Origin of the sequence: Pseudomonas jinjuensis (genome assembly GCF_900103845.1) — a bacterium.
Taxonomy (GTDB): domain Bacteria; phylum Pseudomonadota; class Gammaproteobacteria; order Pseudomonadales; family Pseudomonadaceae; genus Pseudomonas; species Pseudomonas jinjuensis.
Map to the genome: position 1 here is coordinate 55,691 of NZ_FNIJ01000010.1, position 56,067 is coordinate 111,757.

A 56,067-nucleotide genomic window follows, 5' to 3' on the forward strand; every position below is an offset into this window, starting at 1 on the left:
GGCCTGCGGCCAGGGCCGCCGGCGAGCCGGGCGAAGAGAAAAAGAGCTGGTTCCGCAAATTGTTCTAACCTGAACCTGACCACGACGATGCCGGCTAAATGCCGGCATCGTCGTATCTGGCGGAAGGCAGTCGGAAGGGTAGGGAAGCCGGGTGACCTATCTTGTTTGTCGATGTTTCAGAGCAGGATTTTCTACTTTATTTCGATCTATTTGCCGCTAATCTTGATGCCTCGGTCAACAAGGGATGTCTTTCGATGCAATGGCGCAACACCCCCGCCCGTTACGGTCTGGTCAGCCTGTTCCTGCACTGGGCGGGCGCGCTGGTCGTATTCGGCCTGTTCGGACTCGGTCTGTGGATGGTCGAGCTGGACTACTACGACACCTGGTACCACCGCGCCCCCGAGATCCACAAAGGCATCGGCATCCTGCTGCTCATCGCCATGCTCCTGCGCGTGGTCTGGCGCTTCCTCAGCCCGCCGCCGCCGGCGCCGGCCAACCACGGCAGCCTGACCCGCGTCGCCACCGTGCTGGGCCACCTCGCGCTGTACCTGCTGCTGTTCGGCGTGCTGATCTCCGGCTACCTGATTTCCACCGCCGAGGGCGTGGCCATCGACGTGTTCGGCTGGTTCTCCGTGCCGGCAACCCTCAGCGGCCTGCCGGAGCAGGCCGACGTCGCCGGAGTCATCCACTTCTACCTGGCCTGGTCGCTGGTCGTCCTGGCCGTGCTGCACGCGCTGGCGGCGCTCAAGCACCATTTCCTCGATCGCGATCCCACTCTCACCCGTATGCTCGGCCGTTCCGCCGACTGACACCTCACCGATAAGGAGATTGTCCATGCTGAAGAAGACCTTCGCCGCCCTGGCGTTCGGCACCGTGCTGTTCTCGGCCGGCCAGGCCATGGCCGCCGACTACAAGATCGACAAGGAAGGCCAGCACGCCTTCATCGAATTCCGCATCCAGCACCTGGGCTACAGCTGGCTGTACGGCCGCTTCGACGACTTCGACGGCGCCTTCACCTTCGACGAGAAGAACCCCGCCGCCGACAAGGTCAAGGTCACCATCAACACCAACAGCGTGAACACCAACCACGCCGAGCGTGACAAGCACCTGCGCAGCCCGGATTTCCTCAACGTCGGCAAGTTCCCGACCGCGACCTTCGAGTCCACCTCGGTCAAGACCGCCACCAACGATGCCGAGATCACCGGCAACCTGACCCTGAACGGCGTGACCAAGCCGGTCACCATCAAGGCCCAGCTGATCGGCCAGGGCGACGACCCGTGGGGCGGCTACCGTGCCGGCTTCCACGGCACCACCACCCTCAAGCTGAAGGACTTCGACATCCAGAAGGACCTCGGCCCGGCTTCCCAGGAAGTCGAACTGGTCCTGTCGGTGGAAGGTGTTCGCCAGTAGCAGGTGCGCTATGACGAAAACGCCGGCAATCGCCGGCGTTTTTTCGTTGAGCCCTTCAGCTGTCCACCGTCGCCTGGCGCTCCAGGCACTGCCGCAGCAGCCGGGCGAGGGTGGCCTGCTCGTCGCTGTCCAGCCCGCCGAACAGGCTGCGATGGCTGCGCGCCTGGATGTTCCGGGCCTGGCGGTCCACCTGCTCGCCGGCCTCGGTGAGGAACAGGCGGAAGCTGCGCGCATCGTGCGGGTTGCGCTCGCGGCGGACCAGGCCGCGGGCTTCCATCTCGCGGATCTTGCGGGTGATCAGCGCCTTGTCCCGGCTCATCTGCCGGCCCACGTCCTGCAGGCTCAGCCCGGCGTCGGAGCCGATCAGTTCGAGCAGGCAGACATCCGGCGGCGTCAGCTCCAGCCCCTGCTCGCACAGGCCGATCTGCAGGTGCGCGCGCAACTGCTCGAACACTTCCAGCAGGGTTTTCGGCAGGTCGGGATTCACGGGGTTGGTCATGGCTCTGATCGGGGTAAGTGGAATGTAAATCCGGTTGATTGGATCAACCATATTGCTTATTTTAGTTGACGGAATCAACTTTGCGCCAAATATGGCCCTGCCTTGCACGGCCTGCTGAAAGAAACGGCTTTTTGCTCAATCGTTTCAGTAGATGTCGTCCAGGGCGTTCGGTCGTTTACAGACAGTGTTGAATGTAAGTATTTTTGCGTGCTTTCCGGGCCGCCAGCCGATAGCGACGGTCCGGGGTTTCGCTCATGAGGACAACGAGATGCAACGAACGCCAGCCACGCGCGCTCTGCTACCGGCCCTGCTGGTCGCCCTGACGGCCCTTGCCGGATGCGAGAAGACCGAGCCGCCGCAGGAGAACCACATTCCCGAAGTCGGCGTGGTCACCCTGCAGCCCCAGGCTGTGATGCTGAACAGCGAACTGCCGGGCCGTACCACGGCGTTCCGCGTTGCCGAGGTGCGTCCGCAGGTCAACGGCATCATTCTCAAGCGCCTGTTCAAGGAAGGCAGCGACGTCAAGGCCGGCCAGCAGCTCTACCAGATCGACCCGGCGACCTACGAGGCGACCTACCAGAGCGCCCGCGCCAACCTGATGTCCACCCAGCAGCAGGCCGAGCGCTACAAGCTGCTGGTGGCCGACGAGGCGGTGAGCAAGCAGCAGTACGCCGACGCCCAGGCCGCGGCGCTGCAGGCCAAGGCCGCGGTGGACGCGGCGCAGATCAACCTGCGCTACACCAGGGTGCTGTCGCCGATCTCCGGGCGCATCGGCCGTTCCGCGGTCACCGAGGGCGCGCTGGTCACCAACGGCCAGGCCAACGCACTGGCCACGGTGCAGCAGCTCGACCCGATCTACGTCGACGTCACCCAGCCGTCCACCGCCCTGTTGCGCCTGCGTCGCGAGCTGGCCGAGGGCCTGCTGGAGAAGGCCGGGGAGAACGCCGCCAAGGTCAGGCTGTTCCTCGAGGACGGTTCCGAGTACACCCACCAAGGCACCCTGGAGTTCTCCGAAGTCTCGGTGGACCCGGGCACCGGTTCGGTGACCCTGCGCGCCGTGTTCCCCAACCCGAAGCATGACCTGCTGCCCGGCATGTTCGTCCACGCGCAGCTGCTGGAAGGCGTGAAGCGCCAGGCGATCCTCGCCCCGCAACAGGGCGTGACCCGCGACATCAAGGGCCAGGCCACCGCGCTGGTGCTGAATGCGGAGAACAAGGTCGAGCTGCGCGTGCTCAAGGCCGACCGCGTGATCGGCGACAAGTGGCTGGTGAGCAAGGGCCTCAACCCCGGCGACCGCATCATCACCGAGGGCCTGCAGTACGTGCACCCGGGCGACGAAGCCAAGCCGGTGCCGGCGCGCAACGTGGCATCCGAACCAGAGGCCGCCAAGCCGTTGGCGGTGACGGGCGCCCAGGGTTAAGCGAGGAAATCCGCAATGTCGAAGTTTTTCATTGACCGGCCCATCTTCGCCTGGGTGATCGCGCTGGTGATCATGCTCGCGGGCGGGCTGGCGATCCTCAAGCTGCCGGTGAACCAGTACCCGGCCATCGCGCCGCCGGCCATCGCCATCCAGGTGGCCTATCCGGGCGCTTCCGCGGAAACCGTGCAGAACACCGTGGTGCAGGTCATCGAGCAGCAGATGAATGGCCTGGACGGCCTGCGCTACATCTCCTCGGAGAGCAACTCCGACGGCAGCATGACCATCACCGTCACCTTCGACCAGGGCACCAGCCCGGACATCGCCCAGGTGCAGGTGCAGAACAAGCTGCAGCTGGCCAGCCCCCTGTTGCCGCAGGAAGTGCAGCAGCAGGGCATCCGCGTGACCAAGGCGGTGAAGAACTTCCTGATGGTGGTCGGCGTCGTCTCCACCGACGGCAGCATGACCAAGGAAGACCTGTCCAACTACATCGTCTCCAACATCCAGGACCCGCTGTCGCGGACCGCCGGCGTCGGCGACTTCCAGGTGTTCGGTTCGCAGTACGCCATGCGCGTCTGGCTCGACCCGGCGCGGCTGAACAGCTACCAGCTGACCCCCGGCGACGTGAAGTCGGCGATCCAGGCGCAGAACGTCCAGGTCTCCTCCGGCCAGCTCGGCGGCCTGCCGGCGGTGCGCGGGCAGCAGCTCAACGCCACCATCATCGGCAAGACCCGCCTGCAGACCGCCGAGCAGTTCGGCAACATCCTGCTCAAGGTCAACGCCGACGGCTCCCAGGTGCGCCTGAAGGACGTCGCCCAGGTCGGCCTCGGCGGCCAGGACTACAACATCAGCGCCCAGTTCAACGGCAGCCCGGCCTCCGGCATCGCCATCAAGCTGGCCGCCGGCGCCAACGCGCTGGATACCGCCAAGGCGGTGCGCGCGACCCTCGGCCGGCTGGAGCCGTTCTTCCCCCAGGGCATGAAGATCGTCTACCCGTACGACACCACGCCGGTGGTCTCGGCCTCCATCCATGAGGTGGTGAAGACCCTCGGCGAGGCGATCCTGCTGGTGTTCCTGGTCATGTACCTGTTCCTGCAGAACTTCCGCGCCACGCTGATCCCGACCATCGCCGTGCCGGTGGTGCTGCTCGGCACCTTCGGCGTGCTCGCCGCGTTCGGCTTCTCGATCAACACCCTGACCATGTTCGGCATGGTGCTGGCCATCGGTCTGCTGGTGGACGACGCCATCGTGGTGGTGGAGAACGTCGAGCGGGTGATGGCCGAGGAAGGCCTGTCGCCACGGGAGGCCGCGCGCAAGTCCATGGACCAGATTCAGGACGCGCTGGTCGGCATCGCCCTGGTGCTGTCGGCGGTGTTCCTGCCGATGGCGTTCTTCGGCGGCTCCACCGGGGTGATCTACCGGCAGTTCTCCATCACCATCGTCTCGGCCATGGCCCTCTCGGTGCTGGTGGCGCTGGTGCTGACCCCGGCGCTCTGCGCGACCATGCTCAAGCCGATCCACAAGGGCGACCATGGCGAGAACAAGGGCGGCTTCTTCGGCTGGTTCAACCGCTGGTTCATCTCCGCCACCGAGGGCTACGAGCGCGGCGTAGCAGGCATTCTCAAGCGCCGCACGTCCTACCTGCTGCTCTACGTGGTGATCATCGCCGGCATGGTCTGGCTGTTCGCCCGCATCCCCACCGCGTTCCTCCCCGACGAGGACCAGGGCGTGCTGTTCGCCCAGGTGCAGACCCCTGCCGGCTCGACTTCCGAGCGCACGCAGAAGGTGGTCGACCAGATGCGCGAGTACCTGCTGAACGAGGAATCGGCGGCGGTCAACTCGGTGTTCACCGTGACCGGCTTCAACTTCGCCGGCCGCGGGCAGAGTTCGGGCATGGCGTTCATCATGCTCAAGCCGTGGGAAGAACGCGAAGGCAAGGAGAACAGCGTGTTCGCCCTGGCCGAGCGCGCGCAGAAGCACTTCGAGCGCTTCATCGACGCCCGGGTGTTCGCCTTCGCGCCGCCGGCGGTGCTGGAACTGGGCAACGCCACCGGCTTCGACCTGTACCTGCAGGACCAGGCCGGCCTCGGCCACGAAGCCCTGATGGCGGCCCGCGACAAGTTCCTCGACCTGGCGTACCAGCGGCCCGAGCTGGACAGCGTGCGCGCCAACGGCCTCAACGACGAGCCGCAGTACCAGCTCGAGATCGACGACGAGAAGGCCCGCGCCCTGGGGATTTCGCTGGCCGACGTGAACACCACGATTTCCATCGCCTGGGGTTCCAACTACGTCAACGACTTCATCGACCGAGGCCGGGTGAAGAAGGTCTACCTGCAGGGCCAGCCGAATGCGCGGATGACCCCGGAAGACCTGGGCAAGTGGTACGTGCGCAACGACCAGGGCGAGATGGTGCCGTTCACCGCCTTCGCCAACGGCTACTGGGTCTACGGTTCGCCGAAGCTGTCGCGCTACAACGGCGTGCCGGCGGTGGAAATTCTCGGTGCGCCGTCGCCCGGCCGCAGCACCGGCGAGGCGATGGCGGTGGCCGAGGAGATCATCAGCCAGCTGCCCACCGGTATCGGCTACTCCTGGACCGGCATTTCCTACGAGGAACGCCTGTCAGGCTCGCAGGCGCCGGCGCTCTACGCCCTGTCGCTGATCGTGGTGTTCCTCTGCCTGGCGGCGCTGTACGAGAGCTGGTCGATTCCGTTCTCGGTGATGCTGGTGGTGCCGCTCGGGGTCATCGGCGCGCTGATCGCCACCTCGCTGCGCGGCCTGTCCAACGACGTGTTCTTCCAGGTCGGCCTGCTCACCACCATCGGCCTGTCGGCGAAGAACGCCATCCTCATCGTCGAGTTCGCCAAGGAACTGCACGAGCAGGGCAAGGACATAGTCGAGGCGGCCATCGAGGCCTGCCGCATGCGTCTGCGCCCGATCGTGATGACCTCGCTGGCCTTCATCCTCGGCGTGCTGCCGCTGACGATCTCCAGCGGCGCCGGTTCCGGCAGCCAGCACGCGATCGGTACCGGCGTGATCGGCGGCATGTTCACCGCGACCGTGCTGGCGATCTTCTGGGTGCCGCTGTTCTATGTGCTGGTGAGCACCATGTTCAAGGACCGCGCGACCCGCGAGCAGTCCGCAGTCACCGAATCGGGGCATTGAGATGACCAAGACGCTACTTTCCACTGCCCTGGCCGCGGCGCTGCTTTCCGGCTGCTCGCTGATCCCGGAGTACCAGCGCCCGGCGGCGCCGGTGGCCGGCAGCTACAACGGCGCCCCGGCCGACAGCGCGGCGGTGAAGGCCGCCGACATCGGCTGGCGCGAGTACTTCAACGACCCGCAGCTGCAGCGCCTGATCGAAGTGGCGCTGCAGAACAACCGCGACCTGCGCGTCGCCGCGCTGAACGTCGAGGCGTTCCAGGCGCAGTACCGCATCCAGCGTGCCGATCTGTTCCCGGCGATCGACGCCAACGTCAGCGGCGTGCGCCAGCGCGTGCCGGGCGACCTGTCGCAGACCGGCAGCCCGACCATCACCAGCCAGTACGGCGCGACCATCGGCACCACGGCCTGGGAGATCGACCTCTTCGGCCGCCTGCGCAGCCTGCGCGACGCGGCGCTGGAACAGTACTTCGCCAGCACCGAGGCGCAGCGCAGCGTGCAGACCGCGCTGGTGGCCAGCGTGGCCAACGCCTACCTGACCCTGCGCGCCGACCAGGCGCTGCTGCAGCTGACCCGCGACACCCTGGACACCTTCCAGAAGAGCTACGACCTGACCCGCCGCAGCTACGAGGTGGGCGTGGCTTCCGCCCTCGACCTGCGCCAGGCGCAGACCTCGGTGGAAAGCACCCGGGCGACCCTGGCGCAGTACTCGCGGCTGGTGGTGCAGGACCAGAATGCGCTGGTCCTGCTGCTCGGCAGCGGCCTGCCAGCGGACCTGCCGCAGGGTATGGAGCTGAACGCCGACCTGCTCGCCGACGTACCGGCCGGCCTGCCGTCCGACCTGCTGCAGCGGCGCCCGGACATCCTCCAGGCCGAGCACCAGCTGAAGGCGGCCAACGCCAACATCGGCGCGGCCCGCGCGGCGTTCTTCCCGAGCATCAGCCTGACCGCCAACGCCGGCTCGCTGAGCAGCGAACTGTCCGGCCTGTTCAAGGGCGGTTCCGGCAGCTGGCTGTTCCAGCCGCAGCTCAACCTGCCGATCTTCAACGCCGGCAGCCTGAAGGCCAGCCTGGACCTGGCCAGGGTGCAGAAGGACATCAACATCGCGCAGTACGAGAAGGCCATCCAGATCGCTTTCTCCGAAGTGGCCGACGGCCTCGCCGCGCGCGCCACCTACAACGAGCAGCTGGACGCCCAGCGCGCCCTGGTGGAGGCCAGCGCCGAGTACTACGGGCTGGCGGAGAAGCGCTACCGCACCGGGGTGGACAACTACCTGACCCTGCTCGACGCCCAGCGCCTGCTGTTCAGCGCCCAGCAGCAGCTGATCGGCGACCGTCTGGCCCAGCTGACCAGCGAGGTGAACCTGTACAAGGCCCTCGGCGGTGGCTGGGAGGAGCGCACGGCGAGCCAGGAGAGCACAGCGCAGCCCAGGGGGTGAACCCGCGCCACAACGAAAACGCCGCCCATTCGAGGCGGCGTTTTGGTTTGTGGGGGCGGGGAGGAGTCGGGACGACGGTGGATAACGCTGGCGCGTTATTCACCCTACGCAATTGTAGGAGCACGCCATGCGTGCGATTCGCGGGCATGGCCCGCTCCTACAGTCCCCAGGGCCTGTGCGTCGCCGCCGGCTGGAGGTCGTTGGCCGCCAGCCAGTCCAGTGCGCACTGGCGCAGGCGGTCGGCCTGGTAGAGCTGCCAGGCCTGGAGGAGCACCGGATAGCCCATCAGCACATGGTGGAACGCCTTCACCGGCCGGCGGCCTTCCAGGGCGCTGGCGAGCGCGGCGTAGGCGTGCGGCTCGGCCACTTCGGGGAGGAAGTCGCGCATCAGTTGCAGCGACTGCTCGGCGCTCAGGGGGTCGATGGGCAGCAGGCGTTCCGGTTCGTTTTCCAGCAGGTCGGCGAATTCCGCGGCGTTCTCGTCCATGGCGGCGAGCACGACCTGGCCGTTGGCGAGATCGAAGTAATGGTCGACTCCCGGGGTGTCCAGGGCGACTGCAAGTTCGTCGAGGTCGATGGTCAGGGGGCGCATGGTCTCGATCTCCATTGGGACGTGACCATGATCCTACGCCAGGATGACGGGCATGTGTCGCAACCTGTCCCGCCATTGGCGAGACAGGTTGCCGCTCTTATAGGCGGAAGCGCCCCACCTGCAGCTGCAGATCGTTCCCCAGCCGCGCCAGTTCGTTGCTCGAAGTGGCGGTCTGTTCGCTGGCGGCGGCGGACTGGTCGGCGATCTCGCGGACTTGGCTGACGCTGCGGTTGATCTCGTCGGCGACGCTGCTCTGCTGTTCGGCGGCGGAGGCGATCTGCAGGTTCATGCCCTGGATCTCGGCCACCGAGCGGACGATGCTTTCCAGCGTTTCGCCGGTGCGGCGGGTCAGCTCCACCGAGCTGCCGGTCAGGCGGCGGCTGTCCTCCATCATCGTCGCCGCTTCCTGGGCGCCCTGCTGCAGGCCGGCGATCAGCGTCTCGATCTCGGCGGTGGACTGCTGGGTGCGCCGGGCCAGGCCGCGCACCTCGTCGGCGACCACCGCGAAGCCGCGCCCGGCATCGCCGGCGCGTGCCGCTTCGATGGCGGCGTTGAGCGCCAGCAGGTTGGTCTGCTCGGCCACCGACTTGATCACGTCGAGCACGCTGCCGATCTTCTGGCTTTCGCTCCTCAGGCGCTCCATGGCGGCGGCGGAGCGCTCCACTTCGGCGGCCAGCAGGTCGATCTGCACCATGGCTTCGCCTACCACCCGGTCGCCCTGGCGCGCCTGCTGGTCGGCCTGCTGGGCGGCGGCGGAAGCCTGTTCGGCGTTGCGCGCGACTTCCTGCACGGTGGCGGCCATTTCGTGGATGGCGCTGGCGACCTGCTCGGTCTCGATGCGCTGGCTGTTGACCCCGGCGCGGGTCTGCTCGGTGACCGCCGAGAGTTCGTCGGCCGCGGTGGCCAGCTGGCTGACGCTGCCGCCGATATGGCCGACCAGCTCGGCCAGGCTGTCGCGCATGCGCTGCATGCTGCGTTGCAACTGGCCCAGTTCGTCGAGGCGCTGGTCGTCGGGATGGCGGGCGAAGCTGCGGGTCAGGTCGCCCCGCGCGATGCTTTCGGCAAGCTCCAGCGCCTTGCCCAGCGGACGCATGATCGACTTGTTGATGGCCCACACCGAGAGCACGCCGAACGCCAGCGCGAACAGGGTGTAGAAGATCTGCCGCTGGAGGGCCGCGGCAACGTCCTGGTCGCGCTGTTGCAACGTCCGGTCATACAGCGCGACACCGCTGTCCAGCATGGCGGCGGTCACCTGTTCCAGCTGCCGGTAGATGCCCTGGTCCGCGTCGCGCTCCGGGCCGGCGCGGAGCAGTGCGCCGGCGGCGCTGCGATAGGCTTCGACTCCCCGCTGGACGGCTGCGAGCTTGTCGCGGTCGAGATCGTCGGCGCCGAGCTTGTCCTTCACCAGCGCCAGCATCTGCTCGCCGAGTTGCTGCAAGCGGGCGCCTTGCGCCGCTTCGCCTTCCAGACGGTATTCCAGGAGGGTGCGTTCGGCCCGCTGGCCCAGGTCCATGAGCTGGGTGATGCTGACCAGCTGCTCGCCGCGCTCGGACTGCAGGTTCACGGTGCGAATGTTGCCGAGCATGAGCAGCACGGTCATGAGCAGCGGAATGCTGAAACCGAGGATCAGCTTGCGGCTGATCGGCAGGCCGCGGTACTTGAACACCAACCAATTCAACATGTGGATATCTCCCGGCAGGCCATGGGCGTGGCAGCCCATGGCGATCATGTTCGAGGCGAGGCTCTTGTTGTCTCCGGGCAGGCGAGTGCTCTCGCCCCGGACGCATCTTCGTGCGTCAGGGGTTATCGGCGGGGTTTTCTGGAACTTCAGTGCGAAATTGCGCGGGGCTTTTGGCAAGAGGGCCTACGCAAATATGGGTCGCGGGCATGGCCCGCTCCTACAGGAGCGCGCAGATATGGTTGGTGGCGTCGAGTTGGTTTTTTGTAGGAGCAACTGTCTTGGCATCTCAGCGCATTTTGTTCGCGAGCAAGGGCTAGGCGCCCCCCTCGTTCCTACGAAAAGCACCGCGGCCCTGGACTACCTGTAGGAGCGGGCCATGCCCGCGAACAATCCGTCCGGCGAATCCGAGGCTGTTTGTCTCGCGGGGTAATGCTGCTCAGAACAGCCGGGCGAGCAGGGCGGTGACGGCGGTTTCCACGCGCAGGATGCGCGCGCCGAGCTGCACCGGGGCGAGGCCGGCTTCGCGCAGCTTGTCCACTTCGTAGGGAATCCAGCCGCCTTCCGGGCCGATCGCCAGGGTCACCGGCCGCTCGACGGCGCGCGGGCAGGCCGGCCAGGGGCCGGGGTGGCCGATCAGGCCGAGGCTGCCGTCGGCCATGGCCGGCAGGCGGTCCTCGACGAAGGGCTTGAAGCGCTTCTCGATGATCACTTCCGGAAGCACGGTGTCGCGCGCCTGTTCCAGGCCGAGGACCAGTTGCTCGCGGACCGCCGCCGGATCGAGGAAGGGCGTCTGCCAGAAGCTCTTTTCCACCCGGTAGCTGTTCAGCAGCACCAGGCGCGGCACGCCCATGGCGGCGACGGTCTGCAGCACCCGGCGGAGCATCTTCGGCCGCGGCAGGGCGAGCAGCAGGGTGATCGGCAGCTTGGCCGGCGGCGGCTGGTCGAAGCTCACCGCCAGTTCCGCCTGTTCCCGCGTCAGCTGCAATATGCGGCCTTCGCCCATCAGCCCGCCGAGGCGGCCGACGCGCAGGCTGTCGCCGCTTTCCGCGCGGTGCACTTCATGCAGGTGGGTCAGGCGGCGGTCGCGCAGGATGACGCGGTCCGCCGCGACGAAGTCGGCGTCGTCGAGCAGCAGCAGGTTCACGGGCGGGTGGCCGGCGGCTGGTCGCTATCGCTGCTGGCGTCTTCCTCGCCGGGCGTGCGCTTGCGGATCAGCCGGCTGAACAGCAGGCCGGTCTCGAACAGCATCCACATCGGCACCGCCAGCAGGGTCTGCGACAGCGGGTCGGGCGGGGTGAGGATCATGCCGACCACGAAGCAGCCGATGATCACGTACGGACGGATCTTCACCAGGTATTCGACGTTGACGATGCCGACCCACACCAGCAGCACGGTGGCCACCGGGATCTCGAAGGTCAGGCCGAAGGCGAACAGCAGGGTGAGGAAGTCCAGGTAGCTGTTGATGTCGGTCATCGGCGTCACCCCTGCCGGGGCCGAGCCGATGAAGAAGTGGAACATCAACGGGAACACCAGGAAGTAGGCGAAGGCCATCCCGGCGTAGAACAGGATGATGCTCGCCACCAGCATGGGCAGGGCGATGCGCTTCTCGTGCTTGTACAGGCCGGGCGCGATGAAGCCCCAGATCTGGCCGAGGATGACCGGCATCGACAGCAGCACGGCGACGATCATGGTCAGCTTGAGCGGCGCGAGGAACGCCGAGGCCGGGTCGATGGCGATCATGGTCGCGCCTTCCGGGAGGAAGCGGCGCAGCGGCTCGGAGGCCATGGTGTAGATCTGCTGCGAGAAGTACAGCAGGCCGAGGAAGATCACGAACACCGCGATCACGCAGCGCAGCAGGCGTGTACGCAGCTCGGTGAGGTGCGAGACCAGCGGCATTTCCTGGTCGTTCTCGGGCTGGTCGGGTTTTTCGTCGCTCATGGATTACGCGGCGTCTCGGAAACGGAGGGCGTCTGGCTGGCGCTGGCCGGCGCTGCCGGGGCGGCGGAAGGCGTGGCCGTGGTGGTCTCGCCGGCGACGGGCGTGGCCGCCGCGGGGCTGGCGGGCGTCTCGGCTGGCGGTTGCTGGCCGGTCAGCGGGGCCATCAGCTTCTGCGCCTCGCGCTCCATCGACAGGATGTGCTCGTTGTGCAGCTGCCGGCGGATTTCGTCGGCGCCGATCTCGCGCTCCACTTCCTGCTTGATCGAGTTGAAGCTGCGGCGCAGCCGGCCGATCCACAGGCCCGCGGTGCGCGCGGCGCCGGGCAGGCGCTCGGGGCCGAGCACCAGCAGGGCGACCAGGCCGACCAGCAGCAGTTCGCTGAAGCCGATACCGAACATCCGTCAGTCCTTGCGCGCCGGCTCTTCGACCTTGCGCGCCTGGCCTTCGATGGTGTTCGGCTGGTTCAGCGGCGGGTTGTTCGGGGTCTGTTCGTCCTTCTGCTCTTCCTCGGTGTTCATCGCCTTGCGGAAGCCCTTGATCGCTTCGCCGACGTCCGAACCCAGGTTCTTCAGGCGCTTGGTGCCGAATACCAGGATCACCACGATCAGGATGACCAGCCAGTGTTTCCAGTCGAAAATGCCCATGTTGCTCTCCTCGTTATCGTTCGCGCTCAGGCCGAAGGCTGGCGCGCCGCTTTCTCGTCGTGGCCGGACAGGCCGAAGCGGCGATCCAGTTCGTCCAGTACCGCCTGCGGATGCTGGCCGAGGGCGGCGAGCATGACCAGCGAGTGGAACCAGAGATCGGCGGTTTCGTAGATCAGGTCGGAACAATCGCCGCTGGTGGCGGCGTCCTTGGCGGCGAGGATGGTTTCCACCGATTCCTCGCCGAGCTTTTCCAGGATCTTGTTCAGCCCCTTGTGGTACAGGCTGGCGACGTAGGAGCTGTCCGGCGCGGCATTCTTGCGCGCTTCGAGGACTTCCGCCAGGCGGGCCAGGGTATCAGTGCTCATGCTTGTGTTCCGCGGCGTGGTGGTAGATCGCGTCGGGGTCCTTCAGCACCGGGTCGACGGTGCGCCAGGCGCCATTTTCGTAGACGCGGTAGAAGCAGCTCTCGCGGCCGGTATGGCAGGCGATGCCGCCGAGCTGCTCGACCATCAGGATCACCACGTCGGCGTCGCAGTCCAGGCGCAGCTCGTGCAGCTTCTGCACGTGGCCGGACTCCTCGCCCTTGCGCCAGAGCTTGCCGCGCGAGCGCGACCAGTAGATGGCGCGGTTCTCGGCGGCGGTCAGGGCGAGGGCCTCGCGGTTCATCCAGGCCATCATCAGCACGCGGCCGGTCTGATGGTCCTGGGCGATCGCCGGGACCAGTCCATCGGCATTCCAGTGAATTTCGTCCAGCCAGTCTTTCATCGTCGATTCCGTACTGCGGGCGGTTGCGTCGCCCACGGCGAAGGCAACCAGTCAGTTGGTTAGTGTGCCAGCGGCAACGGCCACTGGCTATCGGCGCAGGATCAGATATAGACCGCCGGCCAGCATCGCCCACGCCGGCCAGGCCGCCAGGCTGTGGGTGGCGAGGCCGGTTTCCGCCGCGCCGATGACCAGCAGCGCGCCGATCGCCGGGCCGGCCCAGTCGCGCTGCCGCCGTCGCTCCGGCAGCGTCTCGTTCCGTGCATGCGGCTGCGACAGGCGCTCCAGGGTGTCGCGGGTCATCTGCGCCAGGTGCGGCACCTGCTCGACCTGCTGCTGGAAGTTGCGCAGCAGCTGGCCGGGGCTCACGCGGTCGCGCATCCAGCGTTCGAGGAAGGGCTGCGCGGTGGTCCACAGGTCGAGGTCCGGATAGAGCTGGCGGCCGAGGCCCTCGATGTTCAGCAGGGTCTTCTGCAGCAGCACCAGCTGCGGCTGCACTTCCATGTTGAAGCGCCGCGCGGTCTGGAACAGGCGCAGCAGCACCTGGCCGAAGGAGATGTCCTTCAGCGGCTTCTCGAAGATCGGCTCGCAGACGGTGCGGATCGCCGCCTCGAAGTCGTTGACCCGGGTTTCCGCCGGTACCCAGCCGGAGTCGATGTGCAGCTGCGCGACCTTGCGGTAGTCGCGCTTGAAGAAGGCGATCAGGTTGCGCGCCAGGTAGTTCTGGTCCTCGTCGGTGAGGCTGCCGACGATGCCGCAGTCCACCGCGATGTACTGCGGGCTCCAGGGCGTGCGGGTGCTGACGAAGATGTTGCCGGGGTGCATGTCGGCGTGGAAGAAGCTGTCGCGGAACACCTGGGTGAAGAAGATCTCCACGCCGCGCTCGGCCAGCGCCTTGAAGTCGGTGCGCTGGTCGCGCAGGACCTCCAGGTCGGTGACCGGGATGCCGTAGATGCGCTCCATCACCAGCACCTTCGGCCGGCAGAAGTCCCAATACACCTGCGGCACGTAGAGCAGCGGCGAGCCGTCGAAGTTGCGCCGCAGCTGGCTGGCGTTGGCGGCTTCGCGGAGCAGGTCGAGTTCGTCGTAGATGACCTTCTCGTAGTCGCTGACCACTTCCACCGGATGCAGGCGGCGGGCGTCGCTGGAGATGCGTTCGGCGATGCGGGCGATGACGAACAGCCAGGCGATGTCGGCGCGGATCACCGGCTTGAGGTTCGGCCGGATCACCTTGACCACCACCTCCTCGCCGGTCTTCAGCTGCGCGGCGTGGACCTGGGCGACCGAGGCCGAGGCCAGCGGTTCGCGCTCGAAGCGGGCGAAGATCTGCTCGACCTTGGCCCCGAGCTGTTCCTCGATGCGCGCCACGGCCTGTTCCGGCGGGAAGGGCGGGACCTTGTCCTGCAGGCGCGCCAGTTCGGCGGCGATGTCGTCGGGCAGCAGGTCGCGGCGGGTGGAGAGGATCTGGCCGAACTTGATGAAGATCGGTCCGAGGTCCTCCAGGGCCAGGCGCAGGCGTGCGCCGCGGGTCAGCTCCAGCTTGCGCCGCGGCAGCCAGCGCCACGGCAGCAGGCCGCCGAGCAGGCGCAGCCACCAGGGCAGTACGGGGAGATCGAGAACCAGGTCGTCGAGTCGGTAGCGGATCGCCACGCGCTGGATGCGCAGCAGGCGGCGGAGGGCGAGCAGCTTCATGCTTGGTCGGGCTTGGTCTTCTGGGCGAGGCGCGCGATGCGCGCGTCGAGGCGGTCGAGGGCGATCTTCATCTGGTCCAGTTCGGCGAAGCGCGCCTCGGCCTCGTGGCGGCCGACCAGTGCGCGGCTTTCCTCGGCGAGGTAGTCGGCCAGGCTCAGGCGCAGGCTTTCCAGGCTGTCGCCGGCCCAGCGCGCGCTGCCGCGCAGCTGGCTGCCGAGGAACTGCGCGGGCAGCGGACCGAGCCAGCGCGAGACTTCGTATTCCCAGTCCAGTTCGAGGCTCTGCAGGATGTCGGCGAGTTCCAGCAGCACGCCGCTGTCGCCGTCCATTTCCACTTCCGGGCTGTGCAGGACGCTGGTCTTGTCCCGCGCCACGGCCAGCTGCAGCAGGCGTCCGGCGGGGGCGCGCAGGGTGCAGTCGACTTCGGCCTCATGCTGCGCGGCGAAGTGCAGGCCGTCGCCGGCGGGGAGAATGAACAGGCGCAGGACGGGCGCCTGACAGTCCACCTCCAGCACCTTGCCGGACAGCCGCGCCAGCCGCTGCAGCGCCACGCCGTCGAGGCGCAGCACGCGGTCGACGGCAGTTTCGGCGGCGGCCAACAGCGCCTGGGCGAGGAGTGTCATCAGGGCTTGATGCCGCGATGCAGGGCGACGATGCCGCCGGTCATGTTGTGGTAGGTGACGCGGTCGAAACCGGCCTCGACCATCATCGCCTTGAGGGTTTCCTGGTCCGGGTGCATGCGGATCGACTCGGCCAGGTAGCGGTAGCTCTCGGCGTCGTTGGTGATCAGCTTGCCCATCAGCGGCAGCAGGGTGAAGGAGTAGGCGTCGTAGGCCTTGGACAGCAGGTCGCTGGTCGGCTTGGAGAATTCCAGCACCAGCAGGCGGCCGCCCGGCTTGAGCACGCGCAGCATGGAGCGGATGGCCGCATCCTTGTGGGTGACGTTGCGCAGGCCGAAGGCGATGGTCACGCAGTCGAAGTGGTTGTCCGGGAAGGGCAGCTGCTCGGCATCGGCCTGGACGAAGCTGACATTGCCGGAGACGCCGCTGTCGAGCAGCTTGTCGCGGCCGACCTGGAGCATCGAGGCGTTGATGTCGGCCAGCACCACCTCGCCGGTCGGGCCGACCAGGCGCGAGAACTGGCGGGTCAGGTCGCCGGTGCCGCCGGCGATGTCGAGCACGCGGTTGCCGCTGCGCACGCCGGAAAGCTCGATGGTGAAGCGCTTCCACAGGCGATGGACGCCGCCGGACATCAGGTCGTTCATCAGGTCGTACTTGGCTGCCACGGAGTGGAAGACCTCGGCGACCTTCCTGGCCTTCTGGCTCTCCGGCACGGTCTGGTAGCCGAAATGCGTGGTCGGTTCGGCGGGGCCTTGGCCCTCGCGGGAGTTGCGCGGCTCGCTCATGGCGTATGTACCCTGGACGTAAGTGGCGGCCATTCTAACAGGATGCGCGGAAAGTGCTGCCTCGCCGGTGGCCGGGCGGAGTGCGGTGAATCGTCCTGCCGGGTTATAGTCCGCGCATCTGCCTGACAAGATTTCCGGAGAAGCCCGATGTCCCATATTCGTGTCGAACGCGCCCATTCCCTCGGCCTGGAGGCCGCTCGCGCCAAGGCGGACAAGCTCGGCGAGCGCTTCGCCAGCCAGTACGGGCTGAGCCACGTATGGCAGGGCAACACCCTGGTGTTCCAGCGCAGCGGCGTGGACGGCCGCATCGACGTGAGCGAGGACCGCGTGGTGGTGGACATCAAGCTCGGCCTGCTGCTGTCGGCCATGGGCGGCGTGCTGAAGAGCGAGATCGAGCGCGGCCTGGACAAGGCGCTGGTTTAAAAAAGCGGCTGCAGGCTTCAGGCCCAAAAGCTTTTGCCTGCAGCCTGTAGCTTACGGCCTGCAGCCTTCCCCTCCGCTTCTACCGGTTGGTATGCGTTTTCTAATTTTCCCCGATACCGTGCATCTCAAGTCCGCGCTGGGCGGACGGTTTCTTGAACCCAAACTATGAGGTGCACCATGGCCAAAGCCGCCAGCAAGAAAGTCGAAGAGCAAACCGCTTCCCTGGTATCGGACGTGAAGTTCTACACCCGCCAGGTATGGCTCGCCAGCCTGGGCGCCTACGCCAAGGCCGGTCAGGAAGGCATCGAGTACTTCAAGGAGCTGGTGAAGACCGGTGAAGGCGTCGAGAAGAAAGGCCGCAAGCTGGTCACCGACCGCTACGAGCAGGCCGAAGGCCGCGTTCGCAGCCGCCTGAGCAAGGTCAAGGAAAAGCTGCAGTTCGACGACCGCGTCTCCGCCTCCCTGAACCGCATCGGCATCCCCTCGCGCAACGACGTCAATGCCCTGTCTGCTAAGCTGGACGAGTTGGGTACTGCGCTCGAGAGCGTCGCCCGCCCGCATTGATCAGGAGAGCAGCATGGCTGGCAAGAAAACTACCGACAAAGAAACCGGTCTGGTCGGCGAAATCGAGAAATACTCGCGGCAGATCTGGCTGGCTGGTTTGGGCGCCTACTCGAAGATGAGCAAGGACGGCAGCAAGCTGTTCGAGTCCCTGGTCAAGGACGGGGAAAAGGCCGAGAAACAAGCCAAGAGCGAGGTCGAGAAGTCGGTCGACTCGGTGAAGAGCTCCGCCAAGTCCAAGGTCGACGCCGTGCGCGGCAAGGCCCTGGGCAAGTGGGGCGTGCTCGAGGAGGCCTTCGACAAGCGCCTCAACAGCGCCATCTCGCGCCTGGGCGTGCCGAGCCGCAACGAGGTGAAGGAACTGCACGGCAAGGTGGAAGCCCTGACCAAGCAGATCGAAGCCCTCACCGGCGTCAAGGTCGCGAGCGCCAAGCCTGCTGCTAAAACCACTGCGGCCAGGCCGGCAGCGAAAGCAGCAGCGGCCAAGGCCAGGCCGGCGACCAAGGCGGCTGCCAAGCCCGCAGCGCCCAAGGCTGCCGCGAAGCCTGCTGCGGCCAAGCCTGCTGCAGCCAAGCCGGCTGCGGCGAAGAAGCCGGCAGCGAAGAAGGTTGTCGAGCCGAAGCCGGCCGACGTGACCTCGGCAGCTCCGGAAGTCGTTGCCGCTCCGCTGGTGGAGCCGGTGGTCGAAGCGGTCAACGCCACCCCGGTAGCGGCCCCGGCCGCCAACGAGTCGCTGAAGCTCGACGTCTGATCGTCCCCGCAGTGCCTCTTGCGCCCGGCCCAGTGCCGGGCGTTTTCATTCCGCCTCAGTCGGTCGCCAGGTAGCTCTGGGCGAGTTGCTCGGCGGCGGCGCGGGTGTCCTCTTCGAGGTGCGGCGCCACCAGCATCATGATCTGGTAGACCACCAGGCGCACTTCGCCCTCGCGGCCGAGGATGCGCTGGTAGTCGAGGGAGAACAGCAGGGTCAGGGTGATCTGCTCCACCAGCTGGCCGAGGGATTCGATGCCGCTGTGGATCTGCCCGCTGCCCTTCAGCTGGGCGAGCAGGGTGGCGAGGGTGCGCTTGAGGGTGTTGAGCCAGGTGCGCATGCCGCGCGCCAGCTTGGGCAGGCGTCCGGACAGGTTGGACAGGTCCTGGAACAGGAAGCGGTACTGCGCCAGGCCCTCGACGATCAGGTGCAGGAACAGCCAGCAGTCCTCGGTATCCAGGCTGAATTCGGCGGGCGGGTCGAGCAGCGGCGCCAGTTCGTCCTGGAAGCGCTCGAACAACGCCAGCACCAGCGGCTCCTTGCCGTGGAAGTGGTAGTACAGGTTGCCGGGGCTGATGCCCATTTCCGTGGCGATTTCCAGCGTCGAGACATTGGGTTCGCCGCGCTCGTTGAACAGTTCGAGGGCGCACAGGAGGATGCGGTCGCGGGTTTTCATCCGTGTTCCATTCCAGATTGGCTGGCCCGACGATAGCCGCCGCGCGGCAGCGGCGCCACCCCCCGCGATTGGTGAGCGAGGAGGGGATGCCAGCCGGTCATTCAGCGGATATGCACATAGGTGCCTGGCGCCGCCTCCATCGCCGGGTACTCGGCGTTGCCCAGCTCGAAGCTGACCGGGCGGCGCTCGCCGGAGCGCTCCTGCAGCCATTCCAGCCACAGCGGCCACCAGCTGCCTTCGTGGCGCTGGGTGTCGTAGTACCAGGCGCGCGGGTCCCCGCTCAGCTTGCCGTTCTCGAAGAAGCAGGCCTTGGGATTGCCGGGCGGGTTGAGGATCGCCTGGATGTGCCCGCTGTTGGACAGCACGAAGCGCTTGTCGCCGCCGAGCAGCAGGGCGGAGCGGTAGACCGAGTCCCAGGGCGTGATGTGGTCGGTGATACCGGCGACGTGGAAGCTGTCCACCGCCACCTTCTGCAGGTCGATCGGCGTGCCGTTGACTTCCATGGCCCCCGGCCGGTTCAGCGGGTTGTGCTTGAAGAAGTCGAGGAAGTCGCCGTGCAGCGCGGCGGGCAGCCGGGTGTTGTCGTTGTTCCAGTAGAGGATGTCGAAGGCCGGCGGCTGCTTGCCGAGCAGGTAGTTGTTGACCCAGTAGTTCCAGATCAGGTCGTTGGGGCGCATCCAGGCGAATATCCGCGCCATGTCGCGGCCATCCAGCACGCCCTGCTGGTAGGAGCGGCGCTTGCTGCTTTCCAGGGTCTGCTCGTCGGCGAACAGCGCCGCCGGGCTTTCCACGTGGCTGTCGAGCAGGCTGACCAGGTAGGTGGCGCTGGCGATCTTGCGCAGCTGCCGGCGCGCCTGCAGGTGGCCCTGCAGCGCGGCCATGGTCAGGCCGCCGGAGCAGGCGCCCAGCAGGTTGACGCTGCGGCTGCCGCTGATCGAGCGGCAGGCCTCGATGGCCTGGTCCACAGCCTTGACGTAGGTCGACAGCCCCCATTCGCGGTGGCGCGCGTCGGGGTTGCGCCAGCTGACGATGAACAGCTGGATGTTGTTCTTCAGCGCGTACTGCACGAAGCTCTTTTCCGGCGACAGATCGAAGATGTAGTACTTGTTGATCTGCGGCGGCACCACCAGCAGCGGCCGGGCGTGCAGGTACTCGCCCAGCGGCTTGTACTGGATCAGTTCGAGGACGTCGTTGCGGAACACCACCGCGCCCGGCGTGGCGGCGAGGTTGCGGCCGACCTCGAAGGCGTTCCTGTCCACCTGGCTGGGCATGCCGCCGTTGTGGCGCAGGTCGCCGAGCAGATGGCGCATGCCCTTGAACAGGCTCTTGCCGCCGGTGTTGAACAGCTCCTTCACCGCCAGCGGGTTGGCCAGGCTGTTGGACGGCGACATCGCGTCGGTGAACTGCGACAGCAGGAAGCGCGAGCGTGCGCGGTCGTCCTTGTCCAGGTCGCTCTCGTCGATCCAGGCGAGCAACTGCTGCTGCCAGGCCAGGTAGCCCTGCAGGGTGCGCCGGTACAGCGGGTTGAGCCGCCACGACGGGTCCTGGAAACGCGCGTCCTGTGGATTGGGCTGCAGCTCCGAGTCGCCCAGCATCACCTTGCCCATCTGCTTGCCCAGCGCCGCCAGGTGCCGCGCGCTGTGCAGCGGCTGGCGCACGCCCTGCAGGGCGAGCAGGCGCACGGTGGACAGCAGGTCCTTGCCGCGCAGGCCGACGATGGCGTTCTGCGCATTCATGAATTCGGTCGGGGCAGGGACTTTCCCGGGCTGGGGTTTTTCGCGCATGGGCAGCTCTCCATGAAGGGACAGTCGTCATGCGGGTGCAGCAAGGGCTGTACCAGAATGCGCGGACGCGCCTCGCAGCGCGCCGCGACCAGAGTGGACATCCCCGCGTTCACCCGGCTCATGAACGATCGAGGATGCCTGCGCACCATTACGATGCGATGACTGCCGGGGCCGTCCATGGTGGTGCGCTGTTGCCCGGGCGACAGCGGATCGACAGTCAGCCGGCCTTGGGCACGAACGGCCGCGGGTGCATCACCGCGCGCTGCCGCTCCTCGGCGAGGAACTTCATGATGATCGGCGCCACCGTTTCCGCGCGGGTGATGAGGAACAGGTGGCCGTCGTCGATCACGTGCAGCTCGGCGTTGGGAATGCGCCAGGCCAGCAGGCGCATGTTGACCAGCGGGATGATCGGGTCGTCGTCGCCGGCCAGCACCAGGGTCGGCTGGCGGATCTTGTGCAGCCAGTGGAAGCTGGTCCAGCCGAAGCCGGCGAACAGCTGCCAGTAGTAGCCGAGCTTGCCGCCGGAGCGCACCTTGCTGGCGAAGGCCAGGGCCAGCTTCGGGTCGCGGCGGAAGCCGCCGCCGTAGATGTCCGGGGCGATGCGCGCGCCGTAGGACGGCTGGATGTAGCGCCGCGGGCTGGCCATGCGCATGAGCACCTTCGGCTTGCCCGGCAGCATCACCGCGCCGGCGGCGGTGGCGGCGAGGATCAGCTTCTTGCAGCGCTCCGGATAGTCGTGGGCGAACTGCTGGGCCAGCGCGCCGCCCCAGGACACGCCGATGGCGGTGACCTGGCCGTAGTCCAGGTAGTCGAGCATGCGCGCCACCAGCCTGGCCAGGCCGGGGAAGCGGTACGGCACGCTCGGCGTCGACGAGCCGCCGACGCCGGGCACGTCGAAGGCGATCACTTCCAGGTCCGGATCGAGTGCGGCGACGAAGGGGAACACCAGCTCCAGGTTGGCGCCGATGCCGTTGAAGATCAGCAGCGGGCTCATGTGCGCCTTGCCCGGGCGGACCGCGGTGCGGATGCTCTGCCCGTCGAGGTTGATGGTGCGGAAGATGAACGGCTGCGGGGCGATGCCGGATTTCACCGCGGCCGGCTCGCCATTGGTTCTTTTTCGTGTGCGCGGCGTGGCCGGGCCGGCAGCGCTGTAGTTCGCTGCCGGCCCTGCGCCATCGTTGGCCATGCTGGTTTCGCTGGGCATTTCTGTCTTCATCGTTCGTGCACGTAGGTTCCGGGGGCAGCCTCGGCGGCAGGGAAGGCGGCGCTGCCGAGGCTGGCCGGCGCGTCCCTGAGGGCACCGGAGCGTTCGGTCATCCACGCCTGCCAGTGCAGCCACCAGGAGTCGGCATGCTTGCTGGAGTTTTCCTGCCAGGTCTTCGGATCGGCCGAGAGGTCGGGGCCGGTCATGAACCGCGCCTTGGGGTTGCCCGGTGGGTTGAGGATGCTCTGGATGTGCCCGCTGTTGGAGAGGATGAACTCGCACTTGCCGCCGAGCAGACGCGCCGAGCGGTAGCAGGCTTCCCAGGGTGTGATGTGGTCGTTGAGGCCGGCCACGCAGTAGAAATCGCAGGTGACCTGCTTCAGGTCGATCGGCGTGCCGCTCACCTCCAGCGCGCCCGGGCGCGCCAGCGGGTTGCTCTTGAACATTTCCACCAGCTCGCCGTGCAGCGCGGCGGGCAGGCGGGTGGTGTCGTTGTTCCAGAACAGGATGTCGAAGGCCGGCGGCTCGTTGCCGAGCAGGTAGTTGTTGACCCAGTAGTTCCAGATCAGGTCGTTGGGGCGCATCCAGGCGAACACCTTGGCCATGTCCCTGCCTTCCAGCACGCCGGCCTGGTACGAGCGGCGCTTGGCGGTTTCCAGGCTCTTCTCGTCGGCGAACAGCGCGACCTGGGTGTCCAGCTCGAAGTCGAGCACGCTGACCATCTGGGTGAAGGCGTTGACCTTGTGCTCGCCGAGGGCGGCGTAGTGACCGAGCAGGGTGACCGTGGCGATGCCGCCGGAGCAGGCGCCGAGCATGTTCAGGTCCGCGCTGCCGGTGATGTCGAGGACCGCGTCGACCGCTTCCTTGAGCGCCTCGATGTAGGTGGTCAGGCCCCATTCGCGCTGCGCCTTGGTCGGGTTGCGCCAGCTGACGATGAAGGTCTGCAGATTGCTGCGCAGGGCGAAGCGCGCCAGGCTCTTCTCCGGCGACAGGTCGAACACGTAGAACTTGTTGATCTGCGGCGGCACCACCAGCAGCGGCCGCTCGTGCACCGATGCGCCGGTCGGCTGGTACTGGATCAGCTCCAGCACGTCGTTGCGGAACACCACGGCACCCTCGGTGGTCGCCAGGTTCTTGCCGACCTCGAAGGCGTCCATGTTCACCTGGCTGGGCATGCCGCCGTTGTTGACCAGGTCCTTGGCCAGGTGGGTGAGGCCGTCGAGCAGGCTCTTGCCGCCGGTCTCGAAGAAGCGCTTGACCGCAGCCGGGTTGCTCAGGGTATTGGTCGGCGCCATGGCCTCGGTCAGCAGGCTGATGATGAACTGGCCGCGGCCGACGTCTTCCGGCGGCAGGTCGCTGCGGGCGATCCAGTTCTGCAGTTCGCCGCGCCAGGCCAGGTAGGTCTGCATGTAGCGGCGGTACAGGGGGTTCTGGCTCCAGGCCGGGTCGGCGAAGCGGCGGTCGTCGTTGGTTGGCCGCAGCTCCGAGGTGCCGAGCAGGACGTTCTTCAGCTCCAGGCCGAAACGGGTGACGTGCCTGGCGCTGTGCAGCGGCTGCTTCACCGCCTGCAGCAATACCATGCGGGCAGAAGTCAGCAGGTCCTTGCCGCGAATGCCGATCACGGGGTTGAGGTTCAATGTGTTTTCCGCGGCCTGCTGGGACAATCCGTTGTTGCTCTTCTGGGTCATGGGCGATGCTCCAAAGTCCTGAGACCAATACTGGCGGAGTTGCACCTCGATGCCAGGTACTGCTCGGGTTTGATGGACGCGAAGCGGTCTCCGCGCATTCATCGCTTGGCTGGTCGCTGTTGCCCGGGAAACAGCTGTGCACCGTTTTCGAACCGGGGCAACGGCGACGCCGCGCAAGCGGATTCAGCACCGACCCGTCGGGAAAGTATGGCGTGGCGGATTAGAAAGCGCTTTCTAGAGTGGGCGCGGATCGATCCTTCACGGCGGGATTTCCGCGGCGGGCCGGGCTGGCTTCAGTTTCCGCGGGAAATGTTGCAAATGACGTGCCCTGCGGGAGATGCGGGCAGAAGAAGGGGATGACCCGTCGGTCGGGTTTCAGAGCATGAGTTTCACGACCGACTCGTTCGGGTCGCGGGATTTTCCGGCTTTTTCCAGCTCGGCGAGATAGTCGGCCCACAGCTCTTCCTGGCGCGTGCACAACTGGTAGAGGTAGTCCCAGGTGTACAGGCCGCTGTCGTGGCCGTCGTCGAAGGTCAGCTTGAGCGCGTACTGGCCGGCCGGCTCGAGGGCGTTCAGGCCGACGTTGATCTTGCCGTACTGCAGGATCGGATTGCCGTGGCCCTGCACTTCCGCCGAGGGCGAATGCACGCGGAGGAATTCCGCGCTCAGGCTGTAGCGCTCGCCCGGGGCATATTCCAGCTCCAGGGTCTTCGAGGCTTTGTGCAGCTTGATGGCGGTGGGAATACGCATGGGCAAGATCCGGAGGGTGGGCCTGTAGGAGCCAGCTTGCTGGCGATCCCCGCAACAGCGAAAGCATCGCGAGCAAGCTCGCTCCTACATGTCTGAATGCTGGAAACCGCTTTTGGCTTCCAGCTGCTCTTAAAGGATATACCGCGACAGGTCTTCGTCCTGCGCCAGTTCGCCCAGGTGGCCGTTGACGTAGTCGGCGTCGATGCGGATCGGCTGGCCGTCGTGCTTGCTCGCCAGGTCGGCGGCGTCGAACGAGACTTCCTCCAGCAGACGCTCCAGCAGCGTGTGCAGGCGGCGCGCGCCGATGTTCTCGGTCTTCTCGTTGACCTGGTAGGCGATCTCCGCCAGGCGCTTGATGGCGTCCGGGGCGAATTCGATGTCCAGGCCCTCGGTCTTCAGCAGCGCGCTGTACTGCTCGGTCAGCGAAGCGTGCGGCTCGGTGAGGATGCGCTCGAAGTCGCCCGGGGTCAGGGCCTTGAGCTCGACGCGGATCGGCAGGCGGCCCTGCAGTTCCGGCACCAGGTCGCTCGGCTTGGACAGGTGGAACGCGCCCGAGGCGATGAACAGGATGTGGTCGGTCTTCACCATGCCCAGCTTGGTGTTCACCGTGCAGCCCTCGATCAGCGGCAGCAGGTCACGCTGCACGCCCTCGCGGGAGACGTCGGCGCCGCCGGCGTTGGCGCGCTTGGCGATCTTGTCGATCTCGTCGAGGAAGACGATGCCGTTCTGCTCCACCGCTTCCAGGGCGCGGCCCTTGAGGTCTTCATCGTTGACCAGGCGCTGCGCTTCCTCGTCGCGGATCAGCTTCATCGCCTCGGCGACCTTCAGCTTGCGGGTCTTGCGCTTGCCCTTGCCCATGTTGGAGAACAGGTTCTGCAACTGGCTGGTCATCTCCTCCATGCCGGGCGGGGCCATGATTTCCACGCCCGCCGGGACGTCGGCGACCTCGATGTCGATTTCCTTGTCGTCCAGCTGGCCTTCGCGCAGGCGCTTGCGGAACAGCTGGCGGGTGTTGGAATCCTCGCGCTGCGCCGGCTCGTCGCCGAAGCCGGTTGTGCGCGCCGGCGGCAGCAGGGCGTCGAGGATGCGTTCCTCGGCGGCGTCCTCGGCGCGGTACTTCACCTTCTGGATTTCCTGCTCGCGGAGCATCTTGATCGCGGCATCGGCGAGATCGCGGACGATGGATTCCACGTCGCGGCCGACATAGCCGACCTCGGTGAACTTGGTCGCTTCCACCTTGATGAACGGCGCATTCGCCAGGCGCGCCAGGCGGCGGGCGATCTCGGTCTTGCCGACACCGGTCGGGCCGATCATCAGGATGTTCTTCGGCGTCACCTCGGCGCGCAGCTCGGCGGGCAGCTGCATGCGCCGCCAGCGGTTGCGCAGGGCGATGGCCACGGCGCGCTTGGCGTCGTCCTGGCCGATGATGTGGCGGTTGAGTTCGTGAACGATCTCGCGGGGAGTCATGGACATTTTTAGAGGTACTCCGAAGCGACAACGCCTCAAGCGGCGCTGTCCAGCTCCTCAATGGTGAGATTCTGGTTGGTGAACACGCAGATCGAGCCGGCGATGTTCAGGGCGGTCTCGGCCACTTCGCGGGCGGAGAGCTTGTCGTTGTGCTGCAGCAGCGCCATGGCCGCGGCCTGGGCGAAGCCGCCGCCGGAGCCCATGGCGATCAGGCCGTGCTCGGGTTCGACCACGTCGCCGTTGCCGGTGATGATCAGCGAGGCGTCCTTGTTGGCCACCGCCAGCATGGCTTCCAGGCGGCTCAGGGAACGGTCGGTGCGCCAGTCCTTGGCCAGCTCGACGGCGGCGCGGACCAGATGGCCCTGGTGCTTCTCGAGCTGCTGCTCGAAGCGTTCGAAGAGGGTGAAGGCGTCGGCGGTGGCGCCGGCGAAACCGGCCAGCACTTCACCGTGGTACAGGCGGCGGACCTTCTTGGCGTTGCCTTTCATCACGGTGTTGCCCAGGGAAACCTGGCCATCGCCGCCCATGACGACCTTGCCGTGGCGGCGTACAGAAACGATTGTGGTCAAGGGGATTACTCCACACAGCGGGGCGAATTGCCCGAATGCAGAGTCAGATGGGGATGAGGTGGGGCGGGTTCAAGTCCTCGGCCGACGAGCGCGAGAATTTGTCCCGCCCTGGCGATTGGCCTGCAATTGCAGGGCGGGTGCAACCCGCCGAATTCGCGTTGCCGAAGGGAATGGCGGGTTGCACCCGCCCTACCCGGGGAGGCTCAGCGGCTCCGTCGCTGTTGTAACAGCACGTTGCCGAAGCCGTTGGAGGACAGCTGCTTCTGTGCCTGGGAGACCTTGCTGCGGTCGCTGAACGGGCCGACCATCACCCGGTACCAGACCTCGTCGCGCACCGTGCCGGATTCCACCCGGGCCATCTGGCCGAGCATGCTGATCTGCGCGCGTACGCGCTCGGCGTCGGTCTGCTTGCGGAACGAGCCGGCCTGCAGGAAGTACTGGGTGGACGCCACGGCAGCCGGCGCCGCCGGCTTGCTGGCCGCCGCCTGCTGTGGCTGCGACTGGGCCGGTGCGGCCGGCTTGACCACCGCCGGGGGCGGCGGGGTCTGTCCGCTGAGGGCGGCGAGGGCGCGCTGGGTGTCGATCTTCGCCGCTTCCTCGGGCGTCGCCACCACGGTCGGCGGCGGAACCGGCGGCTGGGCGGGTGCCTGCGGCTTCACCGGCACCGCTTCCGGCGGCACCACCACTTCCGAGCCCGGCAGCAGGGTGTAGAAGTCGTACTTCGGCTTCACCGCCACCGGGGCCGGCGGCTGCGCCGGCTTGTTCTGGCCGACCGCCGGCTTCTGCTGCTCCGGCTTTTCCCGGCGCACTTCATCGCGTCCCGGCTCCAGCTTGGTGAGGAACATGATGAAGCCGCCGATGGCGAGGCCGGCCACCAGCCAGACCCAGCCGGGCACCGACGAATTGCGCGCCGGCGGCTGGTAGCGGCTGGCGCCGCGCTTGGGAGCGGGTTTCTTCTTCGCCATGGATGCTTACATGCGCTCCAGGGTTTCCAGGCCCAGCAGCTCCAGGCCCTGCTTGAGGGTGCGGCCGGCGAGGGCGGCCAGCTTCAGGCGGCTTTCCTGCTGCGCCGGGGTTTGGGCGGCGAGGATCGGGCAGTTCTCGTAGAAGCTGGAGAACAGACCGGCCAGCTCGTAGAGGTAGGAGCAGAGGATATGCGGCACGCCCTTCTGCGCGACGTTATTGAGCACGTCGCCGAACTGCGCCAGCTGCGCGGCCAGGGCCTGCTCCTGCGGCTGTTCGAGGACGATCCTGCCGGTGGCTTCGTCGAAGCTCTTGCCCAGCTTGCGGAAGATGCTCGCCACGCGGGTGTAGGCGTACAGCAGGTAGGGCGCGGTGTTGCCCTCGAAGCTGAGCATCAGTTCGAAGTTGAAGCTGTAGTCGCTGGTGCGGTGCTTGGACAGGTCGGCGTATTTCACCGCGCCGATGCCCACGGCGCGGGCGATCTGCCGCAGCTCGGCCTCGTCCAGCTCGGCGTTCTTGGCTTTCACCAGGGTGTAGGCGCGCTCCTCGGCCTCTTCCAGCAGGTCGATCAGCTTCACCGTGCCGCCGTCGCGGGTCTTGAACGGGCGGCCGTCGGCGCCGTTCATGGTGCCGAAGCCCATGTGCTCCAGGTCCATGCCGGCCGGGACGAAACCGGCGCGGCGGGCCACTTCGAACACCTGCTGGAAGTGCAGGGCCTGGCGCTGGTCGACGAAGTACAGCACGCGGTCGGCGTGCAGCTTCTGGTGGCGGTAGCGCATGGCGGCGAGGTCGGTGGTGGCGTAGAGGTAGCCGCCGCCGGCCTTCTGCACGATCACCGGCAGCGGGTTGCCTTCGGCGTTCCTGAATTCTTCGAGGAACACGCACATGGCGCCGTCGCTCTCGACCAGCATGCCCTTGGCGGTGAGGTCGGCGACCACGTTGGCCAGGTCGTCGTTGTAGGCGCTCTCGCCCTTCACGTCGGCCATGGTCAGCTTCACGCCGAGACGGTCGTAGACCTGCTGGCAATGCGACAGGGAAATTTCGTTGAAACGGGTCCACAGGCGCATGCACTCGGCGTCGTTGGCCTGCAGCTTGACCACCAGTTCGCGGGCGCGGTCGGCGAATTCCGCGGACTCGTCGAAGCGCTTCTTCGCCGCGCGGTAGAAGACTTCCAGGTCATGCAGTTCGGCCTGGGCGTTCACCGGCTGCTCTTCCAGGTAGGCCAGCAGCATGCCGAACTGGGTGCCCCAGTCGCCCACGTGGTTCTGGCGGATCACGCTGTCGCCGAGGAATTCGAGAACGCGGGCCACGGCGTCGCCGATGATGGTCGAGCGCAGGTGGCCGACGTGCATTTCCTTGGCCAGGTTCGGCGAGGACAGGTCGACCACCACGCGCTGCGCCGGGCCGTTCTTGCGCACGCCGAGATGGTCGTCGGCGAGGGCGGCGTCGAGGCTGTCGGCCAGCCAGGCTTCGTCCTGGAAGAAGTTGAGGAAGCCGGGGCCGGCGATTTCCACCTTGGCCACCTGCGGGTGCGCGGGCAGCGCCGCCTGCAGCTTGCCGGCCAGGTCTCGCGGCTTCTGTGCGGCCGGCTTGGCGAGCATCAGGGCGATGTTGCTGGCGTAGTCGCCATGCACTCGATCCTTGGTGGTTTCCACCTGGATATCGGGCGTGAGGCCGGCGGGCAGGGTGCCGTCCTCGGTCAGGCGGGCGAGGGCTTGCTGGATCAGCTGGCGGATGGTGTCTTTCATCTCGTGTCTCCGTCATCGCGCCGAGTGGGCGGGCGACCGGTTGTCTGGCTCAGAACCGCGCATTATGGGTGCCCGTGGGGCACAGCGGCAAGTTGGAAGCTTAAGGCTACAAGCTCAGGGCGTACCGCGCCTTGATCTCGGGCCGGCTAGAACAAATCGATCGGGTCCACATCCAGCGACCAGCGCACCTGCCGGCCGCCGGGGAGCTGTTCGAGCATCTGCAGCCAGGGCGTCAGCAGGCGGTGCAGCGGCGCGCGGGCGCTGCCGGACAGCAGCAGCTGGGCGCGGTGACGGCCGGCGCGACGTTCCATCGGCGCCGGCACCGGGCCGAGCAGTTCCACCTCGTGGCCGAGGCTGGCCTGGAGGTTTTCCGCCTCCATGCAGGCGGCGTCGAGGAAGGCTTCGGCCTGGCCCGGCTTGTGCGCCTCGGCGCGCAACAGGGCGAGATGGGCGAAGGGCGGCAGGCCGGCGGCGCGGCGCTCGCTCAGGGCCTGCTCGGCGAAGGCGAAGTAGCCCTGCTCGGTGAGCTGCACCAGCAGCGGGTGGTCGGCCAGGTGCGTCTGGATCAGCACGCGGCCCGGTTCCTCGGCGCGCCCGGCGCGGCCGGCGACCTGGACGATCTGCTGCGCCATGCGCTCGCTGGCGCGGAAGTCGGCGGAAAACAGCCCGCCGTCGGCGTCGAGGATCGCCACCAGGGTGACCCGCGGGAAATGGTGGCCCTTGGCGAGCATCTGGGTGCCGACCAGGATGCACGGCTCGCCCTTGTTGATGGTGGCGAACAGGTCGCGCATGGCGTGCTTGCGCGAGGTACTGTCGCGGTCGATGCGCAGCACCGGATGCTTCGGGAAGAGGATATTCAGGCGTTCCTCGGCGCGCTCGGTGCCGGCGCCGACCGGGCGCAGGTCGAGCATTCCGCACTTCGGGCACTTGCGCGGCGGGCGTTGGCGCTGGTCGCAGTGGTGGCAGCGCAACTCGCCGGAGCCCTGGTGCAGGGTCATGCGCGCATCGCAGCGCGGGCACTGGCTGATCCAGCCGCAGTCGTGGCAGAGCAGGGTCGGGGCGAAGCCGCGGCGGTTGAGGTAGACCAGCACCTGCTGGCCGGCCGCCAGGGTTTCGCCGATGGCGCGCTGCAGCGGCATGGAGATGCCGGCGTCCAGCGGCAGGCTCTTCACGTCGAGGCGCTGGAACTTCGGCTGGTGCGCGCCGCCGGCGCGCTGGTTCAGGCGCAGCAGGCCGTAGCGGCCGCTCTGCGCGTTGTGCAGGCTTTCCAGCGCCGGCGTCGCGGAGCCGAGCAGGATCGGCACGTTTTCCAGGCGCGCGCGCACCATGGCCAGGTCGCGGGCGTGGTAGCGCAGGCCTTCCTGCTGTTTATAGGAGGCGTCGTGTTCCTCGTCGATGATGATCAGCCCCGGATTCTTCAGCGGCGTGAACAGCGCGGAGCGGGTGCCGATGACGATGTCCGCCTCGCCGTCGCGCGCCGCCAGCCAGGCGTCGAGGCGCTCGCGGTCGGTCAGCGCCGAATGCAGCAGGGCGATGCGCGCGTTGAAGCGGCGCTCGAAGCGCGCCAGGGTCTGCGGACCGAGGTTGATCTCCGGGATCAGCACCAGCGCCTGGCGGCCGGCTTCCAGGGCCTGGTGGATCAGTTGCAGGTAGACCTCGGTCTTGCCGCTGCCGGTGACGCCGGCCAGCAGATAGCTGCGGAAGCTGCCGAAACCGGACTTCACCGCCTCGAACGCGGCGCGCTGCTCGGCGTTGAGCGGCAGTTCGGCCTGCGCCAGCCAGCCGCCATGGTGCTCGATGGGCGCCTGGCGGCGTTCTTCCAGGCTGACCAGGCCCTTTTCCTGCAGCAGGTCGAGGCTGTCCTTGTTGATCTGCAACTGACCCAGCAGTTCGTGGGAGACGCCGTGGGGATGCTGCAGCAGGACCTGCAGCGCCTGGCGCTGGCGCGGTGCGCGGGCCAGCCGCGGGTCTTCCGGGCGGGCGCCGGGCTCCGCGTGCCAGAAGCGCTGCAGCCGCGCCTCGGCCGGTTCGCCCTGGCGCAGCAGGTTGGGCAGCGCCCAGGACAGCGTGTCGCCGAGGCTGTGCTGGTAGTACTGGGCGGTCCAGCGGCACAGTTCGAGCAGGTGTGCCGGCAATGGCGGCTCGCGGTCGAGCACGGCCAGCGCCGGGCGCAGCTTGTCTTCCGGCACTTCGGAATGCTCGACCAGTTCCACCAGCACGCCGACGATCTCGCGCTTGCCGAACGGCACCCGCAGGCGCACGCCGGGGTGCAGGTGGCGGATGTCGATCCCGCGCGGCGGCAGGTAGTCGAACAGCCGGCGCAGCGGCGAGGGTAGGGCGAGGCGCAGGATGCTGGGCTGGGGCACGCGGCGGATTCCGTGGCGGCGGGGACCGGCGATCTTAGCACGCTGGTGGCGACGGTCGGTCGCAGCTGCAGCTTGCATGGACGTGGGTGTCTGGTATGATCCACGCCCTTAATTTACGTGCGGTGCCCGGTAAAGATCCCGCCCTCGGTCCTCCGATGACCGTGGCTCGGCTTCTGCCAGAGACTGGGTGGCGGCACACCATGAGCCAGAGGAAATCAGCATGAAACCGGAAATCCATCCCGCGTACGAAGAAATCGAAGCCACCTGCAGCTGCGGCAACGTGATCAAGACCCGTTCGACCCTGTGCAAGGGCATCCACCTGGACGTCTGCTCCGAGTGCCACCCGTTCTACACCGGCAAGCAGAAAGTGGTCGACACCGGTGGCCGTATCGATCGCTTCAACCAGCGCTTCGCCATGTTCGGCAAGAAGTAAGAGCGATTTCCGGGAGGATCGATATGGTTCTTCACGGTCTTGCGAAAAAGGCGCCCCTCGCGGGCGCCTTTTTTATTGCCGTGGTTTTTTCCAGCGTGGCCAGCGCCGCGACCTGCAGCGCACCGCGTACGCCGGACAGCGTGCGGGTGGCGCGGGTGGTGGACGGCGACACGCTGAAGCTCGCCGATGGCCGCAGCGTGCGTCTGATCGGCGTCAACGCCCCGGAACTGGCGCACCATGGCCGCTCGGCGGAGCCCTTCGCCGAACAGGCGCGGCGGCGTCTGGAGCAACTGGTGTCGGCCAGCGGCGGCGAGGTCGGGCTGGTTCCCGGCCGCCAGGGCAAGGACCGCTACGGACGCATCCTGGCGCATGCCTTCGACCGCTCCGGCAGCAATCTGGAAGCGCAACTGCTCGGCGACGGCCTCGGCTACCTGGTCGCGGTGGCGCCGAATACCGATCTCACTGCCTGCCAGCAGCAGGCCGAACGCGAGGCGCGCGGCGCCGGACGCGGGCTGTGGAAGAACCCGCCGGTGCAGGACGCGGCTGCGCTGAAGCAGAGCGGCTTCGCCGTGGTGCGCGGGCGGGTCGCGGAAGTCCAGCGCAATCGCGGCGGGCTGTGGATCGAGCTGGATGGGCCGCTGGTGCTGCGCGTCGAGCCGAAGCTGGTGTCGCGCTTCGCCGGCGGCGACCTGCGCGGGCGCATCGTCGAGGCGCGCGGCTGGGTGATTGACCGCGCCGAGCGTGGCGGCGTAAAACCGGGACAGGCACGCTGGATGCTGCCGCTCACCGATCCGGCCATGCTGGAGGTCCTGCCATGACGAAAAGGCTGCTGTTGCCCCTCTGCCTGCTGGCCCTGGCCGGCGTGCTGGGCGGCTGCGCGGTCAACCCGGCCACCGGCAGGACCGACTTCGTCATGATGAGCGAGAAGGACGAACTCGCCCTCGGCAAGCGCTACAGCCAGGAAGTCCTCAAGCAGTTTCCGCGCTACCCCGACGAGAAGCTGCAGGCCTACGTGCAGCAGGTCGGCGAGCGGGTCGCCCGGGCCAGCGATCGCGCCAACCTGCAGTTCCAGTTCACCGTCATCGACACGCCGGACATCAACGCCTTCGCCGTGCCCGGCGGCTACATCTATATCCACCGCGGCCTGCTCGCCTACCTCAATTCCGAGGCGGAACTGGCCGCCGTGCTGGGCCACGAGATCGGCCACGTCACCGCCCGCCACAGCGTGCGCCAGCAGAGCCAGTCCACTGCCTGGAACGTGCTCGGCCAGGCCATCGCCATCGGCACCGGGGTCGGCGCCGCCGGCGACCTGACCAACGTGCTCGGCACCACCGTGGTGCGTGGCTATGGCCGCGACATGGAGCTGGAAGCCGACGGCCTAGGCGCCAGGTACCTGGCCCGCGCCGGCTACGACCCCACCGCCATGATCCAGGTGGTGCGCGTGCTGAAGAACCAGGACGACTACGCCCGCGAGCAGGCGGTGAAGAACGGCGAGCCGGTGGAAGCGCCGGGTTATCACGGTCTGTTCGACACTCACCCGGACAACGACAAGCGCCTGCAGCAGGTGCTCGGCCCGGCGCGTGCGCTGGCGACCGGGCAGCAGGAGGTGGGCCGCGAGCGTTTCCTCAGGCAGATCGAGGGCATGCCGTTCGGCGATTCCGAATCCACCGGCATCCTTCACGGGCGCAACTTCTACCATGGCGAGCTCGACTTCACCCTCCGCTATCCCGCGGGCTGGGGCGTGCTCAACCAGCCCGCCGCGCTGGTCGCCTATACGCCGGACAAGCAGGCCTATATTGGTATGAAGCTGGTGCAGCGCGACTCCCGGCTGAGCCCGATGGAGTACCTGCGCAAGGGCGCAGGTGGCCGCCTGGTGGAAGAGGAGAGCCTGCAGCAGTCCGGCCTGGAAGGCGCCACGGCGGTGGTGCCGGGGACTCCGGCGCGGCGCATCGCGGTGATCTACCAGCAGCAGCGCGCCTACCTGTTCGTCGCTGCGGTCAAAGGTCGCGCCTCGCTGGAAAGCCAGGACGGCAATTTCCTCCAGGTGATTCGCAGTTTCCGGCCGTTGAAGCCTGAGGAGCGTCAGCTGGCGAAACCGCAGCGGCTGGCGCTGGTCCAGGCGAAGCCCGGGCAGACGCTGGAGCAGCTGGTCGACAAGTCTGGATTGTATACAGTTTCTACCTTAAGATTGTTGAACGACCTGTATCCAGATGGTCAGCCAAAAGCCGGGGAGTGGCTGAAAGTCATACGATAAGAGTATTGACAGCCTGCCTGTAGTTCACTTGTGCAGGCGTGCACTTCTTGCGTATGCTCGGTCGCCCGTCATGTCCAACAAGCAATAATGCGGAAGTGCCCAAATGTCTGATCTGAAGACAGCTGCTCTCGAATACCACGCTCAGCCCCGCCCCGGAAAACTCAGCGTCGAGCTGACCAAGCCGACCGTAACCGCCCGCGACCTGTCGCTGGCGTACAGCCCGGGTGTCGCCGAGCCGGTACGCGAGATCGCGCGCGATGCCGAGCTGGCCTACAGCTACACCGGCAAGGGCAACCTGGTTGCAGTAATTTCCGACGGTACCGCGATCCTCGGCCTGGGCAACCTCGGCCCGCTGGCCTCCAAGCCGGTCATGGAAGGCAAGGGCGTGCTGTTCAAGCGCTTCGCCGGTGTCGACGTGTTCGACATCGAAGTCGACGCGGAAAGCCCGCAGGCCTTCATCGATACCATCAAACGCATTTCCATCACCTTCGGTGGCATCAACCTGGAAGACATCAAGGCGCCGGAGTGCTTCGAGATCGAGCGTGCGCTGATCGAACAGTGCGACATCCCGGTGTTCCACGATGACCAGCACGGCACCGCCATCGTCACCGCCGCCGGCATGCTCAATGCCCTGGAAATCGCCGGCAAGAAGCTGGAAGAGGCGAAGATAGTCTGCCTCGGCGCCGGCGCTGCCGCGATCTCCTGCATGAAGCTGCTGGTCAGCATCGGCGCCCGGGTCGAGAACATCTCCATGGTCGACCGCAAGGGCGTGATCCATGCCGGCCGTGACGACCTCAACCAGTACAAGGCGGTGTTCGCCAGCGAGACCGAGAAGCGCACCCTGTCCGACGCCCTGGAAGGCGCCGACGCGTTCGTCGGCCTGTCCGGCGCCAACCTGCTGGGCGCCGAGGACCTCGCGCGCATGGCGCCCAACCCGGTGGTCTTCGCCTGCTCCAACCCGGACCCGGAGATCAAGCCGGAACTGGCCCACTCCACCCGCAACGACGTGATCATGGCCACCGGCCGTTCGGACTACCCGAACCAGGTGAACAACGTGCTCGGCTTCCCCTTCATCTTCCGCGGTGCCCTGGACGTGCGCGCCACCCGCATCAACGAGGAAATGAAGATCGCCGCCGCCTACGCCCTGCGCGACCTGGCCAAGCAGCCGGTGCCGAAGGAAGTCTGCGAGGCGTACAACGTCAGCCATCTGGAATTCGGCCGCGAGTACATCATTCCGAAGCCGATGGACCCGCGCCTGATCACCGTGGTTTCCGATGCCGTGGCCAAGGCCGCCATCGAGACCGGCGTGGCGACCCTGCCGTATCCGAAGCACTATCCGCTGCAGTCGGTGGAAGACGTGTTCAAGGGCTGATTTTTCGGCCTCCCAGGAAAACCCCGCTTCGGCGGGGTTTTCTTTTTTCGCGGGCATGGCCCTACACGGTTCATTTATCGTTCCCACCCGGGAGCGTGGGAACCATGAAACACCGGTTCGTTGAAGTGATCGCCCGCCCCGGCACACTCGCTCCATGAAGCGCCGCCGCTCTTCGTAGGAGCGAGCTTGCTCGCGAACGAACCCCGCTGCGGGGCTGGGGTTCGCGAGCAAGCCCGCTCCTGCAGATTCGGCGGACAGGCGCGCGGGAACGATGGGCGGCAGGCCCTCAGGCGGAGAAAGCTATGCTGTGCAAAGGCACATCCGCTTTTTCGAGGCAGCGATGCGCCGCCAGGCCAGGAGGCACGCGATGCTCAGCTTCATCCAGCGCTGCTGTTTCGCCCTGCTGCTCTCGCTGTTCGCGGCGGGTGCGTCGGCTGCCGGTGCGCCGGTGGTGGTGCTGAGCGTGGACGGCGCCATCGGCCCGGCGACGTCCGACTACCTGGTGCGCGGCATCGCCCGGGCGGCGGAGGAGAAGGCGCCGCTGGTGGTGATCCGCATGGACACCCCCGGCGGGCTGGACAGCTCGATGCGCGAGATCGTCAAGGCGATCCTGGTCAGCCCCGTCCCGGTGGTCGGCTACGTGGCGCCCGGCGGGGCGCGGGCGGCCAGTGCCGGCACCTACATCCTCTACGCCTGCCACGTGGCGGCGATGGCGCCGGGAACCAACCTCGGCGCGGCGACGCCGGTGCAGATCGGCGGGCCGCCGGACATGCCCGACTCGCCGGACGAGAAGAAGGACCGCAAGCCGGCGGACACCGACGAAACCCTCAAGCGCAAGCAGATCAACGACGCGGCGGCCTACATCCGCGGCCTCGCCCAGCTGCACGGGCGCAATGCCGAGTGGGCCGAGCGCGCGGTGCGCGAGGCGGTCAGCCTGTCCGCCGGGGATGCGCTGAAGCAGAAGGTGATCGACGTGGTGGCGCCGGACCTGCCGCTGCTCCTGCAGATGCTCGACGGGCGCACGCTGAAGGTGCTCGGCAACGAGACGAAGCTCGCCACCGCCGGCGTGCCGACGGTGGAGCGCGAGCCGGACTGGCGCACGCGCCTGCTGGCGGTGATCACCAATCCCAGCGTGGCGCTGATCCTGATGATGATCGGCGTCTACGGGCTGATCTTCGAGCTGGCCAACCCCGGCATGGCGTTGCCCGGCGTGCTCGGCGGCATCTGCCTGCTGCTCGGCCTGTATGCCCTGCAACTGTTGCCGGTGAGCTACGCCGGGATGGGGCTGATCCTGCTCGGCCTGATGTTCATGGTCGGCGAGGCCTTCGTGCCCAGTTTCGGCATCCTCGGCATCGGCGGCGTCGTCGCCTTCGTGATCGGCGCGCTGATCCTGGTGGACACCGATGTCCCGGGCTTCGGCATCCCGCTGGCGCTGATCGTCGGGATCGCCACGGTCAGCGCGCTGTTCATCGGCGGCATCGTCGGCGTGGCGGTGAAGGCGCGACGACGCGTGGTCGTCAGCGGCGCGGCCGGGCTGGTGGGCAGCCTGGCCACGGTGAGCGCCGTGGCCGAGAACGACCACAGCGGCTGGATACAACTGGAAGGCGAGCAATGGCAGGTGGATTCCGCGGAACCGCTGAGCGCCGGCCAGCGCGTCCGGGTGCTGGGGCGCAATGGCCTGCGCCTGGAGGTGCGGGCCGTGGACGAAACGGGAGGTGAGTGATGGGTGTTCCATTCGGACTGCTGGTGACGCTGGTCCTGCTGGCGATGCTGATCGCCAGCGCCCTGCGCATCCTGCGCGAATACGAGCGCGGCGTGGTGTTCCAGCTCGGCCGCTTCTGGAAGGTCAAGGGGCCGGGGCTGGTGCTGGTCATCCCGGTGGTGCAGCAGATGGTCCGCGTCGACCTGCGCACCGTGGTGCTCGACGTGCCGCCGCAGGACGTGATCTCCCGCGACAACGTCTCGGTCAAGGTGAACGCGGTGGTGTACTTCCGCGTGCTCGACCCGCAGCGGGCGATCATCCAGGTGGAGAACTTCCTCGTCGCCACCAGCCAGTTGGCGCAGACCACCCTGCGCGCGGTGCTGGGCAAGCACGAGCTGGACGAGATGCTCGCCGAGCGCGAACGGCTCAACGCGGACATCCAGAAAGTGCTCGATGCGCAGACCGATGCCTGGGGGATCAAGGTCGCCAACGTCGAGATCAAGCACGTCGACATCAACGAATCCATGGTCCGCGCCATCGCCCGCCAGGCCGAGGCCGAGCGCGAGCGGCGGGCCAAGGTGATTCACGCCGAGGGCGAGCTGCAGGCCTCCGAGAAGCTGATGCAGGCCGCGGAAATGCTCGGCCGCCAGAACGGCGCCATGCAGCTGCGCTACATGCAGACGCTCAGCTCCATCGCCGGCGACAAGAACTCAACCATCGTCTTCCCCATGCCCATCGACCTGCTCAAGGGGCTGCTCGAGGACAACGGCAGGAAAGACCGGGAATGAAGCAGGGCACAGGTGACGGCGCCCTGGACACCGGCTTCTAACCCCGTCGATCATCGGAGTCGGGATTTCGCAGGGATGGAAAAGTGAAGATGGTTCTGCGTGGGCTGTGCCTGTTCCTTGCAATGCTGCTGTCCGCCGCGTCGCTCGCCGATACCCTGCGCATGGCCGGCGGGCGCTGGCCGCCGTTCGCCGATACGCGCATGCCCGGCAACGGCTTCTGCGTGGAACTGGTCAGCCAGGCGCTGCAGCGCGCCGGCTTCGCCAGCCAGTACGCCGAGGTACCCTGGCCGCGGGCGCTGCAGGGCGTGCGCAAGGGCGACTACGACATAGTCGTCGACGCCTGGTACAACGCCGAGCGCGAGTCCTACGCGGCGTATTCCCGGCCCTACCTGACCAACCGCGTGCGCCTGCTCAAGCGCAAGGGCTCGCCGATCACCTTCGGACAGCTGTCCGATCTTTACCCGTACCAGATCGCCGTGGTGCGCGGCTACAGCTATGCGGCGGAGTTCGACGGCGACCCGCGGCTGCGCAAGGTGGAGGTGCGCAGCTTCGCCAACGCCGCGCGCATGCTGCACGCCGGGCGGGTCGACCTGACCCTGGAGGACGAACTGGTCGCCCGCCACCGGTTGAACACCGAGTTGCGCCCGTTGCAGGACGACCTGGAGTTCCTGCCGGGAGCGCTGGCGGAGAAGGAGCTGTACATCATGGTCAGCCGCAGCAATCCGCGATACGCGGAAATCCTTGCCGGCTTCGACCAGGCGATCCGCGAGATGCGTGCGGATGGCAGCTACGAGGCGCTGCTGCGCGCCTACGGTCTCTGAAGCGCGTCACTCGTTGCGCTTGAGCAGGTGCGCCGCCAGCGAGCGCAGCGGCGCCAGCTGCCGGCAGATCAGCGCCAGCTGGCTCTGCACCAGGCGGTGCGCGTCGTCCTGTTCCTCCGGCAGCTGTTCCAGGCGCCCGGCCAGTTCCTCCTCCTCGTCGCTGTGCACCTCCACCGGACGCTTCTCGGCCAGGCGCAGGGCGATCTCGTCGAGGCTGGCGCTCAGGCGCTGCGCGGCTTCGCCGATCAGCCCGTCGCTCGGGGCGGTGGGCAGTGCGTCGCGGTGCGCGCCGAGGGCCGACAGGTAGCCGAGCAGGGTGTGCGAGAGCACCAGGAAGCGGAAGCCGAGTTCCGCGTCCCTGCGGAAGTGCCCCGGCTCCAGCAGCATGTTCGACAGGGTGGTGGAAAGCGTCGCGTCGGCGTTGTGCGCGTTGCGCCGGGCGATGCGGTAGGCGAGGTCGTCGCGCTTGCCGCTGGCGTACTGCTGCATGATCTCGCGCAGGTAGCGGCTGTTGCAGGCGATGCTGTTGCCGAACAGCGCGTGCAGGCGGCGGCCCTGCCAGTCCGGGAGGATCAGGAACACCGCCAGGCCGGCGATCAGCGCGCCGAGGAGGGTATCGAACAGGCGCGGCAGGATCAGCCCGTAGCCGTTGCCCACCTGGTTGAAGCAGAGCAGCACCAGCAGGGTGATCGCCGCCGTGGCCAGGGTGTAGCGCGTGCTGCGGGTGGCGAAGAAGGCGACTCCGGCGGCCACCGCCAGCAGCGACTGCAGCAGCGGCTGCGGGAACAGGTCGATCAGCGCCCAGCCGGCCACCAGCCCGCCCAGCGTGCCGAGAATCCGCTGCACCAGGCGGATGCGCGTGGCGCCGTAGTTCGGCTGGCAGACGAACACCGTGGTCAGCAGGATCCAGTAACCCTGGGTCGGATGGATGGTGTGCAGCAGGGCGTAGCCGGCGGTCAGCGCCAGCGCCAGGCGCAGGGCGTGGCGGAAGATCAGCGAGGTCGGCGTGAGCTGCTGGCCGAGGCGCCCCCAGGCTTCCTTCAGCGAATGCGGCGAGCGGTCGAGCAGGGCGCTGTCCTGTTCCTCGGCCAGCGCGTCGGGGTTGCTCGCATCGCGCAGCTTGTGGTCCAGCGTGGTGAGGTTGCCGGCCAGCGCGCCGAGGGAACGCAGCAGCCCGCGCCACTCCGGCCTGCCCTGTTCGCGCAGGTAGCCCAGCGAGGCCTGCAGGTCGGCCAGGGTCTGCTCGCTGTCGTGGTAGTCGAACGGCTGGCGCAGCTGGATCGCCCGCGCCAGCGCGCGGCAGGCCTTGCCCTGCTGGTTGAGCAGGCGCTGGCAGCGGAACAGCACGTCACTGTGGAAGAACGCCTCGGCCAGCCGGTTGTACGGGTGGTGCGAGGAACTGGCGCGCTCGTGGATGTCCTGGGCGATGAAGTAGAGCTTGAGGTAGCGGCCGATCTTCGGTCCCGGCCGGCCGTGGCCGAGGCGGGCGAGGATGGTTTCCTTGGTCTGGTTGAGCGCCACCACCAGCCTGCCGTTCTGCCGCGCCAGGGCCAGGCGCCGGCCCTCCACGTCGAGCTGGCGCAGCGGTTCGAACAGGGTCGACTTGATCTTCAGGTATTCGCCCAGCTCGAAGAACAGCCGCGCCAGGCTCTGCTGCACCGGCTGGTTGGCGAAGGCCGCGTTCCACAGCACCGACAGCAGGCCGTACCAGGCGGCGCCGGCGAGCAGCAGCAGGGGCTCGCGCCAGAGGTCGCCGGTGGCGCCGCCGCGCTGGTCGACGCCGATCATGGTGTAGATCGACAGGATCAGGGTGGCCGAGGCGATCGCCGCATAGCGTTCGCCGAGGGCGCCGAGCAGTTGCATGGAGAAGGCCGCCAGCGCCAGCCCGGCGGCGAATGCCCAGGGATAGGGGAACAGCAGCTCGACGGCGAGGGAGGCGAGGGCGAAGCAGAGCAGGGTCACCAGCAGCGCGTTGAGGCGGCCGAGCCAGTGGTCGTCGGTCTCCGCCAGGGCGCTGGCGATCACCCCGAGGAACAGCGGGATGATCAGCTCCAGGTCATCGAGATACCAGCAGACCGCCATCACCCCGCTGAGCGCGACGAGCACCCGCAGGCTGTAGGCGAACTTGTCCAGCGCCCAGAGGCGCCGCAGGGACTGGAACAACGGGGAGGACTGCATGTGCGACGGGGACTTCCGGATGTCTCCCGGTCAGACTAGCGGATCGGCAGGGCGGCGTCTCGCTTGCGTATTCGTGGCGAGTTGCACCCTGCGCCGCTGAGGGGGGATTCGTTCGCGAGCAAGCTCGCTCCTACGAAAAGCGCGACCGTCCCCCGTAGGAGCGGGCCATGCCCGCGACCCGCCGCGATGCGCGCGCATGGCGCGCTCCTGCAGGGTGGAAGTCTTCAGCATCCCGGAATCAGAGAATCCGCGCCTTGAACGAACGCCCCTTGATCCGTCCTTCGAGGAAGTGCTTCAGCGCCGGCTTGGCGAGATCGCGCTGCACGGCCACGTAGCTCTGGAAATCGAAGATGGCGATCTTGCCGATGGCGCTGCCCGGCAGCCCGGCCTCGCCGGTCAGGGCGCCGAGGATGTCGCCCGGGCGCAGCTTGTCCTTGCGCCCGCCGGCGATGCTCAGGGTGGTCATCGGCGGCAGCAGCGGCGCCGGGTTGGCGCTGAGGAAGTCGATGCGCTCCCAGTTCAGCGGCGCCTTCTGCAAATCCTCGATGGCCTGCGCGCGGCTGGCCTCGGCCGGCGCCACCAGGGACAGCGCCAGGCCCTTCTCGCCAGCGCGGCCGCTGCGGCCGATGCGGTGGATGTGCACCTCCGGATCGCGCGACAGCTCGACGTTGATCACCGCTTCCAGGGCGGCGATATCCAGGCCGCGGGCGGCCACGTCGGTGGCGACCAGCACGCTGCAGCTGCGGTTGGCGAACATCGCCAGCACCTGGTCGCGCTCGCGCTGCTCCAGTTCGCCGTGCAGGGCGAGGGCGGAAATCTTCTGCGCTTCCAGGTGCGCCGCCAGTTCCTGGCACTGCTGGCGGGTGTGACAGAAGGCCACGCTGGATTGCGGGCGGAAGTGCTGCAGCAGGCGCACCACGGCATCCATGCGCTGGCGCGGCTCGATCTCGTAGAAGTGCTGCTCGATCTGCGAGTCGTCGTGCAGCGATTCCACCTCGACCCGCAGCGGATCGCGGAGGAACTTCGCCGCCAACTGGCCGATGCCTTCCGGGTAGGTGGCGGAGAACAGCAGGGTCTGCCGGCGCGCCGGGAGCTGGCCGATGATGTCGGCGATGCTGTCGTGGAAGCCCATGTCGAGCATGCGGTCGGCTTCGTCGAGCACCAGGGTGTTGAGGCCGTCGAGCTTCAGGGTGCCCTTGCGCAGGTGTTCCTGGATGCGTCCCGGGGTGCCGACCACCACGTGCGCGCCGTGCTCCAGCGAGCCGATCTGCGGGCCGAAGGGCACGCCGCCACACAGGGTCAGCACCTTGATGTTGTCGGCGGCGCGGGCCAGGCGGCGGATTTCCTTGGCGACCTGGTCGGCCAGCTCGCGGGTCGGGCACAGCACCAGCGCCTGGCAGCCGAAGTAGCGCGGATTCAGCGGGCTGAGCAGGCCGATGCCGAAGGCGGCGGTCTTGCCGCTGCCGGTCTTGGCCTGGGCGATCAGGTCGCGGCCCTTGAGGATCGCCGGCAGGCTCTGCGCCTGGATCGGGGTCATTTCCCGATAGCCGAGGGCATCGAGGTTGGCCAGCAGGTCGGCGGAAAGCGGGAGGCTGGAAAAAGCGGTGGAAGTCACGGCGGAAAACCTGGGGGAGCGTCTGGGCGCGCAGTGTAGCAGGCATGCGGCTCCGGGGCCCGTCGGCCGGGGCCTGCGCCGACCGTCAAGCTGTAGGAAAAAGGCCACTCGTCAGAAATGTCGGAAATCCTCAATCGCGGATTTTTATCCAGATTCGCTTTCCTGAATTTTTTATCGTAGAGTGCATGCACTGTGTTTGCATGGGTCGCCGTCGATCGTGACCTGATGCGGTCGGTTCTTCCACCCCGTCCTGCTCGACTCCTTGTAACTCCTTGCAACTCAGTTCCTGTCACATGCGTGGCTTATCAATACCTATGTTCCAAGGAGAACAAAATGTCGAATCGTCAGAACGGCACCGTCAAGTGGTTCAACGAGACCAAAGGCTACGGCTTCATCACCCCGGAAAGCGGCCCGGACGTCTTCGTTCACTTCCGTGCCATTGAAGGCCATGGCTTCAAGACCCTGGCCGAAGGCCAGAAAGTCAGCTTCGAAGTCGTGCAGGGCCAGAAAGGCATGCAGGCCGAGCGCGTTCAGGTGATCAACTAAGATCCCCTAGGCGTTGCCAGAAACCCCGGATGGAAACATCCGGGGTTTTTTATTGTCTGTGCGTTGCCCGCGGTCTTCACTGCAGAACAGCCGCATCACCGGTCGAGGAACCCATGCCCGCCAAATCACCGAGCGCCGTCCTGCTGGCCATCCTGCTGGGCGCGACCGCCCCCTGCGCCGTTGCCGCCCAGCCGGCCGTCTGGGGCTGGATCGAACAGGCCAGCCTGATGCCGGAGAACGTGCGGCTGAAGGCGCGGCTGGATACCGGCGTGCAGACTTCGGTGATGGACGTGCGCAACATCCGGCGGATCAGGAAGAACAAGCAGCGCTGGGTGCAGTACGACATCCAGGTCAGGGACGCCGGGACCGGCCGCGTGATCCGCCTGCCCTTCGAGCGCCCGGTGGAGCGCGTGCTGCGGGTCAGCGGCGTCGGCGGCAGCGAGCGGCGGCCGGTGGTGTCGATGGATATCTGCCTGGGCAACAAGATCTACCGCGAGCAGTTCGCCCTGCGCGACCGCGAACCGGCGGACATCGGCCTGCTCATCGGCCGCCGCGCCCTCGAACATATCGGCGCGGTGGATGCGTCGAAGACCATGACGGTGGCGCCGACCTGCAAGCCTTAATGCTCGCTCACCTGATTCTCGACTTCCACCTTCGCGCTCTTCACCGTCCGGCCATCGCCGCTGCCGAGCTGGAAGAAGATCGCCGCCGCCAGCATTGACATCACCCCCACCGCCAGGTAGGTGGCGTGGAAAGCGCCCAGCACATCGCCCACCGGCACCCCGAGTTCGCCCTGGAAGCCGCCCAGCAGCGCCGCCGCGCAGGCCACGCCCATGCTGATCGACAGTTGCGTCACCACCGACAGCAGGCTGTTGCCGGCGCTGGCGTTGTCGTCGCGCAGGTCGATCAGGGTCAGGGTGTTCATCGCGGTGAACTGCAGGGAGTTCACCGCGCCGAGCACCGCCAACTGGGCCAGCAGCAGGAGATAGGGCGTGTCGTGGTCGATCAGCCCTAGGCTGGCGATCAGGCAGCCGAGCAGCAGGGTGTTGCCCACCAGCAGGCGGCGGTAGCCGAACAGCTCCAGCAGCGGCCTGGCCAGCGGCTTGATCAGCATCGCCGAGAGCGCCAGCGGGATCATGGTCATCCCCGCCTTGGCCGGCGCGTAGCCGAGGCCGACCTGCAGCAGCAGCGGGGTGAGGAAGGGCAGGGCGCCGCTGCCGAGGCGGGCGAACAGGTTGCCGAGCACGCCGACGGCGAAGGTGCGGATGCGGAACAGCAGCGGCGGGAACAGCGGCGCCTCGATGCGCAGCGCGCGCAGCCAGTAGGCCGCCAGCAGGACCAGCCCGCCGACCAGCAGGAGCACCACGCGCACGTGCGGCATGTGCAGTTCGCCGAGGCCTTCCAGGGCGATGGTGACCAGCAGCATGGCGCCGCCGAACAGCAGGAAGCCGGGACCGTCGAAGCGGCTGCGGGTGGTGCCGCGCAGGTCCGGCATCAGGCGCATGGCGACGATGAAGCCGAGCAGGCCCACCGGCAGGTTGATCAGGAAGATCCAGTGCCAGCTGGCGTATTCCACCAGCCAGCCGCCGAGGGTCGGGCCGGTCAGCGGGCCGAGCAGGCCGGGAATGGTGACGAAGCTGAGCACGCGCACCAGCTCGCTGCGCGGGTAGGCGCGGAGGATCACCAGGCGCCCCACCGGCAGCATCAGCGCGCCGCCCAGGCCCTGCACCACGCGGGATGCCACCAGGGCGCCGAGGGTCGGCGAGAGCGCGCAGAGCAGCGAGCCGAGGCTGAACAGCAGCACCGCGAAGAGGAACACCCGGCGCGTGCCGAAGCGGTCGGAAAGCCAGCCTGACGCGGGGATCAGCAGCGCCACGGTGAGCAGGTAGGAAATCACCACCGCCTGCATGCGCAGCGGGTCTTCGTTCAGCGAGCGGGCCATGCTCGGCAGCGCGGTGTTGAGGATGGTGCCGTCCAGTGCCTGCATGAAGAAGGCGATGGCCACGATCCAGGGCAGCAGGCGGGCGACGCGGGGCGTGAGGACGAAGGGTTCGGACATGATGCCTCCTGGCGAGAACCCCATAGCTTAGCGCGCGCTCGTACATCCCCGTTGACCTGTGCTAGACCTGACAGGGTCTGTCCGCCGTCTGGCGGAATCCGGTCCACCAGTACAGGAGTCGTCCGATGACCGTCAGAACCCGCGCCAGCCTTGCCCTCGTCACCCTGCTGGCCGCTTCCTCCGCTTTCGCCTACAGCCTCGGCGACGCCGCCAAGGCGGTTTCCGGCGCCACCGGCGGCGCGTCCCAGGTCGCCACCACGCCGCAGACCAGCGACCTGCTCGGCGCCCTCACCGGGCAGCTCGGCGTCAGCCAGGAACAGGCGGTCGGCGGCACCGGCGCCCTGCTCGGCCTGGCGAAGAACCAGCTCGGCGGCGGCGACTATTCGCAGCTGCTGGGCGCCGTGCCGGGCCTCGACAAGCTGGCCGGCGGCAGCGCCCTCGGCGGGCTCGGCGGCAGCCTGGGCAACCTCGGCGGCAGCGCGGCGCAGGGCGTGCTGGGCAACGTGCAGAGCCTGGGCGACGTCAACAAGGCGTTCGGCGCGCTGGGGATGGACGAGGGCATGGTCGGCAAGTTCGCCGGGGTGCTGCTCGACTACTTCGGCAAGCAGGGCGTGGGCAGCGACGTGATGGACAGCCTCGGCAGCCTGTGGGGCGTCGGCGGCTAGCCGGCGGCGCGCAGGGAACGAACGCCGGACGGTCCAGTCCAATCGGGGAGTCGGTCCAGTTCCCGGGCCGGCATTCCCGTTCCGGAGTCATCGATGCGCGCCAAACCTGCAATCGCCTTCGTCGCCGCCTGGCTGGCCATCAGCCCCGCCTTCGCCGTCACCTTCGACCAGGCGGCGGACGAGATTCCAGCCGCCGAGTCGGCCGCGACGCCCGCCGGCACCCTCATTGACAATCTCACCCAGCAACTGGGCGTCACCGATACCCAGGCCATGGGCGGCGCCGGCGCGCTGCTCGGGCTGGCGCTGAATACCCTGCAGGGCAGTGACCAGCAGCAGCTGGAACGGACCCTGCCGGACGCCGAGCAACTGGCCGGCAGCAGCGCCCTGGGCAGCCTCGGCGGCCTGCTCGGCGGCACCGGCGGCGCCAGTGCCCTGCTCGGCGGAGTGAACAGCCTGCAGGACGTCAACCAGCTGTTCGGCGTGCTGGGCATGGACCAGTCGATGGTCTCGCAGTTCGCCGGCGTGCTGCTCAACTACTTCGTCCAGCAGGGCCTGAACAGCCAGCTGCTCGGCACCCTCGGCGGCCTCTGGGGCGCCCCGGCCAGCCCGGCGGTGGAGCCGCCCGTGGGGCGCGGCGCGTAAGGTCTTCATCCCCTGTAGGAGCGAGCTTGCTCGCGAAGCGTTCGCCAGCAAGCTGGTTCCTGCAGCCAGCGGCGTGGGGATGGTGGAAAACGCTTCGCGTTTTCCACCCTACGGTTCAGAACTCCCCGCGCAACGCCTCGATCCGCGCGTCCTTCTCCTCCCACAGGCGCGACACCCACGCCTGCACGTACTGGCGGAATTCCGCGTCGTTCTCGTAGTCGCCCTGCCATAGCGCCGGGTCGATCTCGCGGGTGCGGATGTCCACGATCACCCGCGGCACCCGGCCGCTGAGCAGGTCCCAGAAGCCCGGCGCGCGGCCCTTCGGGTAGACCACGGTGACGTCCAGCATGGCGTCGAGCTGTTCGCCGAGGGCGGCGAGGACGAAGGCCACGCCGCCGGCCTTGGGCCTGAGCAGGTTGCGGTAGGGCGACTGCTGGCGGGCATGCTTGACCGGGGTGTAGCGGGTGCCTTCCAGGTAGTTCACCACCGTCACCGGCAGGCGCCTGAACTTCTCGCAGGCGGCCCTGGTGATTTCCAGGTCCTTGCCCTTCAACTGCGGATTCTTCTCGAGGAATTCCTTCGTGTAGCGCTTCATGAAGGGGTAATCCAGCGCCCAGAAGGCCAGGCCGAGGAAGGGCACCCAGATCAGTTCCTTCTTCAGGAAGAACTTGAAATACGGCGCCTTGCGGTTGAACGCCTGCACCAGCGCAGGAATGTCGACCCAGGACTGGTGGTTGCTCACCACCAGGTAGGAGGTATCGCCGCGCAGGTTGCCGGCGCCGCGGATGTCCCAGCGGGTCGGCGTGAGCAGGGCGAAGATGGCCTTGCAGATTTCCGCCCAGGTCTCGGCGACCCACATCACCCCGCGCGAACAGGCGTCCTTCAGCGCCTGGCCGGGCAGCAGCAGCTTGAGCAGGGCGAGCAGCAGCATCGGGCCGATCAGGATCAGGGTGTTGAGCAGCAACAGGAGGCTGGCGGTGACGCCGGTCAGCAGGGCCTGCATGGCGGGTCCGTTTCCTTGTGCGGGGGGGACGCGGGCCATGATACGCAGTCGGTCAGACTGTGTGAAAACTACTGCGCTCGGTTTTCACACGGTCTGCCATGCCGCGTTCCCAAGCTGGCGAACCCGCCGCCGCCGTGATAGTCCTATGGACTTTCCGCCCCTGGAGAACCCGCGTGAAGCGAGCCCTCGCCCTGTTGTCACTGATCGCCCTGCCTGCCCTCGCCGCCGAGCCGCACCTGTACGGCCGCTACGAGTGGATCAGCCTGCCGGAACTCGACCGCACCCTGCAGGCGAAGATGGATACCGGCGCCTACACCTCGTCGCTCTCGGCCCGGGACATCGAGATATTCCAGCGCAACGGCGAGGACTGGGTGCGCTTCCGCCTGGCGACCAAGGAGGCGGACGACTCGGTGTACGAGCACAAGCTCAAGCGCATCTCGAAGATCAAGAACCGCGCCGACGGCCGCGAGGACGACGAGGAGGAAGAGGACGAGCGCCTCAGCAAGCGTCCGGTGATCGAGCTGCCGGTGTGCCTGGGCGGCGACCAGCAGTCCATCGAGGTCAACCTCACCGACCGCAGCAACTTCAACTACCCGTTCCTGATGGGCGCCAAGGGCCTGCGCAAGTTCCACGTCGCGGTCGACCCGCGCGAGCGCTTCGCCGCCGGCAAGCCGACCTGTTCGGGCGGTTGATACCGCCGTGCCGCACATCCTGATCGTCGAGGACGAAGCCGCCATCGCCGACACGCTGCTCTACGCGCTGCAGGCCGAAGGCTTCGCCGCCACCTGGCTGACGCTGGCCGGCGAAGCGCTGGAGCGGCTGCAGCGCGAGGCGTTCGATCTGGTCATCCTCGACGTCGGCCTGCCCGACATCAGCGGCTTCGAGGCGTGCAAGCGGCTGCGGCGTTTCTCCGAGGTGCCGGTGATCTTCCTCACCGCGCGCAATGCCGAGATCGACCGCGTGGTCGGCCTGGAGATCGGCGCCGACGACTACGTGGTCAAGCCGTTCAGCCCGCGCGAGGTGGCGGCGCGGGTCAAGGCCATCCTCAAGCGTGTCGCGCCGCGCGAAGCCGCGCCGCCGAACGGTCCCTTCGCGGTGGACGGCGAACGCATGCGCATCGCCTACCGCGGCCAGGCGCTGAGCCTGACCCGCCATGAATTCCGCCTGCTGCAGACCCTGCTCGGCCAGCCGGAGCGGGTGTTCAGCCGCGAGCAGCTGCTGGACGCGCTGGGCGTTTCCAGCGAGGCCGGCTACGAGCGCAACATCGACAGCCACATCAAGAGCCTGCGCGCCAAGCTGCGCCAGGTCGCCGCCGAGGCCGAGCCGATCCAGACCCATCGCGGCCTCGGCTACAGCTACGCGCCGGACCGCAGCTGATGCCGCTCGGCGTCCGCATCTTCCTGGTCTATTTCCTGTTCGTCGGGCTTACCGGTTATTTCGTGCTCAGCACGGTGATGGACGAGATCCGCCCCGGCGTGCGCCAGTCCACCGAGGAAACCCTGGTCGATACAGCCAACCTGCTGGCGGAAATCCTTCGCGACGACCTGAAGAACGGCACCCTGACCCAGAGCCGCCTGCCCGAGCTGCTCCAGGCCTACGGCACGCGCAGCCCGCAGGCGGACATCTGGGGCGTGCGCAAGACCGAGGTGAACCACCGCATCTACGTCACCGACGCCCACGGCATCGTCCTGCTCGACTCCAGCGGTGCGGCGGTGGGGCAGGACTATTCGCGCTGGAACGACGTCTACCTGACCCTGCAGGGCAAGTACGGTGCGCGCTCCACCCGCGAGTCGGCGGACGACCCGGATTCCTCGGTGATGTACGTCGCCGCGCCGATCCGCGATGGCGAGCGGATCATCGGCGTGGTTTCGGTTTCCAAGCCGAACCGCACCCTGCAGCCCTATATCGACCGCTCGCAGCGCCGGCTGGCCTGGCTCGGCGCCGGGTTGATCGGCCTCGGCCTGCTGGTCGGCGGATTGCTCTCCTGGTGGCTGAGCGGCGCGCTGCGGCGGCTGACCCGCTATGCCCGGGCGGTCAGCGAAGGGCAGCGCGCCGAACTGCCACGCTATCGTGGCGGCGAGCTGGCGCAGCTGGCCGAGGCGGTGGAGCGCATGCGCGTGCAACTGGAGGGCAAGGAGTACGTCGAGCGCTACGTGCACAGCCTGACCCACGAGCTGAAGAGCCCGCTGGCGGCCATCCGCGGCGCCGCCGAGCTGCTCGAGGGCGAGATGCCGGCGCCGCAGCGGGCGCGCTTCGTCGGCAATATCGCCGGGGAGAGCGAGCGCCTGCAGCAGTTGATCGAACGCCTGCTCGACCTGGCCCAGGTGGAACAGCGCCAGGGCCTGCAGGAGCGCGTTGCGGTGCCGTTGCGTTCGCTGGTGGACGAGCTGCTGCAGAACCCGCGCATCGGCGCCGCCGGCATCCGTGTGGAGAACGGGATCGGCATGGACGTGGTGGTCATGGGCGAACCCTTCCTGCTGCGCCAGGCGCTGGCCAACCTGTTGGACAACGCCCTGGACTTCACCCCGGCCGGAGGGCTGATCCGCTTCGGCGCCGAGCGCGACGACGGCCGCTGGCGGCTGGCGCTGTTCAACCAGGGCCAGGCGATCCCCGACTATGCCCTGCCGCGCCTGACGGAGCGCTTCTACTCCCTGCCACGCCCGAATAGCGGCCGCAAGAGCACCGGGCTGGGGCTCAACTTCGTCGCCGAGATCGCCGCGCTGCACGGCGGCGAATTGTGGGTGGGGAATGTCGAGGGCGGTGTCGAGGCGCGGTTGACGCTGCCGGCCGGCTGACTCGCTTCACGTGACGCCGTATCCGTAGGAGCCAGCTTGCTGGCGATTACCACCTTCCCCTGCCACGCTGGCGTTGAGAGGAACCTCTGGATCGCCAGCAAGCTGGCTCCTGCATGTTGTGCGTGTGGTTACGGCCATCCGCAATCTCCACACAATCTCCACATTCCCGCCCCACTGCGCCCATGCGCGCCGCCGAGACTCTGCGCATTCCAACCGCACGGAGACTCCCGATGAACCGCATCCTGGCCTTCAAGCTCGGCGCCATTGCCGTGCTGATCCTGCTGCTGCTGATTCCCCTGCTGATGATCGACGGCCTGATCGGTGAGCGGCAGGCCTATCGCGATGGCGTGCTGGAGGACATCGCACGCAGTTCCAGCTATGCGCAGAAGATCACCGGTCCGCTGCTGGTGGTGCCCTACACCCGCACGGTGCGCGAGTGGCAGGTCGACGAGAAGACCGGCACGCGCACCCAGCAGGAACGCGAGCGGCGCGGCCGCCTGTACTTCCTCCCGGAAACCTTCGTCCTCGATGGACAGATGAACACCGAGCTGCGCCATCGCGGCATCTACGAGGCGCGCCTGTATCACGCCGATTCGCGGATCAGCGGGCACTTCCTGCTGCCGGCCAACTACGGCATCGACGAAAACCTCGCCGACTACCGCTTCGACCAGCCGTTCCTGGCGGCGGGCATCAGCGACGTGCGCGGCATCGAGAACGCGCTCCGGCTGCGCCTGAACGGCCAGGACCTGGCCTTCCAGCCGGGCAGCCAGGAAAGCCTGCTCGGCAGCGGCGTGCACGCCCCGCTTTCTGGAGTGAACGGCAGCGCCGAACAGCGCCTGGACTATGCCTTCGACCTGGCTCTGCTCGGCAGTTCGCGGCTGGACATCACCCCGGTGGGGCGCGACAGCCAGGTCAGCCTGAAGTCCGACTGGCCGCACCCGAGCTTCGGCGGCGAATTCCTTCCGGCCGAGCGCACGGTCAGCGCCGACGGTTTCAGCGCGCGCTGGCGCAGCAGCTTCTTCGCCACCAACCTGGAAGAGGCGCTGCAGACCTGCATCGCCCGTGGCTGCGACGAACTGCGCGCGCCGAGCTTCGGCGTCGGCCTGATCGATCCGGTGGACCAGTATTTGAAGGCCGACCGGGCGATCAAGTACGCGCTGCTGTTCATCGTCCTCACCTTCGCCGGCTTCTTCCTCTTCGAAGTGCTGGCGCGGCTGGCGGTGCACCCGATCCAGTACGCCCTGGTCGGCATGGCGCTGGCGCTGTTCTACCTGCTGTTGCTGTCGCTCAGTGAGCATCTCGGTTTCGAACTGGCCTACCTGATTTCCGCCGGCGCCTGCGTCGCGCTGATCGGCTTCTACCTCTGCCACGTGCTGCACAGCCTGGCTCGTGGCTGCGGTTTCAGCCTCGGCCTGGCGGCGCTCTACGGCATGCTCTACGGCCTGCTGCGCGCCGAGGACTATGCGCTGCTGATGGGCTCGCTGCTGCTGTTCGGCGTGCTCGCCGGGGTGATGGTGCTGACCCGCAAGCTGGACTGGTATGGCATCAGACCGCGCGGCAGGGACGAGCTGCAATGGTCGCTGGACGAGGTGGAGGTGCAGCAGTGAGTGCCTGGCACGGACTGCGCGAGGAGCGGGAGCTGGGCGAGCGACTGGCGAGGCAGGTTGCCCAGCTCTTTCCGCCGATTCAGACGGGGCGGGTGGCGACCATGGACGGGCGCTGGGCGATCTCGGCGTACCACCCGGCCAGGCGCGGGTACTCGGCGCGCCAGTCCCACTCCGGCTGACGCAGGTCGAGGTAGCCGAGGGCGCAGGCGAGGCCGATGGCGGCAATGTCGAAGTGTCCGGCGATCTCGGCGAAGGCGTCGTGCTCGAAATAGGCCAGGGAGCGGGTGATCTTGCCCTTCTGTCCGGCCAGCCATTCGCCCCAGCGCTTGTCTTCCGGGCGCACGAAGGTTTCGTAGCGGCTGATCACCGCGGCGTCGAGGATGGCGTCGGCCAGCGAGGCCAGGGTCAGCCGCCGCCAGCGCGCCGGACCGTCGCGGGGGATCAGCGGCTCGCCGGCGTGCTGGTGGTCGAGGTAGTCGAGGATCACCCGGCTGTCGTGCAGGGTCTGGCCGTCGGGCAGGCGCAGCGCGGGAATCTTGCCGGCCGGGTTGCTGGCGTTGACGCCGAGGTCGGGGCTGACCGGGCTGAGGTTGGCCGGCTGCAGCTCCACCCTGTCGAGCTGGCCGGTCTCGTGCAGCAGGACCAGCACCTTGCGCACGAAGGGCGAGGCGGGGGAGTGGAACAGGACGTGGGTGGCGCTCATTCAGGTTTCCTCAATAACGGATGACCACCAGGCGATCGGTGCCGGACTCGGCGCCCCAGACTTCACCGGGGCGGCCGAGCAGCTGGCGCACGTTGGCGCCCGGGCGGTCGCTGGCATGGCGGGTGAAACGCTCGCTCTCCGGGTCGAAGCCGAGGATGGCATTGCTGGCGAAGTCGCTCAGCCAGACACGGTCCATGGCGTCGACATAGAGGGCGTAGGGCTGCGGATGATCGCCCGGCAGCTTCCAGGTTTTCCACTCCTTGCTGGCGGGGTCGTAGCGGCCCAGATGGCCGTCGTTCCACTGGCTGATCCACAGTCGGCCAACCGAATCGGACCACAGGCGCCGCGGACCGCTGCCCGCCGCCGGCGGATCGATGGGCGTGGCCGCGCCGGTCGTGCTGTCGACATGGGCGATATGGTCGCCGGCCAGCGACGCGTACCAGACCTCGCCATCCGGCGTGACGGCGATGCCGTATGGCCCGCGGCCGCGCGGAGCCGGCCAGACCTTGATGTCGTGGCTGGCGGGGTCGAGCCGCCCGTAGAAGCCGCTCTGCCCGGTGAACCAGAGCAATCCGTCGTCATCGAACACAGCCGTGTTCAGGTTCGCACCGGCGGCATCCCTGGGCAGCGGAAAGACTTCGATGCCAAGACGTTCTGCGTCCACGCGGACGATGGCGTTGAGGCCACCGTCGGTGATCCAGGCATCGCCGTCCGGGCCGCTGATCACCCCGTGCGGCGCGGAGCCCGGGCCGAGCGGGACCGTTTCGCTCCTGCCGGTCTGCGGGTCGAGGCGGCCAAGGGAGCCGGCGCGCTGGGCGGTGTACCAGACCTTGCCATCGGTGGTCGGCGCCACGTCGTGCGGGCCGCTGCCCCTGGGCACGTCGAAGTACTGCACGCTGGCGGCCTGGGCGGTGGCGTGCAGGGCCAGGCTGAACAGGGCGAGGAGCGGGAGGCGGAAGAGCGGGTGCATGGGGTTCTCCCTGGCCGGGCTGGGTGTGCAGAGACTTTAGCCCGGGCGCAGGGAGGGAGCGAACCGCGGGGCCGCGCCCTGCGATCCGGAAAACAGACGGGGCCGCATCTGCGGCCCCGTTCGTATCACCACTTGTAGTCGACGCTGGCGACCACGTTGCGGCGGTCGCCGTAGTAGCAGTAGAAGCCGTCGCAGGTGGAGATGTACTCCTTGTCGAACACGTTGTTGGCGTTCACCGCCACGCTCAGGCCCTGCAGGCTGCCGTCCAGGCGGCCGAGGTCGTAGCGTACCGCGGCGTCGTAGACGGTGTAGGAACCGGTGTGGCCGTCCGACTTGTCGCGCACGAAGGCCATGCTGCCGATGGCGATGTTGTCGGTCTCGCCCACGTAGCGCACGCCGAAGCCGGTGCTGAAACCGTCCAGCCAGCCCTGGGTCCAGTTGTAGTCGGCCCACAGCGACGCCTGGTTCTCCGGGGTCAGCGGCAGCGGGCGGTTCTTGTCCGCTTGCTGGGCGACCTTGGTCATCTTGCTGTTGGCGTAGGTGTAGGCGGCGGTCACCTTGAGGTTGTCGGTGACGCTGCCGACGGCCTCCAGCTCGAAACCGCGGACTTCAGCCTCGCCTACCGGGCGGCTGATGAAGTCGCTGCCGGTGAGGACGATGTTCTCGCGGGTCAGGTCATACACCGCGGCGCTGAGCAGCAGGTCGCGGCCCGGCGGCTGGTACTTGATGCCCGCCTCGTACTGCTTGCCCGTGCTTGGCTCGAAGATCTCGCCGTTGGCACCGCCCGGCTCGGGCTGGAACGACTCGGCATAGGACACGTAGGGCGCCACGCCGTTGTCGAATACATAGCTGAGCGCCGCGTTGCCGCTGAACTGCATGTCGCGGCGAGTATCGGTCGCGCCGTTGCCGACGTTGTAGAACTTGGTGCCGGTATGCACCCAGTCCTCGCGGCCGCCGAGGGTCAGGCGCCAGTTGTCGAGGGCCATCTGGTCCTGCACGTACAGGCCGGTGTCGCGCATCTTCTGGTTGTAGTCGTTGATGGCGAAGTAGCTGACGTTACTGAAGTCCTGGCCGTAGATGGGGTCGATGATGTTGCTGGTGGGGGCGGCGCCGAAGAGCCAGCTGAAGTTGTTGTTGGCGCGCTGGTGGTCGAGGCCGAGCAGCAGGGTGTGCTTGACCGCACCGGTGGCGAAATCGGCCTGGAAGTTGTTGTCCACGGCGAACTGGCTGATGTCCTCGTTCACGACGTTGGCGCCGCGCTGCAGGGTGCCGTCGTCGGCCACCGAGAAGGCGCTGCCGCCGGCGGTGATGCCCTGGAACGACAGGTCGCTCTTGGTGTAGCGCAGGTTCTGGCGGAACTGCCAGACATCGTTGAGGCGATGCTCGAAGGCGTAGCCGAGGGCGTAATAGGTCTTGTCGTAGAACTCCCAGTCCGGATCGCCCAGGTTCTCGTGGAATTTCACTTCGCCGGCCGGGGTCGGCAGCTTGGTGCCCTGCAGCGGCAGGAACTGGCTGGTGATGCCGGTATCGTCGCGGTTGTACTGCGAGAGGAAGGTCAGGCGGGTGTCGTCGCTGAAGTTCCAGGTGATGCTCGGCGCGATGTTGTAGCGCTTGTTGTCGATGTGATCGATCTGGGTGTTGCTGTCGCGCACCAGGCCGCTGACGCGGTAGAGCATCTTGCCCTGGTCGTCGATCCTGCCGGTGCTGTCGAAGGCGATCTGCTTGTGCTCGTAGCTGCCGACCTGAGCCTGCACCTCGTGGCTGCTTTCTTCCTGCGGACGGCGGCTGACCATGTCCAGCAGGCCGCCGGGCGGGGTCTGGCCATAGATGGAGGAAGCCGGGCCGCGCAGCAGGGCGACGCGCTCCAGGTCCCAGGTCTCCAGCTTGGGCATGACGTAGGAGCCCTTCGGCAGCGGCAGGCCGTCGAGGAACTGGGTGGGTTCGAAGCCGCGCACCTTCAGCCACTCGGCGCGGGTGTCGCTGCCGTAGCTGCTGGCGATCACGCCGGGCATGTAGCGCACCGCGTCGTCGAGGTTCTGCACGTTGCGGTCGACCATCTGCTCGCGGGTGGCGACGGAGATCGAGCGCGGGGTTTCCAGGATCGGGGTGTCGGTCTTGGTGCCGGCCATGCTGCGGCTGGCCATGTAGCCCTGCACCGGACCCTGCGGGTCTTCCTGCTGGCCGCTGACGGTGGTGGCGGACATGCTCAGGGTGTCCTGCGGGATCGGACGCAGGCTGAAGCTGCCGGATTCGCTCTGCACCAGCTCCAGGCCGCTGCCCTTGAGCGCCTGCTGCAGCGCGCCGACGGCGTCGTAGCTGCCCTGCACGGC

The 56,067-nt window shown here is 67.5% G+C and carries 52 protein-coding genes and 1 pseudogene (2 of these 53 only partly in view); 24 read left to right on the forward strand and 29 right to left on the reverse strand.

Annotation, left to right across the window (positions count from 1 at the left end; genetic code table 11):
- The 3 genes from BLR75_RS15335 to BLR75_RS15345 all read left to right on the forward strand — a co-directional run.
- Positions 1–68 carry the 3' end of a flavin monoamine oxidase family protein gene (locus BLR75_RS15335; RefSeq protein ID WP_084312925.1) on the forward strand. Its footprint begins 1,411 nt before the window's first position, so only the last 68 of its 1,479 coding nucleotides appear in the window; its start codon lies off the left edge, out of view; it ends in the stop codon at positions 66–68.
- 186 nt (positions 69–254) lie between these two features.
- Positions 255–809: a cytochrome b gene (locus BLR75_RS15340; RefSeq protein ID WP_084312923.1), complete on the forward strand. Its 555-nt coding sequence runs from the start codon at positions 255–257 to the stop codon at positions 807–809.
- A 25-nt stretch (positions 810–834) separates the two neighbouring features.
- The gene (locus BLR75_RS15345; RefSeq protein WP_084312921.1) at positions 835–1,410 is read left to right on the forward strand and encodes a YceI family protein; all 576 of its coding nucleotides are present in this window, start codon (positions 835–837) and stop codon (positions 1,408–1,410) included.
- Between the two features lie 55 nt (positions 1,411–1,465).
- On the opposite strand, the gene BLR75_RS15350 is transcribed toward BLR75_RS15345, so the two are convergent.
- The gene (locus tag BLR75_RS15350) at positions 1,466–1,909 is read right to left on the reverse strand and encodes a MarR family winged helix-turn-helix transcriptional regulator (protein WP_084312919.1); all 444 of its coding nucleotides are present in this window, start codon (positions 1,907–1,909) and stop codon (positions 1,466–1,468) included.
- Positions 1,910–2,177: 268 nt separating this feature from the next.
- On the opposite strand from BLR75_RS15350, the gene mexA reads away from it, so the two are divergent.
- The 3 genes from mexA to BLR75_RS15365 are packed head-to-tail and all read left to right on the forward strand — an operon-like array spanning position 2,178 to position 7,923.
- The gene (mexA, locus tag BLR75_RS15355) at positions 2,178–3,329 is read left to right on the forward strand and encodes a multidrug efflux RND transporter periplasmic adaptor subunit MexA (RefSeq protein ID WP_139207028.1); all 1,152 of its coding nucleotides are present in this window, start codon (positions 2,178–2,180) and stop codon (positions 3,327–3,329) included.
- 15 nt (positions 3,330–3,344) lie between these two features.
- Complete coding sequence (locus BLR75_RS15360) at positions 3,345–6,488, forward strand: efflux RND transporter permease subunit (RefSeq protein ID WP_084312915.1); 3,144 nt, start codon at positions 3,345–3,347, stop codon at positions 6,486–6,488.
- A gap of 1 nt (position 6,489) precedes the next feature.
- Positions 6,490–7,923 carry an AdeC/AdeK/OprM family multidrug efflux complex outer membrane factor gene (locus BLR75_RS15365; RefSeq protein WP_084312913.1) on the forward strand — a complete coding sequence of 478 codons (1,434 nt, stop codon included), beginning with the start codon at positions 6,490–6,492 and terminating at the stop codon, positions 7,921–7,923.
- A 157-nt stretch (positions 7,924–8,080) separates the two neighbouring features.
- On the opposite strand, the gene BLR75_RS15370 is transcribed toward BLR75_RS15365, so the two are convergent.
- The 11 genes from BLR75_RS15370 to ubiE form a co-directional block, all read right to left on the reverse strand.
- Positions 8,081–8,515 carry a UPF0158 family protein gene (locus tag BLR75_RS15370; protein WP_084313022.1) on the reverse strand — a complete coding sequence of 145 codons (435 nt, stop codon included), beginning with the start codon at positions 8,513–8,515 and terminating at the stop codon, positions 8,081–8,083.
- Positions 8,516–8,612: 97 nt separating this feature from the next.
- Entirely contained in the window at positions 8,613–10,196 is a 1,584-nt protein-coding gene (locus BLR75_RS15375) for a methyl-accepting chemotaxis protein (RefSeq protein WP_084313021.1), read from the reverse strand.
- Positions 10,197–10,632: 436 nt separating this feature from the next.
- A complete protein-coding gene (locus tag BLR75_RS15385; RefSeq protein ID WP_084312909.1) occupies positions 10,633–11,340 on the reverse strand; it encodes a 16S rRNA (uracil(1498)-N(3))-methyltransferase in 708 nt (235 codons plus the stop codon).
- Entirely contained in the window at positions 11,337–12,134 is a 798-nt protein-coding gene (gene tatC / locus BLR75_RS15390) for a twin-arginine translocase subunit TatC (RefSeq protein ID WP_084312907.1), read from the reverse strand. Before tatC ends, BLR75_RS15385 begins: the two co-directional genes overlap by 4 nt.
- Entirely contained in the window at positions 12,131–12,532 is a 402-nt protein-coding gene (gene tatB / locus BLR75_RS15395) for a Sec-independent protein translocase protein TatB (protein ID WP_084312905.1), read from the reverse strand. The genes tatC and tatB overlap by 4 nt, the downstream gene beginning before the upstream one ends.
- A 3-nt stretch (positions 12,533–12,535) precedes the next feature.
- Complete coding sequence (locus tag BLR75_RS15400; protein ID WP_084312903.1) at positions 12,536–12,778, reverse strand: twin-arginine translocase TatA/TatE family subunit; 243 nt, start codon at positions 12,776–12,778, stop codon at positions 12,536–12,538.
- Positions 12,779–12,804: 26 nt separating this feature from the next.
- Positions 12,805–13,143: a phosphoribosyl-ATP diphosphatase gene (locus BLR75_RS15405; protein ID WP_084312901.1), complete on the reverse strand. Its 339-nt coding sequence runs from the start codon at positions 13,141–13,143 to the stop codon at positions 12,805–12,807.
- Entirely contained in the window at positions 13,133–13,579 is a 447-nt protein-coding gene (gene hisI, locus BLR75_RS15410) for a phosphoribosyl-AMP cyclohydrolase (protein WP_255312804.1), read from the reverse strand. Before hisI ends, BLR75_RS15405 begins: the two co-directional genes overlap by 11 nt.
- A 51-nt stretch (positions 13,580–13,630) precedes the next feature.
- On the reverse strand, positions 13,631–15,232 hold the full coding sequence (ubiB, locus tag BLR75_RS15415) for a ubiquinone biosynthesis regulatory protein kinase UbiB (RefSeq protein ID WP_084312898.1): 1,602 nt from the start codon (positions 15,230–15,232) through the stop codon (positions 13,631–13,633).
- Positions 15,229–15,858 carry a ubiquinone biosynthesis accessory factor UbiJ gene (locus BLR75_RS15420; RefSeq protein WP_090416101.1) on the reverse strand — a complete coding sequence of 210 codons (630 nt, stop codon included), beginning with the start codon at positions 15,856–15,858 and terminating at the stop codon, positions 15,229–15,231. The genes ubiB and BLR75_RS15420 overlap by 4 nt, the downstream gene beginning before the upstream one ends.
- Positions 15,855–16,637, reverse strand: coding sequence for a bifunctional demethylmenaquinone methyltransferase/2-methoxy-6-polyprenyl-1,4-benzoquinol methylase UbiE (gene ubiE / locus BLR75_RS15425; RefSeq protein ID WP_084312895.1), 783 nt, complete (start codon positions 16,635–16,637; stop codon positions 15,855–15,857). Before ubiE ends, BLR75_RS15420 begins: the two co-directional genes overlap by 4 nt.
- Positions 16,638–16,784: 147 nt before the next feature.
- Here ubiE and BLR75_RS15430 point away from each other — a divergent pair, with 147 nt between their 5' ends.
- From BLR75_RS15430 to BLR75_RS15440, 3 genes and pseudogenes are all read left to right on the forward strand, one after another.
- Positions 16,785–17,060, forward strand: coding sequence for a polyhydroxyalkanoic acid system family protein (locus BLR75_RS15430; RefSeq protein ID WP_084312893.1), 276 nt, complete (start codon positions 16,785–16,787; stop codon positions 17,058–17,060).
- A 177-nt stretch (positions 17,061–17,237) separates the two neighbouring features.
- Positions 17,238–17,624, forward strand: coding sequence for a phasin family protein (locus BLR75_RS15435; RefSeq protein WP_084312891.1), 387 nt, complete (start codon positions 17,238–17,240; stop codon positions 17,622–17,624).
- A gap of 13 nt (positions 17,625–17,637) precedes the next feature.
- Positions 17,638–18,360: pseudogene (locus BLR75_RS15440) on the forward strand (phasin family protein); the annotation flags it as partial.
- 67 nt (positions 18,361–18,427) lie between these two features.
- Here BLR75_RS15440 and BLR75_RS15445 read toward each other — a convergent pair.
- The 10 genes from BLR75_RS15445 to BLR75_RS15490 form a co-directional block, all read right to left on the reverse strand.
- Entirely contained in the window at positions 18,428–19,045 is a 618-nt protein-coding gene (locus BLR75_RS15445) for a TetR/AcrR family transcriptional regulator (protein WP_084312887.1), read from the reverse strand.
- Between the two features lie 101 nt (positions 19,046–19,146).
- On the reverse strand, positions 19,147–20,829 hold the full coding sequence (gene phaC, locus BLR75_RS15450; protein WP_084312885.1) for a class II poly(R)-hydroxyalkanoic acid synthase: 1,683 nt from the start codon (positions 20,827–20,829) through the stop codon (positions 19,147–19,149).
- A 217-nt stretch (positions 20,830–21,046) separates the two neighbouring features.
- The gene (gene phaZ / locus BLR75_RS15455) at positions 21,047–22,033 is read right to left on the reverse strand and encodes a poly(3-hydroxyalkanoate) depolymerase (protein ID WP_371858130.1); all 987 of its coding nucleotides are present in this window, start codon (positions 22,031–22,033) and stop codon (positions 21,047–21,049) included.
- Positions 22,034–22,041: 8 nt separating this feature from the next.
- Positions 22,042–23,721, reverse strand: coding sequence for a class II poly(R)-hydroxyalkanoic acid synthase (phaC, locus tag BLR75_RS15460; RefSeq protein WP_084312881.1), 1,680 nt, complete (start codon positions 23,719–23,721; stop codon positions 22,042–22,044).
- 375 nt (positions 23,722–24,096) lie between these two features.
- Positions 24,097–24,471 (reverse strand): gamma-butyrobetaine hydroxylase family protein, encoded by a 375-nt coding sequence (locus BLR75_RS15465; protein ID WP_084312879.1) that lies wholly within the window; start codon positions 24,469–24,471, stop codon positions 24,097–24,099.
- 129 nt (positions 24,472–24,600) lie between these two features.
- Positions 24,601–25,944 carry an ATP-dependent protease ATPase subunit HslU gene (gene hslU / locus BLR75_RS15470; RefSeq protein WP_084312878.1) on the reverse strand — a complete coding sequence of 448 codons (1,344 nt, stop codon included), beginning with the start codon at positions 25,942–25,944 and terminating at the stop codon, positions 24,601–24,603.
- A 29-nt stretch (positions 25,945–25,973) separates the two neighbouring features.
- Positions 25,974–26,507, reverse strand: coding sequence for an ATP-dependent protease subunit HslV (gene hslV, locus BLR75_RS15475; protein ID WP_084312876.1), 534 nt, complete (start codon positions 26,505–26,507; stop codon positions 25,974–25,976).
- 203 nt (positions 26,508–26,710) lie between these two features.
- Positions 26,711–27,472: an SPOR domain-containing protein gene (locus BLR75_RS15480; RefSeq protein ID WP_084312874.1), complete on the reverse strand. Its 762-nt coding sequence runs from the start codon at positions 27,470–27,472 to the stop codon at positions 26,711–26,713.
- A 6-nt stretch (positions 27,473–27,478) separates the two neighbouring features.
- Positions 27,479–29,218: an arginine--tRNA ligase gene (gene argS, locus BLR75_RS15485; RefSeq protein WP_084312872.1), complete on the reverse strand. Its 1,740-nt coding sequence runs from the start codon at positions 29,216–29,218 to the stop codon at positions 27,479–27,481.
- Positions 29,219–29,364: 146 nt separating this feature from the next.
- Positions 29,365–31,584 (reverse strand): primosomal protein N', encoded by a 2,220-nt coding sequence (locus tag BLR75_RS15490; protein ID WP_084312870.1) that lies wholly within the window; start codon positions 31,582–31,584, stop codon positions 29,365–29,367.
- Positions 31,585–31,804: 220 nt separating this feature from the next.
- On the opposite strand from BLR75_RS15490, the gene rpmE reads away from it, so the two are divergent.
- From rpmE to BLR75_RS15525, 7 genes are all read left to right on the forward strand, one after another.
- Complete coding sequence (rpmE, locus tag BLR75_RS15495) at positions 31,805–32,017, forward strand: 50S ribosomal protein L31 (protein ID WP_084312868.1); 213 nt, start codon at positions 31,805–31,807, stop codon at positions 32,015–32,017.
- Positions 32,018–32,040: 23 nt separating this feature from the next.
- Entirely contained in the window at positions 32,041–32,835 is a 795-nt protein-coding gene (locus BLR75_RS15500; RefSeq protein WP_084312866.1) for a thermonuclease family protein, read from the forward strand.
- A complete protein-coding gene (locus BLR75_RS15505) occupies positions 32,832–34,271 on the forward strand; it encodes a M48 family metalloprotease (RefSeq protein WP_084312864.1) in 1,440 nt (479 codons plus the stop codon). The genes BLR75_RS15500 and BLR75_RS15505 overlap by 4 nt, the downstream gene beginning before the upstream one ends.
- Positions 34,272–34,374: 103 nt before the next feature.
- Entirely contained in the window at positions 34,375–35,643 is a 1,269-nt protein-coding gene (locus tag BLR75_RS15510; protein ID WP_084312862.1) for a malic enzyme-like NAD(P)-binding protein, read from the forward strand.
- Positions 35,644–36,010: 367 nt separating this feature from the next.
- Positions 36,011–37,366: an NfeD family protein gene (locus tag BLR75_RS15515; protein WP_084312860.1), complete on the forward strand. Its 1,356-nt coding sequence runs from the start codon at positions 36,011–36,013 to the stop codon at positions 37,364–37,366.
- Complete coding sequence (locus BLR75_RS15520) at positions 37,366–38,133, forward strand: slipin family protein (protein WP_084312859.1); 768 nt, start codon at positions 37,366–37,368, stop codon at positions 38,131–38,133. The genes BLR75_RS15515 and BLR75_RS15520 overlap by 1 nt, the downstream gene beginning before the upstream one ends.
- An 89-nt stretch (positions 38,134–38,222) precedes the next feature.
- Positions 38,223–38,954 carry a substrate-binding periplasmic protein gene (locus BLR75_RS15525; RefSeq protein ID WP_084312857.1) on the forward strand — a complete coding sequence of 244 codons (732 nt, stop codon included), beginning with the start codon at positions 38,223–38,225 and terminating at the stop codon, positions 38,952–38,954.
- A 6-nt stretch (positions 38,955–38,960) separates the two neighbouring features.
- Here BLR75_RS15525 and yccS read toward each other — a convergent pair whose 3' ends face one another.
- Complete coding sequence (yccS, locus tag BLR75_RS15530) at positions 38,961–41,132, reverse strand: YccS family putative transporter (RefSeq protein ID WP_084312855.1); 2,172 nt, start codon at positions 41,130–41,132, stop codon at positions 38,961–38,963.
- Between the two features lie 238 nt (positions 41,133–41,370).
- Positions 41,371–42,747, reverse strand: coding sequence for an ATP-dependent RNA helicase DbpA (gene dbpA, locus BLR75_RS15535; protein WP_084312853.1), 1,377 nt, complete (start codon positions 42,745–42,747; stop codon positions 41,371–41,373).
- A 333-nt stretch (positions 42,748–43,080) separates the two neighbouring features.
- Here dbpA and BLR75_RS15540 point away from each other — a divergent pair, with 333 nt between their 5' ends.
- Both BLR75_RS15540 and BLR75_RS15545 read left to right on the forward strand, forming a co-directional pair.
- Positions 43,081–43,293: a cold-shock protein gene (locus BLR75_RS15540; RefSeq protein WP_009615451.1), complete on the forward strand. Its 213-nt coding sequence runs from the start codon at positions 43,081–43,083 to the stop codon at positions 43,291–43,293.
- Positions 43,294–43,406: 113 nt separating this feature from the next.
- Positions 43,407–43,916 (forward strand): ATP-dependent zinc protease family protein, encoded by a 510-nt coding sequence (locus tag BLR75_RS15545; protein ID WP_084312851.1) that lies wholly within the window; start codon positions 43,407–43,409, stop codon positions 43,914–43,916.
- Here the strand turns inward: BLR75_RS15545 and mdtD are convergent.
- On the reverse strand, positions 43,913–45,352 hold the full coding sequence (gene mdtD / locus BLR75_RS15550) for a multidrug transporter subunit MdtD (protein WP_084312849.1): 1,440 nt from the start codon (positions 45,350–45,352) through the stop codon (positions 43,913–43,915). The two genes, BLR75_RS15545 and mdtD, sit on opposite strands and share 4 nt — an antisense overlap.
- A 125-nt stretch (positions 45,353–45,477) precedes the next feature.
- Between mdtD and BLR75_RS15555 the strand changes: the two genes are divergently transcribed.
- Both BLR75_RS15555 and BLR75_RS15560 read left to right on the forward strand, forming a co-directional pair.
- A complete protein-coding gene (locus BLR75_RS15555; RefSeq protein WP_084312847.1) occupies positions 45,478–46,017 on the forward strand; it encodes a DUF2780 domain-containing protein in 540 nt (179 codons plus the stop codon).
- 93 nt (positions 46,018–46,110) lie between these two features.
- Positions 46,111–46,659 (forward strand): DUF2780 domain-containing protein, encoded by a 549-nt coding sequence (locus tag BLR75_RS15560; RefSeq protein ID WP_084312845.1) that lies wholly within the window; start codon positions 46,111–46,113, stop codon positions 46,657–46,659.
- Positions 46,660–46,774: 115 nt separating this feature from the next.
- Here BLR75_RS15560 and BLR75_RS15565 read toward each other — a convergent pair whose 3' ends face one another.
- The gene (locus BLR75_RS15565) at positions 46,775–47,662 is read right to left on the reverse strand and encodes an acyltransferase (protein ID WP_084312843.1); all 888 of its coding nucleotides are present in this window, start codon (positions 47,660–47,662) and stop codon (positions 46,775–46,777) included.
- A 173-nt stretch (positions 47,663–47,835) separates the two neighbouring features.
- Here BLR75_RS15565 and rloA2 point away from each other — a divergent pair, with 173 nt between their 5' ends.
- The 4 genes from rloA2 (at position 47,836) to creD (ending at position 52,064) form a co-directional block, all read left to right on the forward strand.
- A complete protein-coding gene (gene rloA2 / locus BLR75_RS15570) occupies positions 47,836–48,354 on the forward strand; it encodes a retropepsin-like aspartic peptidase RloA2 (RefSeq protein WP_084312841.1) in 519 nt (172 codons plus the stop codon).
- A gap of 7 nt (positions 48,355–48,361) precedes the next feature.
- Complete coding sequence (gene creB, locus BLR75_RS15575) at positions 48,362–49,039, forward strand: two-component system response regulator CreB (RefSeq protein ID WP_084312839.1); 678 nt, start codon at positions 48,362–48,364, stop codon at positions 49,037–49,039.
- Positions 49,039–50,457: a two-component system sensor histidine kinase CreC gene (gene creC, locus BLR75_RS15580; protein ID WP_084312837.1), complete on the forward strand. Its 1,419-nt coding sequence runs from the start codon at positions 49,039–49,041 to the stop codon at positions 50,455–50,457. Before creB ends, creC begins: the two co-directional genes overlap by 1 nt.
- 230 nt (positions 50,458–50,687) lie before the next feature.
- Entirely contained in the window at positions 50,688–52,064 is a 1,377-nt protein-coding gene (gene creD / locus BLR75_RS15585) for a cell envelope integrity protein CreD (RefSeq protein ID WP_084312835.1), read from the forward strand.
- Positions 52,065–52,143: 79 nt separating this feature from the next.
- Here creD and BLR75_RS15590 read toward each other — a convergent pair whose 3' ends face one another.
- From BLR75_RS15590 to BLR75_RS15600, 3 genes are all read right to left on the reverse strand, one after another.
- Positions 52,144–52,767, reverse strand: a complete 624-nt coding sequence (locus BLR75_RS15590; protein WP_084312833.1) for a glutathione S-transferase — start codon at positions 52,765–52,767, stop codon at positions 52,144–52,146.
- A gap of 10 nt (positions 52,768–52,777) precedes the next feature.
- The gene (locus BLR75_RS15595; protein ID WP_084312831.1) at positions 52,778–53,737 is read right to left on the reverse strand and encodes a Vgb family protein; all 960 of its coding nucleotides are present in this window, start codon (positions 53,735–53,737) and stop codon (positions 52,778–52,780) included.
- Between the two features lie 125 nt (positions 53,738–53,862).
- A protein-coding gene (locus BLR75_RS15600; RefSeq protein ID WP_084312829.1) for a TonB-dependent siderophore receptor crosses the window boundary here: on the reverse strand, positions 53,863–56,067 show its 3' portion. 213 nt of this gene lie beyond the right edge of the window; the window shows 2,205 of its 2,418 coding nt (coding positions 214–2,418); its start codon lies beyond the right edge, outside the window; the stop codon is at positions 53,863–53,865.

Bases quoted from the DNA above. Each gene is read 5' to 3' on its own strand.
- BLR75_RS15430 (WP_084312893.1), top strand. From the start codon at position 16,785: ATGTCCCATATTCGTGTCGAACGCGCCCATTCCCTCGGCCTGGAGGCC.
- argS (WP_084312872.1), bottom strand. From the start codon at position 29,218: ATGAAAGACACCATCCGCCAGCTGATCCAGCAAGCCCTCGCCCGCCTG.
- mexA (WP_139207028.1), top strand. From the start codon at position 2,178: ATGCAACGAACGCCAGCCACGCGCGCTCTGCTACCGGCCCTGCTGGTC.
- BLR75_RS15345 (WP_084312921.1), top strand. From the start codon at position 835: ATGCTGAAGAAGACCTTCGCCGCCCTGGCGTTCGGCACCGTGCTGTTC.
- BLR75_RS15590 (WP_084312833.1), bottom strand. From the start codon at position 52,767: ATGAGCGCCACCCACGTCCTGTTCCACTCCCCCGCCTCGCCCTTCGTG.
- tatC (WP_084312907.1), bottom strand. From the start codon at position 12,134: ATGAGCGACGAAAAACCCGACCAGCCCGAGAACGACCAGGAAATGCCG.
- BLR75_RS15435 (WP_084312891.1), top strand. From the start codon at position 17,238: ATGGCCAAAGCCGCCAGCAAGAAAGTCGAAGAGCAAACCGCTTCCCTG.
- yccS (WP_084312855.1), bottom strand. From the start codon at position 41,132: ATGCAGTCCTCCCCGTTGTTCCAGTCCCTGCGGCGCCTCTGGGCGCTG.
- BLR75_RS15480 (WP_084312874.1), bottom strand. From the start codon at position 27,472: ATGGCGAAGAAGAAACCCGCTCCCAAGCGCGGCGCCAGCCGCTACCAG.
- rpmE (WP_084312868.1), top strand. From the start codon at position 31,805: ATGAAACCGGAAATCCATCCCGCGTACGAAGAAATCGAAGCCACCTGC.
- ubiE (WP_084312895.1), bottom strand. From the start codon at position 16,637: ATGAGCGAGCCGCGCAACTCCCGCGAGGGCCAAGGCCCCGCCGAACCG.
- creD (WP_084312835.1), top strand. From the start codon at position 50,688: ATGAACCGCATCCTGGCCTTCAAGCTCGGCGCCATTGCCGTGCTGATC.
- phaC (WP_084312881.1), bottom strand. From the start codon at position 23,721: ATGACCCAGAAGAGCAACAACGGATTGTCCCAGCAGGCCGCGGAAAAC.
- BLR75_RS15505 (WP_084312864.1), top strand. From the start codon at position 32,832: ATGACGAAAAGGCTGCTGTTGCCCCTCTGCCTGCTGGCCCTGGCCGGC.
- tatB (WP_084312905.1), bottom strand. From the start codon at position 12,532: ATGTTCGGTATCGGCTTCAGCGAACTGCTGCTGGTCGGCCTGGTCGCC.
- BLR75_RS15545 (WP_084312851.1), top strand. From the start codon at position 43,407: ATGCCCGCCAAATCACCGAGCGCCGTCCTGCTGGCCATCCTGCTGGGC.
- BLR75_RS15370 (WP_084313022.1), bottom strand. From the start codon at position 8,515: ATGCGCCCCCTGACCATCGACCTCGACGAACTTGCAGTCGCCCTGGAC.
- BLR75_RS15350 (WP_084312919.1), bottom strand. From the start codon at position 1,909: ATGACCAACCCCGTGAATCCCGACCTGCCGAAAACCCTGCTGGAAGTG.
- BLR75_RS15525 (WP_084312857.1), top strand. From the start codon at position 38,223: ATGGTTCTGCGTGGGCTGTGCCTGTTCCTTGCAATGCTGCTGTCCGCC.
- BLR75_RS15540 (WP_009615451.1), top strand. From the start codon at position 43,081: ATGTCGAATCGTCAGAACGGCACCGTCAAGTGGTTCAACGAGACCAAA.
- BLR75_RS15405 (WP_084312901.1), bottom strand. From the start codon at position 13,143: ATGAGCACTGATACCCTGGCCCGCCTGGCGGAAGTCCTCGAAGCGCGC.
- BLR75_RS15400 (WP_084312903.1), bottom strand. From the start codon at position 12,778: ATGGGCATTTTCGACTGGAAACACTGGCTGGTCATCCTGATCGTGGTG.
- phaZ (WP_371858130.1), bottom strand. From the start codon at position 22,033: ATGCCCAGCGAAACCAGCATGGCCAACGATGGCGCAGGGCCGGCAGCG.
- BLR75_RS15515 (WP_084312860.1), top strand. From the start codon at position 36,011: ATGCTCAGCTTCATCCAGCGCTGCTGTTTCGCCCTGCTGCTCTCGCTG.
- BLR75_RS15595 (WP_084312831.1), bottom strand. From the start codon at position 53,737: ATGCACCCGCTCTTCCGCCTCCCGCTCCTCGCCCTGTTCAGCCTGGCC.
- BLR75_RS15560 (WP_084312845.1), top strand. From the start codon at position 46,111: ATGCGCGCCAAACCTGCAATCGCCTTCGTCGCCGCCTGGCTGGCCATC.
- hslU (WP_084312878.1), bottom strand. From the start codon at position 25,944: ATGTCCATGACTCCCCGCGAGATCGTTCACGAACTCAACCGCCACATC.
- BLR75_RS15555 (WP_084312847.1), top strand. From the start codon at position 45,478: ATGACCGTCAGAACCCGCGCCAGCCTTGCCCTCGTCACCCTGCTGGCC.
- BLR75_RS15445 (WP_084312887.1), bottom strand. From the start codon at position 19,045: ATGAAAACCCGCGACCGCATCCTCCTGTGCGCCCTCGAACTGTTCAAC.
- mdtD (WP_084312849.1), bottom strand. From the start codon at position 45,352: ATGTCCGAACCCTTCGTCCTCACGCCCCGCGTCGCCCGCCTGCTGCCC.
- BLR75_RS15360 (WP_084312915.1), top strand. From the start codon at position 3,345: ATGTCGAAGTTTTTCATTGACCGGCCCATCTTCGCCTGGGTGATCGCG.
- BLR75_RS15520 (WP_084312859.1), top strand. From the start codon at position 37,366: ATGGGTGTTCCATTCGGACTGCTGGTGACGCTGGTCCTGCTGGCGATG.
- creC (WP_084312837.1), top strand. From the start codon at position 49,039: ATGCCGCTCGGCGTCCGCATCTTCCTGGTCTATTTCCTGTTCGTCGGG.
- BLR75_RS15500 (WP_084312866.1), top strand. From the start codon at position 32,041: ATGGTTCTTCACGGTCTTGCGAAAAAGGCGCCCCTCGCGGGCGCCTTT.
- BLR75_RS15465 (WP_084312879.1), bottom strand. From the start codon at position 24,471: ATGCGTATTCCCACCGCCATCAAGCTGCACAAAGCCTCGAAGACCCTG.
- BLR75_RS15565 (WP_084312843.1), bottom strand. From the start codon at position 47,662: ATGCAGGCCCTGCTGACCGGCGTCACCGCCAGCCTCCTGTTGCTGCTC.
- phaC (WP_084312885.1), bottom strand. From the start codon at position 20,829: ATGCGCGAAAAACCCCAGCCCGGGAAAGTCCCTGCCCCGACCGAATTC.
- BLR75_RS15340 (WP_084312923.1), top strand. From the start codon at position 255: ATGCAATGGCGCAACACCCCCGCCCGTTACGGTCTGGTCAGCCTGTTC.
- BLR75_RS15365 (WP_084312913.1), top strand. From the start codon at position 6,490: ATGACCAAGACGCTACTTTCCACTGCCCTGGCCGCGGCGCTGCTTTCC.
- BLR75_RS15510 (WP_084312862.1), top strand. From the start codon at position 34,375: ATGTCTGATCTGAAGACAGCTGCTCTCGAATACCACGCTCAGCCCCGC.
- BLR75_RS15375 (WP_084313021.1), bottom strand. From the start codon at position 10,196: ATGTTGAATTGGTTGGTGTTCAAGTACCGCGGCCTGCCGATCAGCCGC.
- ubiB (WP_084312898.1), bottom strand. From the start codon at position 15,232: ATGAAGCTGCTCGCCCTCCGCCGCCTGCTGCGCATCCAGCGCGTGGCG.